The 57,671-nt window shown below is 62.8% G+C and carries 44 protein-coding genes (2 of these 44 cut by a window edge); 26 read left to right on the top strand and 18 right to left on the bottom strand.

Translation table 11 applies throughout. The features are described 5' to 3' along the window. The 3 genes from HBO12_RS17875 to HBO12_RS17865 form a co-directional block, all read right to left on the bottom strand. Positions 1–759 carry the 5' portion of an N-acetylmuramoyl-L-alanine amidase gene (locus HBO12_RS17875; RefSeq protein WP_170042840.1) on the bottom strand. Its footprint begins 15 nt before the window's first position, so 759 of the gene's 774 nt are visible here — the first part of the coding sequence; it begins with the start codon at positions 757–759; its stop codon lies off the left edge, out of view. Between the two features lie 123 nt (positions 760–882). After that, positions 883–2,202, bottom strand: a complete 1,320-nt coding sequence (locus HBO12_RS17870) for an ATP-binding protein (protein WP_169952536.1) — start codon at positions 2,200–2,202, stop codon at positions 883–885. Continuing rightward, a complete protein-coding gene (locus HBO12_RS17865) occupies positions 2,202–2,882 on the bottom strand; it encodes a response regulator (RefSeq protein WP_169952538.1) in 681 nt (226 codons plus the stop codon). The genes HBO12_RS17870 and HBO12_RS17865 overlap by 1 nt, the downstream gene beginning before the upstream one ends. Positions 2,883–3,052: 170 nt before the next feature. Between HBO12_RS17865 and dsbD the strand changes: the two genes are divergently transcribed. The 3 genes from dsbD to dsbG are packed head-to-tail and all read left to right on the top strand — an operon-like array spanning position 3,053 to position 6,389. After that, entirely contained in the window at positions 3,053–4,783 is a 1,731-nt protein-coding gene (gene dsbD / locus HBO12_RS17860) for a protein-disulfide reductase DsbD (RefSeq protein WP_170042839.1), read from the top strand. After that, the gene (locus HBO12_RS17855; RefSeq protein WP_170042838.1) at positions 4,783–5,652 is read left to right on the top strand and encodes a TlpA disulfide reductase family protein; all 870 of its coding nucleotides are present in this window, start codon (positions 4,783–4,785) and stop codon (positions 5,650–5,652) included. The genes dsbD and HBO12_RS17855 overlap by 1 nt, the downstream gene beginning before the upstream one ends. After that, the gene (gene dsbG, locus HBO12_RS17850) at positions 5,628–6,389 is read left to right on the top strand and encodes a thiol:disulfide interchange protein DsbG (RefSeq protein ID WP_169952544.1); all 762 of its coding nucleotides are present in this window, start codon (positions 5,628–5,630) and stop codon (positions 6,387–6,389) included. The genes HBO12_RS17855 and dsbG overlap by 25 nt, the downstream gene beginning before the upstream one ends. 55 nt (positions 6,390–6,444) lie before the next feature. On the opposite strand, the gene HBO12_RS17845 is transcribed toward dsbG, so the two are convergent. The 3 genes from HBO12_RS17845 to HBO12_RS17835 all read right to left on the bottom strand — a co-directional run bounded on the left by HBO12_RS17845 (position 6,445) and on the right by HBO12_RS17835 (position 23,815). Next, positions 6,445–9,855 carry a hypothetical protein gene (locus tag HBO12_RS17845; RefSeq protein ID WP_170042837.1) on the bottom strand — a complete coding sequence of 1,137 codons (3,411 nt, stop codon included), beginning with the start codon at positions 9,853–9,855 and terminating at the stop codon, positions 6,445–6,447. 186 nt (positions 9,856–10,041) lie between these two features. Beyond that, positions 10,042–22,986, bottom strand: coding sequence for a non-ribosomal peptide synthetase (locus tag HBO12_RS17840; protein ID WP_170042836.1), 12,945 nt, complete (start codon positions 22,984–22,986; stop codon positions 10,042–10,044). 70 nt (positions 22,987–23,056) lie between these two features. Further along, positions 23,057–23,815, bottom strand: coding sequence for a thioesterase II family protein (locus HBO12_RS17835; RefSeq protein WP_169952550.1), 759 nt, complete (start codon positions 23,813–23,815; stop codon positions 23,057–23,059). A 312-nt stretch (positions 23,816–24,127) separates the two neighbouring features. On the opposite strand from HBO12_RS17835, the gene HBO12_RS17830 reads away from it, so the two are divergent. Continuing rightward, on the top strand, positions 24,128–24,679 hold the full coding sequence (locus HBO12_RS17830) for an RNA polymerase factor sigma-70 (protein ID WP_029298131.1): 552 nt from the start codon (positions 24,128–24,130) through the stop codon (positions 24,677–24,679). A 177-nt stretch (positions 24,680–24,856) separates the two neighbouring features. On the opposite strand, the gene HBO12_RS17825 is transcribed toward HBO12_RS17830, so the two are convergent. The 3 genes from HBO12_RS17825 to HBO12_RS17815 form a co-directional block, all read right to left on the bottom strand. After that, positions 24,857–25,870 (bottom strand): GNAT family N-acetyltransferase, encoded by a 1,014-nt coding sequence (locus tag HBO12_RS17825; RefSeq protein ID WP_170042835.1) that lies wholly within the window; start codon positions 25,868–25,870, stop codon positions 24,857–24,859. A gap of 81 nt (positions 25,871–25,951) precedes the next feature. Further along, positions 25,952–26,749 carry a substrate-binding periplasmic protein gene (locus HBO12_RS17820; RefSeq protein ID WP_170042834.1) on the bottom strand — a complete coding sequence of 266 codons (798 nt, stop codon included), beginning with the start codon at positions 26,747–26,749 and terminating at the stop codon, positions 25,952–25,954. A gap of 97 nt (positions 26,750–26,846) precedes the next feature. Continuing rightward, complete coding sequence (locus tag HBO12_RS17815) at positions 26,847–27,470, bottom strand: TetR/AcrR family transcriptional regulator (protein WP_169952556.1); 624 nt, start codon at positions 27,468–27,470, stop codon at positions 26,847–26,849. A gap of 157 nt (positions 27,471–27,627) precedes the next feature. Between HBO12_RS17815 and HBO12_RS17810 the strand changes: the two genes are divergently transcribed. From HBO12_RS17810 to ppnP, 8 genes are all read left to right on the top strand, one after another. Next, positions 27,628–29,406 (top strand): acyclic terpene utilization AtuA family protein, encoded by a 1,779-nt coding sequence (locus HBO12_RS17810; RefSeq protein ID WP_170042833.1) that lies wholly within the window; start codon positions 27,628–27,630, stop codon positions 29,404–29,406. Between the two features lie 12 nt (positions 29,407–29,418). Beyond that, on the top strand, positions 29,419–30,291 hold the full coding sequence (locus tag HBO12_RS17805) for an SDR family oxidoreductase (protein WP_170042832.1): 873 nt from the start codon (positions 29,419–29,421) through the stop codon (positions 30,289–30,291). Positions 30,292–30,294: 3 nt separating this feature from the next. Further along, complete coding sequence (atuC, locus tag HBO12_RS17800) at positions 30,295–31,911, top strand: geranyl-CoA carboxylase subunit beta (RefSeq protein ID WP_170042831.1); 1,617 nt, start codon at positions 30,295–30,297, stop codon at positions 31,909–31,911. Positions 31,912–31,931: 20 nt separating this feature from the next. Next, positions 31,932–33,089 (top strand): citronellyl-CoA dehydrogenase, encoded by a 1,158-nt coding sequence (gene atuD, locus HBO12_RS17795; protein ID WP_170042830.1) that lies wholly within the window; start codon positions 31,932–31,934, stop codon positions 33,087–33,089. After that, positions 33,086–33,868: an enoyl-CoA hydratase-related protein gene (locus tag HBO12_RS17790; RefSeq protein WP_170042829.1), complete on the top strand. Its 783-nt coding sequence runs from the start codon at positions 33,086–33,088 to the stop codon at positions 33,866–33,868. Before atuD ends, HBO12_RS17790 begins: the two co-directional genes overlap by 4 nt. Before the next feature lie 148 nt (positions 33,869–34,016). Next, positions 34,017–35,951, top strand: coding sequence for an acetyl/propionyl/methylcrotonyl-CoA carboxylase subunit alpha (locus tag HBO12_RS17785; protein WP_170042828.1), 1,935 nt, complete (start codon positions 34,017–34,019; stop codon positions 35,949–35,951). A gap of 70 nt (positions 35,952–36,021) precedes the next feature. Further along, positions 36,022–36,564 carry a 3'-5' exonuclease gene (locus HBO12_RS17780; protein WP_169952571.1) on the top strand — a complete coding sequence of 181 codons (543 nt, stop codon included), beginning with the start codon at positions 36,022–36,024 and terminating at the stop codon, positions 36,562–36,564. A 48-nt stretch (positions 36,565–36,612) separates the two neighbouring features. Further along, positions 36,613–36,897, top strand: a complete 285-nt coding sequence (gene ppnP, locus HBO12_RS17775) for a pyrimidine/purine nucleoside phosphorylase (protein ID WP_169952573.1) — start codon at positions 36,613–36,615, stop codon at positions 36,895–36,897. Between the two features lie 63 nt (positions 36,898–36,960). On the opposite strand, the gene HBO12_RS17770 is transcribed toward ppnP, so the two are convergent. Continuing rightward, on the bottom strand, positions 36,961–37,767 hold the full coding sequence (locus HBO12_RS17770) for an MOSC domain-containing protein (RefSeq protein ID WP_169952575.1): 807 nt from the start codon (positions 37,765–37,767) through the stop codon (positions 36,961–36,963). A gap of 91 nt (positions 37,768–37,858) precedes the next feature. After that, the gene (locus HBO12_RS17765; protein ID WP_169952578.1) at positions 37,859–38,794 is read right to left on the bottom strand and encodes a chemotaxis protein CheV; all 936 of its coding nucleotides are present in this window, start codon (positions 38,792–38,794) and stop codon (positions 37,859–37,861) included. A gap of 551 nt (positions 38,795–39,345) precedes the next feature. Between HBO12_RS17765 and HBO12_RS17760 the strand changes: the two genes are divergently transcribed. The 3 genes from HBO12_RS17760 to HBO12_RS17750 all read left to right on the top strand — a co-directional run bounded on the left by HBO12_RS17760 (position 39,346) and on the right by HBO12_RS17750 (position 41,676). Next, complete coding sequence (locus HBO12_RS17760; protein ID WP_169952581.1) at positions 39,346–39,795, top strand: hypothetical protein; 450 nt, start codon at positions 39,346–39,348, stop codon at positions 39,793–39,795. A 331-nt stretch (positions 39,796–40,126) separates the two neighbouring features. Further along, positions 40,127–41,020: a sensor histidine kinase gene (locus HBO12_RS17755; protein ID WP_170042827.1), complete on the top strand. Its 894-nt coding sequence runs from the start codon at positions 40,127–40,129 to the stop codon at positions 41,018–41,020. Further along, positions 41,017–41,676 (top strand): response regulator, encoded by a 660-nt coding sequence (locus tag HBO12_RS17750; RefSeq protein WP_169952586.1) that lies wholly within the window; start codon positions 41,017–41,019, stop codon positions 41,674–41,676. Before HBO12_RS17755 ends, HBO12_RS17750 begins: the two co-directional genes overlap by 4 nt. Here the strand turns inward: HBO12_RS17750 and yegS are convergent. The 3 genes from yegS to moaB form a co-directional block, all read right to left on the bottom strand. Continuing rightward, entirely contained in the window at positions 41,660–42,562 is a 903-nt protein-coding gene (gene yegS, locus HBO12_RS17745) for a lipid kinase YegS (RefSeq protein ID WP_169952589.1), read from the bottom strand. The two genes, HBO12_RS17750 and yegS, sit on opposite strands and share 17 nt — an antisense overlap. An 87-nt stretch (positions 42,563–42,649) precedes the next feature. After that, a complete protein-coding gene (locus HBO12_RS17740) occupies positions 42,650–43,876 on the bottom strand; it encodes a molybdopterin-binding protein (RefSeq protein ID WP_169952592.1) in 1,227 nt (408 codons plus the stop codon). Continuing rightward, positions 43,860–44,399 (bottom strand): molybdenum cofactor biosynthesis protein B, encoded by a 540-nt coding sequence (moaB, locus tag HBO12_RS17735; RefSeq protein WP_029298095.1) that lies wholly within the window; start codon positions 44,397–44,399, stop codon positions 43,860–43,862. Before moaB ends, HBO12_RS17740 begins: the two co-directional genes overlap by 17 nt. Positions 44,400–44,475: 76 nt before the next feature. Here moaB and mobA point away from each other — a divergent pair, with 76 nt between their 5' ends. Together mobA and HBO12_RS17725 are read left to right on the top strand one after the other, a co-directional pair. Further along, positions 44,476–45,078 (top strand): molybdenum cofactor guanylyltransferase MobA, encoded by a 603-nt coding sequence (gene mobA, locus HBO12_RS17730; protein ID WP_170042826.1) that lies wholly within the window; start codon positions 44,476–44,478, stop codon positions 45,076–45,078. Between the two features lie 81 nt (positions 45,079–45,159). Continuing rightward, a complete protein-coding gene (locus tag HBO12_RS17725) occupies positions 45,160–45,381 on the top strand; it encodes a YgdI/YgdR family lipoprotein (protein ID WP_029298091.1) in 222 nt (73 codons plus the stop codon). A gap of 68 nt (positions 45,382–45,449) precedes the next feature. Here HBO12_RS17725 and HBO12_RS17720 read toward each other — a convergent pair whose 3' ends face one another. The 3 genes from HBO12_RS17720 to HBO12_RS17710 form a co-directional block, all read right to left on the bottom strand. Then, positions 45,450–46,340: a pseudouridine synthase gene (locus HBO12_RS17720; RefSeq protein WP_169952597.1), complete on the bottom strand. Its 891-nt coding sequence runs from the start codon at positions 46,338–46,340 to the stop codon at positions 45,450–45,452. A 48-nt stretch (positions 46,341–46,388) separates the two neighbouring features. Further along, the gene (locus HBO12_RS17715) at positions 46,389–46,724 is read right to left on the bottom strand and encodes a transcriptional regulator (RefSeq protein WP_169952600.1); all 336 of its coding nucleotides are present in this window, start codon (positions 46,722–46,724) and stop codon (positions 46,389–46,391) included. Positions 46,725–46,799: 75 nt separating this feature from the next. Continuing rightward, the gene (locus tag HBO12_RS17710) at positions 46,800–47,036 is read right to left on the bottom strand and encodes a glutaredoxin family protein (RefSeq protein WP_169952603.1); all 237 of its coding nucleotides are present in this window, start codon (positions 47,034–47,036) and stop codon (positions 46,800–46,802) included. A gap of 148 nt (positions 47,037–47,184) precedes the next feature. Between HBO12_RS17710 and HBO12_RS17705 the strand changes: the two genes are divergently transcribed. Then, on the top strand, positions 47,185–48,921 hold the full coding sequence (locus tag HBO12_RS17705; protein WP_178123760.1) for a cation:proton antiporter: 1,737 nt from the start codon (positions 47,185–47,187) through the stop codon (positions 48,919–48,921). On the opposite strand, the gene HBO12_RS17700 is transcribed toward HBO12_RS17705, so the two are convergent. Next, positions 48,908–50,116 carry an ammonium transporter gene (locus tag HBO12_RS17700; RefSeq protein WP_169952608.1) on the bottom strand — a complete coding sequence of 403 codons (1,209 nt, stop codon included), beginning with the start codon at positions 50,114–50,116 and terminating at the stop codon, positions 48,908–48,910. The two genes, HBO12_RS17705 and HBO12_RS17700, sit on opposite strands and share 14 nt — an antisense overlap. Before the next feature lie 355 nt (positions 50,117–50,471). Between HBO12_RS17700 and HBO12_RS17695 the strand changes: the two genes are divergently transcribed. The 8 genes from HBO12_RS17695 to HBO12_RS17660 all read left to right on the top strand — a co-directional run. Beyond that, positions 50,472–50,786, top strand: a complete 315-nt coding sequence (locus HBO12_RS17695) for an ElaB/YgaM/YqjD family protein (RefSeq protein WP_029298079.1) — start codon at positions 50,472–50,474, stop codon at positions 50,784–50,786. Between the two features lie 2 nt (positions 50,787–50,788). After that, positions 50,789–51,175 (top strand): phage holin family protein, encoded by a 387-nt coding sequence (locus HBO12_RS17690; protein ID WP_169952610.1) that lies wholly within the window; start codon positions 50,789–50,791, stop codon positions 51,173–51,175. Next, positions 51,172–51,513 (top strand): hypothetical protein, encoded by a 342-nt coding sequence (locus tag HBO12_RS17685; protein WP_170042825.1) that lies wholly within the window; start codon positions 51,172–51,174, stop codon positions 51,511–51,513. Before HBO12_RS17690 ends, HBO12_RS17685 begins: the two co-directional genes overlap by 4 nt. 94 nt (positions 51,514–51,607) lie before the next feature. Further along, positions 51,608–52,771, top strand: a complete 1,164-nt coding sequence (locus tag HBO12_RS17680) for an EAL domain-containing protein (protein WP_170042824.1) — start codon at positions 51,608–51,610, stop codon at positions 52,769–52,771. Positions 52,772–52,843: 72 nt separating this feature from the next. Then, positions 52,844–54,175 (top strand): deoxyguanosinetriphosphate triphosphohydrolase, encoded by a 1,332-nt coding sequence (locus HBO12_RS17675; RefSeq protein WP_169952616.1) that lies wholly within the window; start codon positions 52,844–52,846, stop codon positions 54,173–54,175. 247 nt (positions 54,176–54,422) lie between these two features. Then, positions 54,423–54,824: a response regulator gene (locus HBO12_RS17670; RefSeq protein WP_169952618.1), complete on the top strand. Its 402-nt coding sequence runs from the start codon at positions 54,423–54,425 to the stop codon at positions 54,822–54,824. Between the two features lie 355 nt (positions 54,825–55,179). Next, a complete protein-coding gene (locus tag HBO12_RS17665; RefSeq protein WP_169952620.1) occupies positions 55,180–55,806 on the top strand; it encodes a response regulator transcription factor in 627 nt (208 codons plus the stop codon). A gap of 8 nt (positions 55,807–55,814) precedes the next feature. Then, positions 55,815–57,671, top strand: partial view of a transporter substrate-binding domain-containing protein gene (locus HBO12_RS17660; RefSeq protein ID WP_170042823.1) — the 5' portion only. It continues 1,767 nt past the right edge of the window; the window shows 1,857 of its 3,624 coding nt (coding positions 1–1,857); the start codon lies at positions 55,815–55,817; its stop codon lies off the right edge, out of view.

Below are 57,671 nucleotides of genomic sequence, written 5' to 3'. Positions count from 1 at the left end.
GGTGTACTTTTCATTCAGTGCATACAGAATCGCGCAGGTCTCGATATCCAGTTGCCCACGATAATCGGCGGGCCGAAAGTGCATCTGGAACGCACGCAGGCGCTGCTGGAACGCCTGGCGGTTTTTCGCCGGGGCGTAGCCGTAGCGCTGGAAGGCCCGTTCGACCTCCACCTCCTGGGGCAACCCCATGCGAAAGCGCCGCTCATAGGCACTTTTGGCCTGTACATCGAACCAGGCGCCAATGCCCGCTTCGAACAAACCGTGCCAGGGCAATCGTGGCCCCGGGTCACTCTTGCGCCAGAACGCCACATCCGAATGGCCGACGATATCGGTGGCGCCGATCTGCGGATGACGGGCGCAAATGTCGCGCAGCAGCGCGATCAGCACGGCGATCTGCTGCGGATCATAGGCAGGAAAGGTAAACACCCCACACTCATCGCGGGCCAGGTTGACGATCTCGATGCCGATGGAGCGACTGTTGACGTTATCGCGACCCGCCCAATGACTGGCGCCTGCATGCCAGGCGCGCTGGCGTTCATCCACCAGTTGGAACACCCGCAATTCGTCGTAGCCGGCACTTCGATAGCTGGCCTCATGGGGGGCGGGTAACAGGTAATGGGCACTGACACCCTGCTGCGTCAGGGTGCGCAGGGAGGAGGCAAAGGGCGCGGCGGTGTAATGCACCACCACCTGGCGCACGGCTTCACCATTGCGTTGATTAAAATCTTTGGCTGGATAAGTGGAATCGATGACCAACATAGGCGCTGTCCTTTTCAATACAGGCTGAGTCATTCAGCCGGCAAACCTGCAAACACAAAAATTGCCGCCATCCTGAAGCGTCGGGCCCCAGGATGGCGGTAGTTATGTGTATGCAAGCAAGGATCAGCGCCGCAGCGGCATCCCCAGGTCGACCCGCAGGCCGTCGGGCTGGCTGTCGAAGGCCAGGGAACAAGAGCATCGCTGGACAATCGCCTGCACGATGGCCAGGCCCAGGCCACAACCGCCGCTGTTGCCATTGCGCCAGAAACGCTGGGTCAGGTGTTGCAGGTCTTCGCTGGAGATCGGCGCGCCATGGTCGCGCACGCGAAACACCACTTGATTGCCCTGGGTGAACACGCTCAACTCCACCCGCGTATCGGCCGGGGTATGGCGCAGGGCGTTATCCAGCAGGTTACGCAAGGCCGCCACCGCCAGGCCCACGGGCATTTCCACCGGATCCTGGGGCAGGTTGTCCGGCAGGATCAGGTCGATGCGGCGGTTGTCGCCGGCGTTGGCGTCCTGGATCGCCAGGCGCGCCACCTGTTCGGCACTGGACTGCAAACCGTCATCAAACGACAGGCTGCCCTCGACCCGCGCCAACAGCAGCAACTGCTCAAGGGTGCGATGCAGGCGGTCGGCGCCCTCCTCGGCATGGGCCAGGGATTGATCGCGGGCGGCGCCGTCGGTCATGCGTGCCACTTGCAGGTGGGTCTTGATGGCCGTAAGCGGGCTGCGCAGCTCGTGAGCGGCATCGCCGGTCAGCCGGCGCTCGCGCTCGATGGTCTTGGCGATGCGTTGCAACAGTTGGTTCTGGGTGTCGAGCAGCGGCTTGAGCTCGCTGGGCAACGGGTGAATCTGCAACGGCTCAAGGGAGTCGGCACTGCGCCGCATCAAGGCATCGCGCATGCGGTTGAGCGGCACCAGGCTCTGGCCGATCCCCAGCCACAACAGGCACAGGCAACCCAGCAAGGCCACGCCCACCGGCACTGAGGCCGCCAGCAGGATCGACATGTTCAGCGCCTCGCGCTCCACCTGACGGTCGGCGGTGGTGATGAACAAATCACCCCGGGCCAGGGTAAAGCTGCGCCAGGCAGCGCCGTCGATGATCTGGTCGCGAAAGCCACTTTGCCGCGATTCCAACCCCTGATCCGGCGTGGTGTGGCTGCGGGCCAGCACTTCACCCCGCAACGAGCTGACCTGGCACGCCATGCCACCGGGCACATTCAGTTGTTCGGCGCCAAAACGCTTGCCCTCGCCCACGCTGGCCAGGCCCGGCATCTGCTCCATCAGCCCGGCCACCATGCGCGCCGAGGCCACCAGGCGCTGGTCCAGGGAAAACATCATCTGGTTGCGCAGGTCGTTGAGCATCCAGGCCGCCGCCAGCGCCCAGATCAGCACAAAAGCGGCGCCCAGCTTGAAGGTCAGACGCAGGCGCAGGCTCATCACGAGGCGTCGTCTCCAGTATCCGCCGGGCCCAGGCGGTAGCCCAGACCGCGCACGGTCTCGACAATACCGTTGCCCAACTTGCGGCGCAGGTGGTGGATATGCACGTTGAGGGCGTTGCTTTCCAGTTCATCGTTGAACCCGTAGACGCTGTCCTTGAGCTGCTCGCTGGACAGCACCCGGCCACGGTTGTGCAGCAATGCCTGCAACAGGGCCTGTTCGCGGCGAGACAAGTCCACCGGCTGGCCGCCGAGCAAGGTTTCGCGGCTGCTGGGGTTGTAGCTCAGCCGGCCATGCTCGATCAGGTTGACGCTGCGCCCGGCCACCCGGCGCAACAGGGTTTGCAAGCGTGCAGCCAGCTCGCGCAGGTCGAAGGGCTTGAGCAGGTAATCGTCGGCACCGGCTTGCAGGCCGTCGACGCGGTTGGTCACCGAGTCGCGCGCGGTGAGGATCAGCACCGGGATCTCCAGCCCCGCACTGCGCTGTTGCTGCAGCAATTTGAGGCCGTCTTCATCCGGCAGGCCGAGGTCGAGCACCATGATGTCGAACTCCGCCGCCTTGAGCATCGCCCGCGCCGCCGCGGCCGTGGCTACGCGCTCGACCGTAAAGCCCTGGGCGCCGAGACCGGCAACGATGCCACTGGCAATCAGGTCATCGTCTTCACAGACCAGTACGTGCATGCTGAACCCTTTGCAAAAATGCTGATTTAAAGGAGGGCGGATTAAGCACGCATTATGCCGGCAAAAGATGCGCGCCTTGAAAATCCCTACACTCTAGAATAGCCCGGTTAATCATCGGTTAATCAGCACCACACATTGTGTGCCCACTTGCATCGAACTAAGGCTTGACCATGCGGCATCTGTTTATCTTCCTGTTGGTGTTGTTCACCGGATTGGCCCAGGCCGCGCCTGGCAACAATCCGTTCGAGACCAAAGCCGAGTTCCTCCCGGTAGGCAAGGCCTTTACCTTTACCTCCGAGCGCCTGGCTTCCGGTGAAACCCAGCTGTATTGGCAGATTGCCGACGGTTATTACCTGTACCAGCAACGCATGAAATTCGAAGGCCTGGCCGAACAGCCCGTGCTGCCCCAGGGCGAGGCCCATAGCGACGAGTTCTTCGGCGAGCAACAGGTGTACCGCCAGGGCCTGGAAGTGAAACTCCCGGCCGGCGCCACCGGCAAGGTCAAGCTGGGCTGGCAGGGCTGCGCCGATGCCGGCCTGTGCTACCCGCCGCAATCGCTCACCGTCGACCTGGGCGGCAACCCCGCCGTGGCCGCCACCGCCGAGGCCCAGGATGAAAGCCTGGCCAGCGGCCTGCAACAACGCAGCCTGGGCTGGAGCCTGCTGGTGTTCTTCGGCCTGGGCCTGCTGCTGGCGTTTGCCCCGTGTTCGCTGCCGATGCTGCCGATCCTCGCCGGCCTGGTAGTGGGCAGCGGTGCCAGCCCACGCCGTGGTTTTGCCCTGGCCACCAGTTATGTGGTGTGCATGGCGCTGGTGTATGCCGCCCTTGGCGTACTGGCCGCGCTGGCCGGCAGCAACCTGGCTGCGCTGCTGCAAACCCCGTGGATCCTCGGCAGTTTCGCCGCCCTGTTTGTGATCCTCGCCCTGCCAATGTTCGGCTTCTTTGAACTGCAACTGCCGGCCTTCCTGCGCGATCGCCTGGACAACGCCAGCCGTCGGCAAAACGGCGGCAGCCTGGTCGGCGCCGGCGTGCTCGGGGCCTTGTCCGGCCTGCTGGTAGGCCCGTGCATGACCGCGCCCCTGGCCGGCGCCCTGCTCTACATCGCACAAAGCGGCAATGCCGTGCACGGCGGCCTGATCCTGTTTGCCATGGGCATCGGTATCGGCGTGCCCTTGCTGTTGCTGGTGACGGTGGGCAATCGCTTCCTGCCCAAGCCAGGCACCTGGATGAATGTGCTCAAGGGCGTGTTTGGCTTCCTGTTCCTCGCGACCGCCGTGTTGATGATCCGCCCGGTCGTCGACGAAAGCCTGTGGCTCGGCCTGTGGGGCGTGCTGGCACTGGTGATGGCCTACTGCGGCTGGAGCCTGGCCCGCGAGTACGGGCTGGTCGCCAAGGCACTGGGCGCAGGTTCCCTGGTCCTGGGCCTGTGGGGCGCGATCCTGGTGATCGGCGCAGCCGGTGGCAGCGATGACCTGTGGCAACCGCTCAAGGTGTTCGGTGGCTCGCCGGTGGCCGGCGCGCCGACCGCCCATGACAGCTTTACCACCATCAACGCCCCGGCAGCCCTGCAAACCCAGCTCGACAGCGCCAAGGCCCAGGGCCAGTGGGTGCTGCTGGACTACTACGCCGACTGGTGTGTGTCGTGCAAGATCATGGAAAAACAGGTGTTCGGCAAACCCGAAGTCATGGAGGCCCTGAAAAATGTGCGCCTGCTGCGCCTGGACGTCACCGCCGACAACGCCGCCAGCCGTGAGCTGCTGGGCCGCTACAAAGTCCCCGGCCCACCGAGCTTTGTGTGGATCGGCCCGGACGGTGCAGAGCGCCGCGCCCAGCGCATCACAGGCGAAGTGGACGCCGCAGCCTTCCTGCAACGCTGGACCCAGACCCGGGACGCACCCTGATGCTGACCTTGACCATCGGCACCTTTGCCATTGCCTTGAACCATCTGCTGCTGATCAGTGCGCTGGTCCTCGCCACGGTGGTGGGCTGGCGCGTGGCCAAGCGTGGCGGCGAGAACCCCGAGTCGGTGCTGTTCAGCCTGTTCCTGCTGGGCATGCTCAGCGCGCGCATCGGTTTTGTATTGATGTACTGGTCGTACTACCGCGATGACCCGCTACAAATTGTCGACCTGCGCGACGGCGGCTTTCTCGTCTGGCCGGGGGTGATCGTGCTGATCATCGCCGCCCTGCTCTGGAGCTGGCGCCGCCCGGCCCTGCGCAAGCCGCTGACCGCCGGCGTGGTCAGTGGCCTGGCGTTCTGGGCGCTGGCCAGTTTCTCGTTGAACATCTATGAAAAAGGCACGCGCCTGCCGGATATCGCCCTGCGCAACGCCGATGGCGAAACCGTGCAACTGGCCGACTACCAGGGCGGCCCGTTGGTGATCAACCTGTGGGCCACCTGGTGCCCGCCCTGCCGGCGGGAAATGCCGGTGCTGGAAAATGCCCAGAAACAACGGCCTGACGTGACCTTCCTGTTCGTCAACCAGGCCGAAAGCATGCAAAGCGTCAGCACCTACCTGGCCACCCAGGGCCTGAACCTGGACAACGTCCTGTTCGACGCCAGTGGCCGCCTGGGCCAAGCCGTGGGTTCGATGGCGCTGCCGACCACGCTCTTCTATCAAGCCGATGGCCGGCTGATCAACAGCCACCTGGGCGAGCTGTCCCAGGCCAGCCTGGCCCGCGCCATGGAATATTTCGACCCCACGGACTCGACCGCCGCCAAGACGGCCCCTTCAAGGAAACCCTTATGCCCCGCCTCCGCCACCTGCTGACCCTGCTGCCCCTGGCACTCGCCGCCAACCTCGCCCACGCCGAAGAATGGCCGGCGCCGATCAAACAGATCGAAGCCAAGGGCGCCAAGATCATCGGCAGCTTCGATGCACCGGGCGGGCTCAAGGGCTATGCCGCGCAGTACCAGAACCGTGGCATGGCGCTGTACCTGACCGCCGACGGCCAGCACGTGCTGGCCGGCAACCTGTACGACGCCAAGGGCAATGACCTGAGCACCGCGCCCCTGGAAAAACTGGTCTACGCGCCGATGGCCAAGGAAATCTGGGCCAAGATGGAACAGAGCAGCTGGATCCAGGATGGCGATAAAAACGCGCCGCGCACCGTCTACCTGTTCAGCGACCCCAACTGCCCGTACTGCAACATGTTCTGGGAACAGGCGCGGCCCTGGGTCAAGGCCGGCAAGGTGCAGTTGCGCCACATCATGGTCGGGATCATCCGCGAGGACAGCCCCGGCAAATCGGCGGCGCTGCTGGCCAGTAAAGACACGGCCCAGGCCCTGCAAGAACATGAGTCTGCGGGCAAAGCCAGCAAGCTCAAGGCCCTGGCCAAGATCCCGGCCGAGATCCAGGCCAAGCTCGATGCCAATATGAAGTTGATGGAAGAGCTGGAATTGTCGGCCACCCCGGCGATTTTCTACCTGGATGACAAGGGCCAGTTGCAGCAGCAGCAAGGGGCGCCGTCGCCGGATAAACTGGGGAAAATCCTCGGCCCGAAATAATCGCTCGACGCTGGCCGGACAAGGCCTCCAACGGTTGGAGGCCTTGTTGCGCAGCTTACATCTCTGTCACAGTCAAGCCAGTCACGTCGTAGTCATTGCCCGGCCCCCCCCCCATCTGCAGGTTGTCCAAGGTGAGCCGCACCGTAGCGGCCTTGGCCTGGAACACGCCCTGGAGCAAGTACCAGGTGGCAGGAGGTAACATTTCCGCTGAGATTGGCACCCCCTGGGCCGTGAGGATCAAGCGCGGCCTGTTCACTAACAGCGGAATATCACGGATCCACGCACTGAACCGATAGGAACGCCCCACCTGCAGCCCGCTGAAGTCCTTGAACAGTTTCACACGCTGCGTGGCTGGATCGCTGGTATCGGTGTACCCCCAGTCCTGCAAGAAATACCCGTTCGCCGCTCCAGGCACAGCACCTAGCTTGAGCACCAGATCGCCAGGATTGGTGGCGCCGGGTCCTCTGTTCCAGCCATTCCAGCCTTTGCCGGCAGGATCGAAGTCGGTGTGGTCGGAGAATGCCTTACTTAACAGCAGCTGCAACGCCGGAAACACCACCGCCGTACTTTCCTGGCTGCTTCCATCAGCAGTGACTTTGCAGGTGAACGTCAAGGTGCTGAGATCCTTCAAAAGCTCAAGCTCGATTCGCCTCAACGCTTGCTTGAGCCCGGCGCTGACTTCTGCCTCCGTCACGACCTTGCCCAGGTAAACATTAAAAATGTACGGGCTGCCATCCTCCCTGGTCCCAATCCCGCGCAGCCAGACTCTCTGGTTCGGCAAGATAAACCACCAGGGTTGCACGGTAATGTCCGCATCGGCGCTGAAAGTGCGCAAATCCAGAATGTTGTTGGTAGCCTGCGGCACCACCGGCGTCGGCAAACGTACGGGCACACTAATCTGCAGGTCGAGGTCCGGGGAAGTTGCCACTTTGCACAGACTGGTGACGGTGTAGTTGATCTTCACCGTCTTGCCGATCCCATGGATCACTGCTTCCCGGGGAATATGGAAATCCACGTAGCCTGGATCACTGCTGCCAGGCTTCGACATCACTGGTAGGCAAGTACCGTCTGTGCGCGTCCAGCACACACTGATTGTATGACTAGGGTTGATCAGCGCGTAGGCCACGCGCACCGTCACGCCATCCCGGCCGTTGTAAACCGTGAGCTGGGTGCCCACCGCTTCGCACACCGTGGGCGCCTTGAGCTCCAGCCCCTCCTGTGCGATGTCCAGAAGCAATACCGGGAATCTGTGGGCACTGTCCTTGTCCAGCTGGCCGTTGAAATTCACCGCAAAATGCACTTCAAAAGCGCTGCAATCCGCCAGTTTTTGCATCTCGTGGCGCGGTAACGGCGCCTCGACACCGGTCAACCACTGCTCGGTGACCGGTACCCCCTCCAGCACCTCAAAGCTATATGGGCTGCCGCCTTCCAACTCTCCGGTCACCCACAACCAGCAGGGCTGGCCCAGGGCAATGTAAGGCCAGGCAACCACCGTTGCGCTAGCATCGCCGCCGAATGTACTGAGGTCCAGGGTGCTGCCCGTCGCCTGTTCCACCGCCAGGTTGGGCAGGCCGCTGATATCCAGGACATGCACCTTTTGTGGCGGCGACTCCCATTCGCCGCCACACACACGTGACACGCTGTAGCCCAGCAATATCTGCTGGCGCAGGTTGGCGCTGATCGCCGACGGCGCAACGGCGAATACCAGGCTCTGCTCCCCCTGCGCCACAACGCGACACTCCAGCCCCGGCGACCCAGGCCCAGGCGTGCCGATGAACGTGGGGCAAACCATATCCCCCGGGCACATACGCTCGTACGCCACCTGGATATGCGCGCCGTCCTGAGTGTTCACCGGGTTGACGATCCAGCCGTCGGCGCCGCAGTCCACCGCCTCGACAAGATGGGGCTTGGGCAACTCCAGGTGCGGTTCGGTGAGCAGGTTCACCAGCAGCGAAGGAAACGCACGATAGACCGGCCGCGAATCCCTGGGTGGCAGAAACTCAACGCTGAACAGGATGTACAACTCGCTGTCATGCTTGAGCGCCGCCAGTTCGGCCCGGGGCAAGGTCCGGGTCCAACCGTTGCGAATATCCTCTTCACTGACCGGCTCCCCGTCAAAAAGGTACAGCCGGGCTTTTGAGCCATCCGGGTAGACACCACCGATATACAGCTGCACACGTTGCGTGGTGCCGATAAATGGCCAAGGCGCAACATGGATCGTCACCGGGTCATCACAGCACATCTGCCCAAGGTCCAGGCTGTTGAACGGGGCTTCGAGGATCTGCGGCCGGGGCAGGTTGGACGGCAGCGGGATCCAGACCACGCCATCAGGCGACGCTTGCTCGCCGCCATCACGGGTCACGGTGTAGCTGAAATTCGCGAAGTTATCCAGGCGCATACCCACGAACTGCGGCGGGATATGGAAGTCGATACAGCCTTCGTCCATACCGTTCTGTGGGGGGATAGGGGCACAATCGCCGTGGGTCGATTCCCAGCACAGGGAGATACTGTCAGTGCTGCGCATATCCTCGTAACAGACACGTACCGTTGCGCCCTCCAGCAATTTGAGCGGGTCCACCTCAGCCTGGCCTTGCGCCTCGACCAATTTCGGTTCGGGCAAGTGCAACGACGCATCCACAAACAACAGCACGGTTGTACGGGGATGAAACTCGTGGGCGTTTTCCGGAAGCTGGGTTTCGTAGATCGGATCAACCGGCACCGGCGGCTGGGGTGAGGTGCCATCAAAGATCACGGCCATGTGGATGGTCAGGGCCGAGTAGTCCTCGCGCCGTGCCATCCAACTGCGCGCGAGCTTGAACTCAAAGATATGCCCGGCAATGGCCTCGGCGGCCGTCACCACATGGTCCCGAGCGACCCAGCTAAACGCGAACGGCGGCTTGTGCTGATCGCCTGCCACATTGATAAACAGCCGCTGCCCGGCCTGGATCATCGGCCACGCCTTGACCCTGATGGTCTCATCGCCGCTGAATGCCTTCATATCCAGTTGCCAGGTGCTATGGATGTATTGCGCATGGGCAAACACCGGCAGCGATGCCTGGAGGTCCTGCTCGCGGATCTGTTGGACCTCCAGTTCCAGCACCAGCGACTGCTTGAGTTGACCGCCCACAGACGCTGTGTACCAGATCAACACGGTATGCCCGATGCAGGTACTGACCCACTGCCATGGAATGGGAATGTCAATGCTGCCAGTGGTACTGCCTGTTCGCACAATCGGCTCGAACACCGGCTCGTCCTGATCCCGGATGGCCCAGTACAACGTCACCGGTGTCGCGCCCATCCCGGCAAATGCAATAGTTGCGCGCGTGCCGTCGATGGCGTCGATGGGATACAGGATGTTGTTGTTGGCGGCGTATTGAATCTGCGGATAGGGTAATTCGACGGTGGCTTCAACAAGGGGCTGGGCAGCGGCCGGTGACGAACTTTGGGGCGCAGTTTTTTTAACCATGACAGGACCTCCAGTCCAGGGAAAGTTAACCAGCAGGCCTGACCGCCAGGCCAAAAACTGCTGTTATCTAACGCTTGGAATACAGGCCTTGCCTACTGTCAGAATTGACAGTTCACACACCGACAATGCGCATAACCGACCAACGGCGGAACGCCCGCCGCATCTGCGGGCGCCGCCTTTGCCGGCTTAAAGCCCCTCCAGCTCAGCCATCAAATTACTCAGCCGGTCCACTGTGCCGGCGCTGATGTCATGGGCCGCCAAGCCCTCGATGTACGTCGCCAGTTCTGCCACCGTGCTGCATTCGAACATCGCCCGCAGCGGTACATCCCGTTGCAGGCTCTTCTGCACCCGCGAGGCGATTTGCGTGGCCAGCAGCGAGTGCCCACCCAGCTCGAAGAAGTTATCCAGCACGCCCACCTGCTCGACCTTCAGCACCTGGGCCCAGATCGTGGCCAGGGTCTGCTCCAGTTCGCTGCGCGGCGCGAGGTAGTCCTGGCTGTGCAACTGGCCAATCTCCAGGGCCGGCAGGGCCTTGCGGTCGAGCTTGCCGTTGGCGTTCAGGGGCAGGCGCTCCAGCCACAGCCAGTGCAACGGCACCATGTACTCCGGCAGTTCGCTGCGCAGGCGCTGCTTGATGCGGTCCAGACGCTCGCCAGGGTTAAGGCTGGCATCGCTCGCCACCAGGTAACCCACCAGGTGTTTGCCATTGACCCCCTCCTGCACGCCCACCGCCGCATCACGCACCTCGGGCTGCTCATGCAGGCGCGCCTCGATTTCACCCAGTTCGATGCGGTAGCCGCGAATCTTCACCTGATGGTCGATACGCCCGACGTACTCCAGCACCCCATCGCTGCGCCGCCGTGCCAGGTCTCCGCTGCGGTACAGGCGTTCCCCCGGCGCGCCAAACGGATCCGGCACAAACACTTGGGCGGTGCGCAACGGATCGCTGACATAACCGCGCCCGACCCCGGTGCCCGCCACGCACAGCTCACCCACCGCCCCTTGCGGCACCAGCTCCAGCGCGCCGTCGAGCAAGTACAAACGGTTGTTGTCGGTCGGCGTGCCAATCGGCAGGTAGGTGCCACGGGTCGAGGCCAGGTCGACATGGACGAACGCCACGTCATCCGAGCATTCCGCCGGGCCGTAGGCGTTGACCAGGCCGATGTCCGGATAACGCAGCAGCCATTGGTGCGCCAGCGCAGGCAACATCGCCTCGCCGGTCGGCAGCATCCAGCGCAGGCCGTCCAGGCTGATGTGGTCCTGGGCGAGCATGCCCTGAATCAGCGACGGCACGCTTTCCAGCACCGTGATGCCCTGGGCCTGCACATGCGCCAGCAAGCCCTGCGGGTCATGGGCAATGGTGTTGGGCACGATATCCACCCGCGCGCCAAACAAGGGCGCGGCAAGGAACTGCCACACGGAGATATCAAAGCTTTGCGAGGCGGTCTGGGCGATCACATCCTGCTCGCTCAGATGCAGGTACGGCACCTTGCTCAATTGGTTGTTGAGCATGCCGCGCTGCTCGACCATCACGCCCTTGGGCAGCCCGGTGGAGCCGGAGGTGTAGATCACGTAGGCGAGGTTGTCCGGGGCGCTGTAGATCCCAGGATTGCTGTCGACACCTGCCAACTCCTCCCACACCAGCAACTTCGGCCGCGCGCCACAGGCAAAATCGTCGAGCAACGCCTGCGCCTGTTCGCGGCAGGCCGCAGTACACACCAGCAACGGCGTGCGGCTCAGGTCGATGATCCGGCTCAAGCGCTGGCTCGGCAGCCCGGGATCCAGCGGCAAGTAACCGGCACCGGCCTTGAAGCTGCCGATGATCATGCCCAACAGATCCAGGCCACGCTCGGCCAGCAGCGCCACCGGCTGGTCGAGGCCGACACCCGCCGCGACCAGGGCATGGCCCAGGCGATTGCTGCGCTGGTTCAGCTCGGCATAGGTCCACTGCCGGTCCAGGCAACTGGCGGCAACGCGCTGCGGATGCTGCGCCACCTGCGCCTCGAACAGTTCGACGTAGCTGCGCTCAAGCGGGTAGTCATGGGCGCTCTGGTTGCAAGCGTCCACCAGGAACTCACGCTCCTGCGCGCCAATCAGCGGCAGGTCGGCCATATCGCCATGGAAGCCCTGCACCAACGCCAGCAGCAGGCGCTTGAACTCGGCGAGCATGCCTTGCACGGTGCTTTGATCGAAATAACGCTGGTCATAGGACAAGTGCAAGCCCAGGTCATCGCCCGGGTAGCACACCGCCGTCAGCGGGAAGTTGGTGTGGGTGCGGCCCGAGTCCGAGGTCGCGTTCAGGCTTTGCGCGCGGTCCAGCACCGAGACTTCCACCGGAGCGTTTTCAAACACGAACAGGCTGTCGAACAGCGGCTGGCCCTTGGGCAGTTCGCTGTGCTCCTGGATAGTCACCAGCGGCAGGTACTCGTATTCGCGCAGCTGCATATTGCTGTCGAGCAAGCCACTCAACCACTGGCGCACGCTGCACGGCTGATCGTCCTCGGGCAACTTGACCCTCAGGGCGATGCTGTTGATAAACAGGCCGACCGTGCGCTGCATGTGCGGCATGTCCACCGGGCGCCCGGCCACGGTGACGCCGAACAGCACGTCACGCTCGCCGCTCAAGCGCCGCAGCACCAAGGCCCACGCCGCCTGGGCGAAGGTATTGACGGTCAGTTGATGAGCCTGGGCCAACTCGCGCAATTGCGCCCCATCGCGCTCATCCAGGCGGGTATAGCAGTCCCCCACCACCATGCCGCCGCTATGGCCGGCGTGTTCCCGCAGGAATGGCCGGTCGCTGGGGATCGGTGTGGTGCGCTCGAACCCTTGCAGGTTCTGCTGCCACCACTGCCGCGCCTCGGCCAGGTTCTGGCGTTGCAGCCAGGCAATATAGTCGCGATAGCGCGGCGGCGCGGCCAGTTGTGCCTCGCGGCCCTCACCCAGGGCGGTGTAGATATCGAAGAAGTCATTCATCAGCAACGAGCGGCACCAGGCATCGATCAGGATGTGGTGGTTGCTCATCATGAACCAGTAGCGAGCCTCGCCGACGCGGATCAGGCGCAGGTGGAACGGCGCCTGGTTGAGCAGATCGAAACCGGCCTCGCGCTCGCTTTTCAGCAGGGCTTGCAGGCGTGGCTCCTGTTGCTCGGCCGGGGTGCCGGTCCAGTCCAGGTACTCGATCGGCGTGCTGCCGGGCTTGTGGATCACCTGCAACACATCTTCGCCGACGTTCCAGCAGAACGACGCACGCAAGGCTTCATGCCGGGCGATCACGGCCTTCCAGGCCAGGGCAAAACGCTCGGGGTTGAGCTCGCTGTTGATGCGGTAGCGATCCTGCATGTAATAGAGGCCGGTGCCCGGCTCCAGCAGGGTATGCAACAGCAGGCCTTCCTGCATGGGCGTCAGCGGGTACACGTCCTCGATGGCGCTGGCCGGCACCGGCAACGCATCCAGCTGCGCCTGGGTCAGGTGCGCCAGGGGGAAGTCGGACGGCGTCAGGCCACCGGCATCGTCACGCAGGCAATGGGCGATCAGGCTGTGCAACTCGCCCAGGTAGGCATCGGCCAGTTCGCTGATGGTCTGGTGGTCGTGGCGCTCGCGGCTGAAGGTCCAGCGCAGCACCAGTTCGCCGCCGTACACCTGGCTGTCCACACTCAAGGCGTTGGGCAGCGGCGCGGCCGGGTCATGGGCCGGGCCGGCAGACACGTCCAGCGGGTGGAACAGCGCCTGGCTGTCGAAACTCTGGTCGAACTGCCCGAGGTAGTTGAACGTAATCGAAGCGCTCGGCAACGCCGCCATGGCCTGGCGACAAGTGCTGTCGGCCAGGTAGCGCAGCACGCCATAGCCCAGGCCCTTGTGGGGCACCGCACGCAGTTGCTCCTTGATCGCCTTGATCGACGCACCCTGCCCGCTGGCCTCCTCGATATCCACTGGGGTCAGGCGCAGCGGGTAAGCGCTGGTGAACCAACCCACACTGCGGGTCAGGTCGATTTCATCGAACAGCGCTTCGCGGCCATGGCCTTCCAGCTGGATCAGGGTCGATGCATGCCCGCTCCAGCGGCACAGCACGCGGGCCAATGCCGTCAGCAGCAGGTCGTTGACCTGGGTGCGATAGGCGCTCGGTGCCTGTTGCAGTAACTGCCGGGTGCGCTCGGCATCCAGGCGCACGCTGACCGTCTCGGCATCGCGATTGCGCAGGCTGCCGTGCGCCCGGTCCACCGGCAACGCAACCGGCGGACCGGCCAACTGTTGCTGCCATAGGCTCAGTTCTTCGCGCAGGGATTCGCTGCTGGCGTAGGCCTGCAAACGGGCGGCCCAGTCGCGCACGGCACTGGTCTTGGCCGGCAGGCTGACCGCCTGGCCGTCGCCCAATTGGCGATAGACGTTTTGCAGGTCTTCAAGCAAGACGCGCCAGGACACGCCGTCCACCACCAAGTGATGGATCGCGATCAGCAAGCGTTGCTGGCCAATCGGCCCGTCCACCAGCAAGGCGCGCAGCAGCGGACCGTGCTCCAGATCGAGGCTGCGCTGGGCATCGGCGAACAGCGCCTCGCACTGCTGCATATCCGTCACCTGGGCCAGCCACAACACGCCGCCTTGCGGCACGGCCAGATGCTCGGCATGCCATTGCGCGTCGCGCTGGGTGAAACTCAGGCGCAAGGCGTCGTGGTGTTCCAGCACGGCCAACAGTGCCTGCTCCAGGCGACGGGGATCGAGGGCCTGCACCGGCGCCAGCACCAGGGCCTGGTTCCAGTGCTGACGCGCCGGGATCTCGCTGTCAAAGAACCACTGCTGGATCGGCGTCATGCCCGAGGGGCCAGTCAACACACCTTGCTCGGCAGTGATCTGCTCACTGCGCGTGGCCACTGCGGCCAGGGCCTGCACGGTCTGGTGCTGGAACAGGTCGCGGGGGCTGAAGTGAATCCCCGCCTGCCGCGCCCGGCTGACTACCTGGATCGACAGGATCGAATCGCCACCCAGCTCGAAGAAGTTATCGTGCAGCCCGACCTGCTGCACGTTGAGCACCGCACACCAGATCGCGGCGAGGCTCAGCTCCAGCTCATTACTCGGCGCCACGTATGCTTGCCGATTGGCCTCGGGGTCCGGTTGCGGCAAGGCGCGGCGGTCGAGCTTGCCGTTGGCGGTCAGCGGCATGCTGTCGAGCACCATCAGGTGCGCGGGCACCATGTAGTCCGGCAGTTGCGCCTTGAGGTGGGTCTTGAGTGCCTCGCGCAAGGCGGTGTGGTCGCTGGCATCGCTGACCAGGTACGCCGCCAGTTGCTTGCCACTCGGCACATCCAGGGCCAGGACCACCGCCTCACGGACCGCTTCATGCTCAAGCAGGCGGGTTTCGATTTCGCCCAGTTCGATGCGAAAACCACGGATTTTCACCTGATGGTCGATCCGCCCCAGGTACTCCACCAGGCCATCGGCGCGTTGGCGCACCAGGTCGCCCGTGCGGTAGAGCCGCCCGCCATCGGCATACGGGTCGGCCACAAAACGTTCGGCGGTCATGCCCGCACGCTGGTGATAACCCTGGGCCAGGCCGGCGCCGCCCACGTACAGCTCACCGGTGGCACCCTGGGGCACCAGCGCCAGGTCGGCATCCAGGATGTAGGCAACGCGCGCGCCGATGATGCTGCCGATCGGCACACTGGCGGCGCCCTCCTCCAGCACCTCGGGGGCCAGGCTGGCCAGGGGCATGACCACCGTTTCGGTCGGCCCATAGGCATTGAAGAACAGCGCCGGCTGGAACGCCGCGCGGATGCGCTGCAGGTGTTCGCCAGTCAACGCCTCGCCGCCGGTGATGCACATGCGCACCGGTAGGGTCTGGTTTTGCGTGGCCAGCCATTGCGCCAACTGGCTGCCATAGCTTGGGGTAAAACCGAGGATATTGATGCGATGCTCACGGATCAGCCCGCAGATTTCTTCGGCATCCCATTGACCCTGGGCGCGCAACACCACCTGCGCGCCACTGAGCAGCGGCACCAGCAGACGCTCGGTGGCGGCGTCGAAGTTGATCGAATAGAAGTGCAGCTCGCAATCGTCGGGGCGCATGCCAAAGCGCTCGATCACCGCCTGGCAATGCATGGCGATTTCACCGTGGGACACCACCACGCCCTTGGGCTTGCCGGTGGAACCGGAGGTGTAGATCAGGTACGCCTGATGCTGCGCCAGGCTGATCGCCGGCAGGTCGCTGGCCGGGTAGTTGGCGAGCACCGGCAGGTCATCTTCCAGGCACCAGCAACTGACGCTGGCGGGCAACTCGCCAAGGGCCTCGAACATCGCCGCATCGCTGAGCAACAGGCCGATGCCGCTGTCTTCGATCATGTAGTGCAGGCGGTCCAGCGGGTATTCCGGGTCCAGCGGCACATAGGCGCCACCGGCCTTGAGGATCGCCAGCAGGCCAATGACCATTTCCAGGGACCGCGGCAGCGCCAGGCCGACCCGCACCTGCGGGCCCACCCCACGCTCGCGCAGCATCCAGGCCAGGCGATTGGCGCGGCTGTCCAGCTCGCGGTAGCTGAGGGTGTGGCCGGCGAACGTCAGCGCAGGCGCATCCGGACGGGCTTGCACCTGGGCGCTGAACAGATGATGGATGCACTGGTCGAGACGATGCTCGCCGGCCTCGATGCCGAGACTGTCTTGCAGGGCGCGCTGTTCATCGACTTGCAGCAGCGGTAGCTCGCTCAGGCGCTGTTGCGGATCGGCGATCAGCGCCTCCAGCAGGTTGCACCAATGGGCGGCCATGCGCGCAATGCGCGGCTCGTCGAACAGGTCGGTGCTGTAGGTCAGGCAGCAACCCAGGCGATGGTCGAGGTCGGTGACTTCCAGGTTGAGGTCGAACTTGGTGGCACGCGCGTCGTTGGCCAGGTATTCGACCGTCATCCCGGCCAATTGCCGGCTTTGCTGGAACTCCCAGCGCTGCACGTTGCACATCACCTGGAACAGCGGGTTATACGCAGCACTGCGCGGCGGTTGCAGGGCTTCCACCAGGTGGTCGAACGGCAGGTCCTGATGGGACTGGCCTTCGATCACGGTGTGACGCACGTGCTCAAACAACTCAGCGACACGCATCTGCCCGTCGAGCTGGCAACGCAGTACCTGGGTGTTGAGGAACGCACCGATCAGCCCTTCACTTTCCGGGCGGATGCGGTTGGCCACCGGCGCACCGATGCGCAAGTCGGTCTGGCCACTGTAGCGGTAGAGCAGCGTCGCCAGGGTCGCGGTCATGGTCATGAACAGGGTCAGGCCATGCTCGGCATTGAAGGCGCGCACCTTGGCGGCGAGTTCATCGCCAAGGTCAAAGCGGTACAGCTCGCCCTGGTGACTTTGCACCGCCGGGCGTGGCCGGTCGGCGGGCAGTTCCAGTAGCGGATGCTCGTTGCCCAACTGCGTGGTCCAGTAATCGAGCTGGCGCTGGCGCTCACCGGCCTCCAGCCATTGGCGCTGCCACACGCTGTAGTCCAGGTACTGCACCGGCAACGGCTCCAGGGGCGATTCGCGCTCATCGATAAAGGCTTCGTAGAGCGCGCTGAGTTCACGGGCAAAGATGTCCATGGCCCAGCCTTCGGTGACGATATGGTGCAGGGTCAGCACCAGGTAGTGCTCCTGCTCGCCCGCCTTGACCAGGCAGGCGCGCAACAACGGCCCGGTTTCCAGGTTGAATGGGCTGTGAGCTTCCTGATCGGCCAGTTGCTGCAGGCGCTGTTGACGCTCAGCCTCGTGCAGCGCCGAAAAATCCTGCCAGCTCATGCGCACGCTGCTTTGCGCGGCGACTTTCTGCTGGGCCACGCCATTGACACTTGGGAAGGTCGTGCGCAGGGTTTCGTGGCGCATGATCAGGGCTTGCAACGCTGCCTCGAAACGCCCCACATCCAGCACCCCGCGCAAACGCGCCATGCCGCCGACGTTATAGGCCGGGCTGTCCGGCTCCATTTGCCAGAGGAACCACATGCGCTGCTGGGAATAGGACAACGGCACCGCCTGGCGGCGGTCCACCTTGCCAATCGCGGTCTGCTGGTTGCGTTGGCCGCTGGCCTGGATCAGCCGCACCTGCTCGACAAAATCCCCCAGCTCACTGGCTTCGAACAAGGTGCGCAGCGCCAGCTCCACATCACAGGCCTGGCGTGTGCGGGAGATGATCTGCGTGGCCAGCAGCGAATGGCCGCCAAGGGCAAAGAAGTCGTCGCGCAGGCCGATGCGCGGCAGGCCCAGGACCTGGCGCCAGATCGCAGCGATCTGCTGTTCCAGGGCGGTTTGCGGCTCCACATGTTCACGCACCTGCCACACCGGTTCCGGCAAGGCACGGCGGTCCACTTTACCGCTGGGGCTCAGGGGCATGACGTCGAGGCGGATCAGTTGTGCCGGCACCATGTACTCCGGCAATTCGGCGGCCAGGGCGGCTTTCACGTCCGGCTCATCCAACTCGCCGCTGGCCGTGTAGTAACCGATCAACTGCGCACCGCCGGCGGTGTCGCGGATCAGCACCAGCGCCTGGGCGATGCCTTCCTGGGCCAGCAACCGCGCCTCGATTTCTTCCGGTTCGACCCGAAACCCGCGCAGCTTGACCTGCTGATCCAGGCGCCCGAGGTACTCCAGTACTCCGTCGGCCGCCCAGCGCACGCGGTCGCCGGTGCGGTACAGACGTGCGCCGGCCGCGCCCAGTGGGTCGGCGACAAACCGTTCGGCGGTCAGCCCCGCACGCTCCAGATAACCGCGCGCCAGGCCGATGCCGCCGATGCACAGCTCACCCGGCACACCTGCGGGCAGCAGGTTGAATTGCTCGTCCAGCACCCGGCAAATCACATTGCCCAAGGGGCGGCCAATCGGCGAGCGTTCGCCATCGGCACGCTGGCAGTGCCAATGGGTGACGTTGATCGCGGTTTCGGTGGGCCCGTAGCGGTTGTGCAACTGCACCTCCGGCAGTAGCGCCAGGAGGCGATTGCGCAATTGGGCGGGCAAGGCTTCGCCACCGGAGAATACCCGGCGCAGGCTGGTGCACTCGGCCGCCAGCGGCTCATCGACAAACAGCTGCAACAGGGGCGGCACAAAATGCAGGGTAGTCACCCCATGTTCCTGGACCAGTTGCGCAATCCGATGGGGGTCGCGATGTTCGCCGGGACCGGCCAGGACCAGGCGGCAACCAATGATCAGCGGCCAGAAACATTCCCATACCGACACGTCGAAACTGATCGGTGCCTTTTGCATCAGCACATCGCTTTCATCCAACTGGTAGGTGGCCTGCATCCACTGCAAACGCTCCGCCAGGGCCCCATGGGTATTGCCCACGCCCTTGGGCTGGCCGGTGGAGCCGGAGGTGTAGATCACATAGGCGAGGTTGTCGGCATTGAGATGCAGGCCCGGCGCCTGGGTCGGCCAACTGTCGAGCTTGAGGCTGTCCATGGCGATCACCGACACGCCCGCGGCCACCGGCAACTGGTGCAGCAGGTGGGTCTGGGTCAGCAGCAATTGCACGCCGCTGTCGGCCAGCATGTAGGCCAGGCGGTCGGCTGGGTAGTCCGGGTCCAGCGGCACATAGGCGCCGCCGGCCTTGAGGATCGCCAGCAAGCCAATCAGCAATTGCGGCGAGCGCTCGGCGGCAATCGCCACGCACACGTCCGGGCCGACGCCTTTGTCGCGCAGGTAATGGGCCAGGCGGTTGGCCTGGGTGTGCAGTTGGCCAAAGGTCAGGCTGGCGCCGTGCCAGACCAGGGCGGTGCGCTCGTCGGTGTGCTGGTTGAATTGCTCCGGCACCAGGCACTGCGCCGGCGCGCAGGGTGCCTCGCTCCAATGGCGTTGCTCGGCGTGTTCGTCGGCCTGCAACAGTGCAAGGTCGCCCACGGCCTGCTGCGGTTGCGCGCAGACCGCCTGCAACAGGTTGACGAAATGCGTGGCCAGACGCGCGATGGTGCTGGCGTCGAACAGTTCGTCAGCGTAGTCGAACGACAGGCTCAGGCGCCCATTGCGGTCTTCTTCGCTGTGCAGTTGCAGGTCGAACTTGGCTTCGCGGCTGTGCCATGGCAGTTCTTCGGCCAGCAGGCCCGGCAGGCGGCGCAAGGCGCCGAGATCACGCTGCTGATGGTTGAACATCACCTGGAACAGGCCTTGCTCACGGGCTTGCGGGAAGGCTTCCAGCAGTTGTTCGAAGGGCAAGTCCTGATGGGCCTGGGCCTCGGTGGCTGCCAGGCGGGTGGCCGCCAGCAGCTCGCTGAACGGCAGGCGCCCATCCACTTCGGCGCGCATCACCAGGGTATTGATAAAGAAGCCGATCAGGCCCTGGGTTTCATGGCGTCCCCGGTTGGCGTTGGGCACGCCGATACGGATATCGCGCTGGCCGCTGTAGCGGTGCAACAGGCTCTGGAACGCCGCCAGCAACAGCACGAATGGCGTGGCCTGGTGGGCCTGGGCGGTCTGGCGGATGGCTGCGCCGAGGCTTGCGTCCAGGCGCACGCTGTAGCGTGAAGCGCTGCGCCGGTGCTGGGCCGAGCGCGGGTGGTCGGTGGCCAGGCTCAGGGTGGGATGGTCGTGCGACAGTTGCTGCTGCCAGTAGGCCAACTGTCGCTGGCCCTCGCCTTCGGCCAGCCATTGGCGCTGCCAGCTGCCGTAGTCGGCGTACTGCACGGCCAGGGTCGGCAGCTCGAGGGCCTGGCCCTGGGACGCGGCGGCGTAGAGGCGCGAGAATTCGTCGAGCAGTACATTCAGCGACCAGCCGTCCGCAATGATGTGGTGCAGGGTCACCAGCAACTGGTGATCTTCATCGTCCAGGCGCAACAGGGTGACCCACAGCAGCGGGCCCTGTTCCAGGTCGAACTGGGTGCGCGCCTCGTCCTCGCGGATCTGCGCGGCGCGGGCTTCACGCTCGGCCACGGGCAAGTCGCGCAGGTCGATGACTTGCACGGCAAACTCGTGCTGGGCATCGACACACTGCATGGCCTGGCCGTCGCGCTCATAGAAACGTGTGCGCAGCGCCTCATGGCGCTGGACCAATTGCGCGAAGCTTGCGTGCAGCGCGTCTTCGTCCAGCTCGCCGCGCAGGCGCAGGGCACCGGGGATGGTGTAGGCGCTGCTGTGCGGGTCCAATTGCCAGGTGATCCACAGGCGGTTCTGCGCCAGGGATTGCGGCATATCCTGCTGGCGTGACAAAGCACTGATTGCGCCTTGGGCCACGCCACCGTCCTGTTGCAATTGGCCGACGCTGGCGGCGAAATCAGCCAGCACCGGCGCCTCGAACAACAGGCGCAAATTGAGTTCCAGGCCCAGGGTCTCGCGCAGGCGGGCGACTACCTGGGTGGCGCTGATGGAGTTACCGCCGAGCAAGAAGAAGTGATCATCGGCCGCCACTTGTGCGACCTGCAACTGTTCGCACCAGATCGCGGCGATCTGCTGTTGCAACCCCGACGCAAGCGCCTCATCACCCGCCTGCACGGCCTGGCCAGGGAACTGCGCGTAGCTGTCGAGGCTGCCATCGGCCAGGCGGGTGCGGCAGGCCGAACGCTGGACCTTGCCACTGGAGGTTTTCGGCAAAGCGCCGGGATTGAGCAGCACCACCACGCACGGCGCTTCTTGATAGGCCTCGGCCACGGCCTGGCGAATGGCTTTGACCAGGGCCTCGGGCGGCAGGATTTTCTGCACGCTGCGGCTGATTTCTGCGGCGATGCCAATGCCTTCCAGGCCCTGGTCATTCACCGCAAACGCGGCGACACGGCCCTTGCGCACCACTTCCACTTCGCGCTCGACGGTTTGCTCGATGTCCTGGGGGTACAGGTTGTGCCCGCGCACGATCAGCAGGTCTTTCAGGCGCCCAGTGATAAACACCTCGCCGTCGCGCATAAAGCCCAGGTCACCGGTACGCAACCAGGTGCGACCGGCGTGCTGCACGAACGTCTTGGCGGTGGCTTCGGGGTTGCGCCAGTAACCCTGGGCAATGCTCGGGCCGGTAGCCCAGATTTCGCCGACGCAGTTGTCGGCCAGTTCGGCCAGGGTATGGGGCTCGACGATCAGCACCCCATGTTCGGGCTGGCTGCTGCCGCAGCTCATGATCGCACTGCCCTGCCCAGGCTCCGCCCGGTTGGCGGCCAGCGCCTGTTCGTCCAGGCGCAAGGCCGGAATGCCCTGGCCACGGGTACCACCGGCGACAAACAGAGTCGCCTCGGCCAGGCCATAGGAGGCAAAGAAGTTGCTGGGGGTAAAGCCGCATCGGGCGAATTTCTCGGCGAAGCGTTCCAGGGTGTCCATGCGGATCGGCTCGGAACCGGAATAGGCCACGCGCCAATGGCTCAGGTCGAGGCGCTCGAGGGCCGACTCGCTGACCCGCTCGCTGCACAGGCGGTAGGCGAAATCCGGGCCGCCGCTGATGGTCCCGCGGTATTGGCTGATCGCTTCCAGCCAGCGCAAGGGGCGGCCGAGGAAGTATGCGGGCGACATCAACACACACGGCACGCCACTGAAGATCGGTTGCAACAGACCGCCGATCAGGCCCATGTCGTGGTACAGCGGCAGCCAGCTGACAATCACGTCATCGGGGTTGAGGTCGATGCCAAAGCCGCGACGGATCAGCAATTCGTTGGCCACCAGGTTGCCGTGGCTGACTTGCACGCCTTTGGGCAAGGCGGTGGAGCCGGAGGTGTATTGCAGGAAGGCGATATCGTCGTCCTGCAGGTGTGGCGCAACCCAATCGGCGGCGATTTCGCTCTGCAGTTCATCCACGCAGAGCAACGGCGGCGCTGCCTGGATCTGCCCCAGGGCGTCGCGCAAGCCGCTGCTGGTCAGCAACAGGGTTGGCTCGGCATCGGCGATGATCGACAGCAACCGCTCCTGGTGATGACGGCGGGTGGACTCCGGCGGATAAGCCGGCACCGCGATCACCCCGGCGTACAGGCAACCAAAGAACGCCGCGACATAGTCCGGGCCGCTGGGGAACAGCAGCACCGCACGCTCGCCCGGGCCGGCCGAGGCCTGCAAGGCGGCGGCGATGGTGCGGGCGCGCAGGTCCAGGTCACGGTAGCTGAGCACCACGGTGTCGTCGGCGGACTCGGCCAGGAAGCGCAGGGCCACCTGGTCCGGCGTCTGCGCGGCACGGCGCTGGAGGGACTGGACCAGGGTACGGGGAAGTTCGAAGGCGTCCATCATGAGGGGTTCCTGCCTGAAATCGGCTTACGGGGAAATCGGGGATAGAGGGCGTGGGCGTGTGGCGGCGTGTTCAGCCGGTCGCCAGGGCCGCCCGCCGTGCAGCGCCATGGCGCCAGCGGGTCAAATGTTCGTCGGCGTAGCGCCGCACGCAGCGCAGCAGCGAGCTTTGCTGCTGCACCAGGAAGAAGTGGTGCCCCTCGAACATGTCCAGGGAGAAACCGCTGGCAGTGTCTTCCTGCCAGTCGAGCAATTCGTCGGCGCGCACGTCGTCCTGCTTGCCACCAAATACATGGATCGGCATCGACAGCGGCTCGCGCTCGCCGTACTGGAAGCTGCCGCACAAGAGGAAGTCGGCGCGCAGGATCGGCAATGTCAGCTGCATCAACTCGCGGTTGGCCAGGGCGTCCTCGGGGGTGCCCTTGAGCGTGCGCAGGCGCTCGATCAGTTGGGTGTCGTCTTTTTCCTCGGCATATTCACTGACATCCCGGCGCGCCGGGCCGGCGGTGGCCGAGGCAAACAACGCCAGCGGCGCAGGCAGGCCGCGTTCGCGCAGGGCGTGGGCCAGCTCGAACGCCAGCAGGCCACCGAGGCTGTGGCCGAACAAGGCATAGGGGCCATCGAGTTCGGCGCTGATCTCGCCGGCCAATTGCGCGGCGAGCGCCTTGATATCGCGCTGCAAGGGTTCGTCCATGCGCATGCCACGCCCTGGCAACTCCAGCGGGCACACCTGCAACCACTCGGGCAACGCCCGGCGCCAGCGGCTGTAGAACATGGCGCTGGCGCCCGAATAGGGCAGGCAAAACAGGCGCAAACGGGTCGACGTGCTCATCTCAGACCACCCCTGCCTGGAACGCTGGGTTCTCGCGATACAAACGCATGTCGTCGTCCTCCGGGTGCAAATCCATGGCCGGCGTGTTGGCTGGCCTGTCACCAATGAGAACGGATGGCACGGCAAAATAATTAGTCTGCAGGCCGGGGCCCGCACACAAAGAGATGCACCTCACAGTTTGCATTTCGGTATAAGATTAGTTCCACTTCTCATTTGACAATCATTATCATTAAGAATAATTTGTTGCCCGATGTGTAGGAGGCCTCAGCAGGGATGCCCTCCACTAACCTCATTTGCAGCAAGGTGATTTCCATGACGGAACAAGTATCCACAAGCAGGTGCGATTCACCGTTACTCCAGGCGTTTGTCGATAACCGGCTGATCCTGGTCAAGATCGCGGCGCGCATTACCGGCTGCCGTTCCCGCGCCGAAGACGTAGTGCAGGACGCCTACTTCAGACTGCAATCGGCGCCGCAGATCACCTCATCGTTCAAGGCGCAGCTGAGTTATCTGTTCCAGATCGTGCGCAACCTGGCTATCGACCACTACCGTAAACAGGCCCTGGAACTGAAATATTCCGGGACGGAAGAGGAAGGCTTGAATGTGGTTATTCATGGCGCTTCACCGGAAACCTCGCACATCAATTTTTCCACCCTGGAAAACATCGCCGACGCCCTGACCGAACTGCCCCAGCGCACGCGCTACGCGTTCGAGATGTACCGCCTGCATGGCGTGCCGCAGAAGGACATTGCCAAGGAACTGGGCGTGTCGCCGACCCTGGTCAACTTTATGATCCGCGATGCGCTGGTGCACTGCCGCAAGGTGTCGGGAACCCATAGCGATACTTTTGCCCGACGGGTCTAACCACCGGGCAAGTGCAATGAGGGGTGAGCTTGAGTGGGAGCGGGCTTGTCGGATCGCCGCATCGCCGCGAAAGCAGTGGGTCAGGCAACATCAATGTTTGCTGGGCCGACGTCTTCGCGGCGATGCGGCGATCCGACAAGCCCGCTCCCACATTTGATCTTCATTGCCCCGAAGATCTCAGGCCAACCCACACCGCTCAAAAAACCGCTCCCGCCCCAGAATCATCAGCGCCGCGCGCTTGTGGGGGAAATCGAATTCCTTCTCGCAGTGGAAGCACTGGTTCTGCATATGCCCGATCATCTTCCCATTGTCGGCCCTGGGCTCGGCTACCACGCGCTGGGTGCGCGGGTCGTCGAGAAACAGGTAGTGCACCAGCGCCGACAGCCAACTGGCAACCTTGTGCGGCCCGCGATGATGCTCCTCACCCACCAGCATGTGGATACCGCGGTCGTAGTCGTCTACGTCATAGAACGGCGCGATGCGATCTTCCTTGGCCCAATACGCCTCGAAATAGGCAAAGGGCTCATCGTCGAAACAGCCGATCAGGGTCAGGGTATGCGGGTCGGCGGCAAGCTTGTGCAGATAGTCCCGGTGTTGCTCCAGGCTGCCGCTTTCCTGCCAGAAGTTGGCGACCCGCGCGCTGTTCTGCCAGCGATTGAAGCGAGCCAGGTCCACATCGATCTCCAGCGTGCGCAGTGAGATCCACGCGCCCAGGCGTGCGTCAAAACGTCGGTAGACTTCACCCTGCGGCTTGGGCGCACGCAGCGGGTGGCGCTTGCCCGTGCTGAAGATCATCTGCTGTGGATAGGCACCGCTCGACGGCTGGCCCAGCCAGGGCTGTGGCAATTGCCAGAACAGCGTGCGCTCGCAACGCAACTGCCCCGCCACGTCCGTGGCCAACAGCAGGCCGCTGCGCAGGGCCTCATCCGGGGCGTGTTCGAGGTGCCAGAAGAGTTGCTGGCGCCCAGGCTCCCGTGCAAACAGCCAGTAACACGCGGCCCACACGGCCTGTACCGACGGCACCTCAGCGGGGTTTTGCAAATGCAGATGCAACGCGTCGCCGCGCTCCAAACGCAGGCGCGCCAAGGGCTGGCCTGCAAGGGTCAGGGTCAGGCGGCTATCGCTTTCATCTGCGTTCAGGGCGGGCCCTGCCGGCAGTGGCAGGGCTGACAAATCTTGGAGATTGGGCATGGAAGGGGCTCACGGTAATCGTCGACAGTTAGACGAAGTGACGTGAACCAGCCGCAAAAATTTAAGACGCAGGTGTCGCGATCAGGGCGCGTCAGCCACCGGCAGCACATCGATGCGGTACGGTTCAAAGATCTTCACCAGTTCGCCGCTGTCGCGCAGGCCCTTGAGCAACGCGGCAAACGCCGGGCCGCTGATCGCCGCCTTGGGCCGCAGCAATGCGTAGTGGTGATAGACCTGATCAATGCGCTCCGACACCAGGAACTGCCCGGCGGTGTCGACATTGCGCACCATGAAGTCGCTGAGGTAGGAGCGCGTCACTAGGGCGATATCCGCGCGGCCACGGGTGACCATCAGCAAGTTGCTGTCATGGGAATAGGTCAACGTGGCGTTGAACTGCGCGGCCATGGCCTTGGGGTCGGGGTTGAAGTTGGCAAAGGCGTAGTGATAACCGCTGAACACCGCCAGGCGCTTGCCCTTGAGGTCGGCGAAATACGCCTGGTCGCGACCAGACTGGCGCTGGGCGACGAAAATCTCGGCGTCCTCCAGGCCCATGTCAACGCTGGTATGGGCAATATCCTGCCATCCCCACTGCGGGTTCTCGAAGATGGCCATGTCGACCCGACCCTGCTCGAAATCACGAAAGCGCCGGGGGATGGAAGTGGGTACCAGCACAAACTGGTAGTCGCTCTGCGCACGGTTCAGTGCCTCCAGCAGTTGCGGCAGCAACCCGGTGTCGGCACCCTGCTCCGGGCGCACGGTATACGGCGGAAAATGCGCGGCACCGATCCGTACCAATTGGGCCGCCCAAACCTGCGTTTGCCACAAAGTGCCCATCGCCAACACTGTAAGTCCTGCAGCCAGCCGCCATGGCGAAAACATCAGGCACGCACCGTTCAAATCTGAATCTCGCTAAGCTAGGCGTTTTTGTCTGTAGAGACAACTTTCTACCCGACAATTAATGACCTGCGCTCCCCGCCTAATCAGCCTTGAGCACCAGCAGCAACGCCTCGTCGGCCAATTGTTCGAGGGTCATGCTGCCCTGGGCGCGGAACCAGGTCGTGGTCCAGGACAACGCCCCGGTCAGGAAACGCCGGGTGATAAACACGTCGCCCTTGATATAACCCGCCTGCTTGGCCTCGCCCAGCACTTGCAGCCAGATGTCTTCGTAGACATCGCGCAACGCCAGCACCTGGGCCTGCCCTTCTGCCGACAGCGAACGCCATTCGTACACCAGCACCGCCATGGCTTCGCCGCTGCCCCCCATGATCGACTGCAACTCGCAGCGAATCAGCGCCAGCACCCGCTCGCGCACATTGCTCGCTTGGGCCAGGGAGGCGCGCATCATCGCGGTGTTGTAGTGGATGGTTTCCTCCATCACCGCCCGCAGGATTTCGTCCTTGCTCTTGAAGTGGTGAAAGATGCTGCCGGACTGGATCCCCACCGCACTGGCCAGGTCACGCACGGTGGTGCGTTCAAAACCCTTGTTGCGAAACAGGTGAGCCGCGGTCTGCAGCAGCTTGCCCCGGGCGCTGTCGGGGTCGGTCAGTTGCCCGCCATCCACCATGCTGCGCATTACCTCCAGGGCTTTTTGCTCGTCCATGCTGCTCTCCTCAACTACTTTGATTGCGTCATGGCCGGCAATTTAGGCCGTGACAGCCACCCAAGCAAGCGCTTGGGCAGAAGTTGTGCTCCCAGTTTACAAACCAAGCGCTTGCTTGGTAGTCTCGACCCAGCGATTTTCCAGAGAAGGACTTCCCATGGACAAGACCGTTCGTATCGGCTGCGCCAGTGCATTCTGGGGCGACACCAGCACCGCCGCCGCGCAGTTGGTGCAAGGCGGCGCGCTGGACTACCTGGTATTCGACTACCTGGCGGAAGTGACGATGTCGATCCTCGCCGGGGCGCGGATCAAAGACCCCCAGGCCGGCTACGCCACGGATTTCATCGAAGTGCTGGCGCCCTTGCTCGGCGATATCCAGCGCCAGGGCATCCGGGTGATCAGCAACGCCGGTGGCATCCACCCCCAGGCCAGCGCCGCCGCCTTGCAGGCCGCCTGCGACCAGGCCCGGGTGCCGCTGAAAATCGCCGTGGTGCTGGGCGACGACCTGCAACCGCAGTTCAAGCAACTGCAGGGCATCGAGGATATGTTCAGCGGCGCGCCGTTGCCGGCGATGTGCGTGTCGACCAACGCCTACCTCGGCGCGCCGGGCATCGTCCAGGCCCTGCAACTGGGCGCCGATATCGTCATCACCGGGCGCGTGGTGGACAGCGCGGTGGTCAGTGCGGCCCTGGTGCATGAATTCAACTGGGCGTGGCAGGACTACGACCACCTGGCCCAGGCCGCGCTGGCCGGGCATATCATTGAATGTGGCGCGCAGTGCACCGGCGGCAACTTCACCGATTGGCGCCAGGTGCCGGACTACGAGCACATCGGTTTTCCGATTGTCGAAGTCAGCGCCGACGGCCAGTTCACCGTCAGCAAAGTGCCGGGCACAGGCGGCCTGATCAGCCAACTGAGCGTCGCCGAACAACTGCTGTATGAAATCGGCGACCCGCGCGCCTATCTGCTGCCGGATGTGATCTGCGACTTCAGCCAGGTCACCCTGGAGCAACAAGGCGAAAACCGCGTGCGCCTGCGCGGCGCCAAGGGCCTGGCACCCACCGACCAGTACAAAGTCAGCGCCACCTACCCCGACGGTTTTCGCTGCACCGCAAGTTGCCTGCTGGCCGGCATCGATGCGGTGGCCAAGGCCGAGCGGGTCAGCCAGGCAATCATCAACAAGACCTCGCAGCTGTTCAGCCAACGCGGCTGGGCGCCCTACAGCGAGGTCAACATTGAATTGCTCGGCAGCGAAGCCACCTACGGCGCCCACGCCCGGCGCCAGGACTGCCGCGAAGTGGTGCTCAAGCTGGCGGTGCGCCACCCCAGCAAACAGGCGCTGGTGCTGTTCGCCCGGGAAATCGCCCAGGCAGCCACCGGCATGGCGCCGGGCCTGACCGGCATTGTCGGCGGCAGGCCCACGGTGTACCCACTGATCCGCCTGTTTTCATTCCTGATCGACAAGAGCGCGTGCCGTCTGAGCGTCGACTTCCAGGGCCAGTCCCACCCCTGCGAACTGCCTGCCAGCGCGGCCCTGGGTACGCCCCACGCGCCCCTCGACCCGCCCAAGCCCGAAGGCCGCGCCGATGCCAGCGTGCCCCTGGTCAAACTGGCCGTGGCGCGCTCCGGTGACAAGGGCAATCACAGCAATATTGGCGTGATTGCGCGGCGGCCCGAATACCTGCCGTGGATCGCCGAAGCATTGACCCCGGAGGTGATCGTCGACTGGATGAGCCATGTCCTCGACCCGCTGCACGGGCGCGTCGAGCGCTGGTACCTGCCCGGCAGCCACAGCCTCAACTTCCTCCTCGAAAACGCCCTGGGCGGCGGCGGTATCGCCAGCCTGCGCATCGACCCGCAAGGCAAGGCCTTCGCCCAGCAACTGCTGGAAATCCCGATTGCCGTGCCCCGTCACCTCGCCGATCAACTCACCTAAGGAACTCCTGCCGTGGCCTTCGACTCGATCTTCAAAGCCGACCTGTTCCAGGGGCAAACCATTATCGTCACCGGCGGCGGCAGCGGGATTGGCCGTTGCACCGCCCATGAGCTGGCGGCACTCGGCGCCCATGTGGTGCTGGTGGGGCGCAAGCCGGAAAAACTGCAACAGGTCACCCAGGAAATCAGCGAGGACGGTGGCCGCGCCAGTTGGCAGGCCTGTGATATTCGCGATGAAGAGGCAGTGAAGGCACTGGTCAGCCAGGTCATCGAAGCGCACGGGCCGATCCACGGCCTGGTGAACAATGCGGGCGGCCAATACCCCTCGCCCCTGGCGTCGATCAATCAAAAAGGTTTTGAAACCGTGTTGCGCACCAATCTGGTGGGCGGTTTCCTGATGGCGCGGGAAGTGTTCAATCAGTCGATGAGCAAACACGGCGGTGCCATCGTCAACATGCTCGCCGACATGTGGGGCGGCATGCCCGGCATGGGCCACTCGGGCGCGGCGCGCGCGGGGATGGACAACTTCACCAAGACCGCCGCGTTCGAGTGGGGTTACGCCGGGGTGCGGGTCAACGCAGTGGCGCCGGGCTGGATCGCCTCCAGCGGCATGGACACCTACGAAGGCGCATTCAAGGCAGTGATCCCGACCCTGCGCGAACATGTGCCACTCAAGCGCATTGGCACCGAATCGGAAGTCAGCGCGGCGATTGTGTTTTTGCTCAGCCCCGCCGCAGCGTTCGTCAGCGGCAGCACGCTGCGCATCGACGGTGCGGCCAGCCTCGGCAGCCGCGCCTGGCCGCTGCACAAGGCCCAGCCGCCGAGCCCGTCGTTCAATGGTTTTCACCGCGCCTACCTGCCGGATGTGCTCAAGGAGGGCCAATAAACCATGCCGGTCATCGACTCCCAACTCGACACCCACAGCCCGCAGTTCGCCCAGAACCGCGAGGCCATGCTCAGCGCCATCAACCACCTGCGCCAACTGGAACAGAACCTGTTGGACAAGGCCGCCGAGGCCAAGGGCAAGTTCGACAAGCGCGGTCAACTGCTGCCCCGTGAGCGCCTCAACCTGTTGCTCGACCCCGGCGCGCCCTTCCTCGAACTGGCGAGCCTGGCCGGCTATAAGCTGCACGACGACAAGGACGGCAGCGCCGCCGGTGGTGGGCTGATTGCCGGTATCGGTTATGTCAGCGGCGTGCGCCTGCTGGTGGTGGCCAATAACAGCGCAATCAAGGGCGGGACGATCTCCCCCAGCGGCCTGAAGAAATCCCTGCGCCTGCAACAGATCGCCATGGAGAACAAACTGCCGGTGGTGACCCTGGCCGAAAGCGGCGGCGCCAACCTGAATTACGCAGCGGAGATTTTCGTCGAAGGCGCGCGCAGCTTTGCCAACCAGGCGCGGATGTCGGCCATGGGCCTGCCGCAGATCACCGTGGTGCACGGCTCGGCTACGGCCGGCGGGGCCTATCAGCCGGGGCTTTCGGATTACGTGGTGGTGGTGCGCGGCAAGGCCAAGCTGTTCCTGGCCGGCCCGCCGCTGCTCAAGGCCGCCACCGGCGAAGTGGCCACCGACGAGGAACTGGGCGGCGCCCAGATGCATGCGCAAACCGCCGGCACCGCCGAATACCTGGCACAAAACGACGCCGATGGGGTGCGTATCGTGCGCGAGATTGTCAGCCTGCTGCCCTGGGACGACCGGCTGCCGCCCCAGCCGGCGCGGGCCTATGCCGAGCCGCTGTATGCGATTGAGGAACTGCTGGGCTTGATCCCCGAGGACCCGAAAAAACCCTACGACGTACGGGAAATCATCGCGCGTATCGCCGACGCCTCCAACTTCCTGGAATTCAAGGGCGAGTTCGATGCCCACACCGTCTGCGGCCACTTGCAGATCCAGGGCCGGGCCTGCGGGTTTATCGGCAACAACGGCCCGATCACGCCCAAGGGCGCGAGCAAGGCCGCGCAATTTATCCAGCTGTGCGACCAGAGCCAGACGCCGCTGCTGTTTTTCCACAACACCACCGGGTTTATGGTGGGCACCGAATCCGAACAGCAAGGCGTGATCAAGCACGGCGCGAAGATGATCCAGGCGGTGGCCAATGCCCGCGTGCCCAAGCTCACGGTGGTGGTCGGCGGTTCCTACGGCGCCGGCAACTATGCGATGTGCGGCCGTGGCCTGGACCCACGCTTTATCTTCGCCTGGCCCAACAGCCGCACCGCCGTGATGGGCGGCGCCCAGGCCGGCAAGGTGCTGCGCATTGTCACCGAGGCCAAGCAGTTGAAAGACGGCCTGGTGCCCGACCCCAAGGTGCTCGACATGCTCGAACAGGTCACCGCGCAGAAACTCGATAGCCAGTCCACGGCCCTGTATGGCAGCGCCAACCTGTGGGACGACGGGCTGATTGACCCGCGGGACACCCGCACGCTGCTGGGCTACCTGCTGGATATCTGCCAGCAAGCCCAGGTGCGCCAATTGCAACCCAACAGCTTCGGCGCCGCGCGCTTTTAACGATCAGGAGAACAATAAAAATGATCTTCACCCAGGAACACGAAGAGCTGCGCCGTACCGTACGGGGTTTTGTCGAACGCGAGATCAACCCCCACGTCGACGACTGGGAAAAAGCCGGGCGCTTTCCCATCCACGAGATTTTCCGCAAGGCCGGCGACCTCGGCCTGCTGGGCATTTCCAAGCCTGAGAAGTTCGGCGGCATGGGCCTGGACTACAGCTACTCGATTGTCGCCGCCGAAGAGTTCGGCACCATCCGCTGTGGCGGTATCCCCATGTCCATCGGCGTGCAGACCGATATGTGCACCCCGGCCCTCGCACGTTTTGGCTCCGATGAGCTGCGCGATGAGTTCCTGCGCCCGGCCATCAGCGGCGAACAAGTGGGCTGCATCGGCGTCTCCGAAACCGGTGCCGGCTCCGACGTGGCCGGCTTGAAAACTCACGCCCGCAAGGACGGCGACGACTACGTGATCAACGGCAGCAAGATGTGGATCACCAACTCCCCCAGCGCCGACTTTATCTGCCTGCTGGCCAATACCTCGGACGGCAAGCCCCATATCAACAAGTCGCTGATCATGGTGCCGATGAGCACCCCCGGGATCAGCGTCAGCCCGCCCCTGGAAAAACTCGGCATGCACAGCTCGGAAACCGCCCAGGTGTTTTTCGATGATGTGCGCGTGCCCCAGCGCAACCGCATCGGCCATGAAGGCGCGGGGTTCATGATGCAAATGCTGCAATTTCAGGAGGAACGGCTGTTTGGCGCGGCCAATATGATCAAGGGCCTGGAGGCCTGCGTCGACAGCACCATCGCCTACTGCAAGGAACGCCAGACCTTCGGCAAGGCCCTGATCGACAACCAGGTGATCCACTTTCGCCTGGCCGAGCTGTCCACCGAGATCGAATGCCTGCGCGCGCTGGTCTACCAGGCCACCGAGCAATACATCAAGGGCCAGGACGTGACGCGGCTGGCCTCGATGGCCAAGCTCAAGGCCGGGCGCCTGGGCCGCGAAGTCAGCGACAGCTGCCTGCAATACTGGGGCGGCATGGGCTTTATGTGGGACAACCCGGTGGCCCGCGCCTATCGCGATGTGCGGCTGGTTTCGATTGGTGGCGGCGCCGACGAGATCATGCTGGGGATCATCTGCAAACTGATGGGCACGCTGCCGGGGAAAAAGTCGTGAAGGCCTGTGAAACCCTGGTGCTGGAACCGCACAACGGCGTGCTGCACATCACCCTCAACCGCCCGCAGAGCCGCAATGCCATGAGCGTGCAGATGGTCAGCGAACTGCGCGCAGTACTGGCGGATGTCGCGCCTGACGAGCAGGTGCGGGCATTGGTGATCAGCGGCGCCGGCGGGCACTTCTGTGCAGGCGGCGATATCAAGGACATGAGCGGCGCGGGCAGCCGTGAAGGCTTGCGTGATCTGAACCGGGTGTTTGGCGCGCTGTTGCAGGAAGTCGAAGCCCTGCCGCAGGTGGTGATTGTGGTGTTGCAGGGCGCGGTGCTGGGCGGTGGGTTTGGCCTGGCGTGTGTCAGTGACATCGCCATCGCCGATCACCAGGCGCAGTTCGGCTTGCCGGAAACCAGTTTGGGCGTGCTGCCGGCGCAGATTGCGCCGTTTGTGGTGCGCCGCATCGGCCTGACCCAGGCCCGGCGCCTGGCGCTGACTGCGGCGCGGTTTGACGGGGTCGAGGCGCAGCGCCTGGGGCTGGTGCATTTTGTCGAGCATGACCCCCAAGGGTTGGCGCAGCGCCTGGATGAGGTGTTGGGGCAGGTATTGCGTTGTGCACCGCGCGCCAATGCGCAGACCAAGGCGCTGTTGCTCCAGAGCCTGGATCAACCGTTGGAACTGCTGCTGGATCAGGCTGCCGATTGGTTTGCTGAGGCAGTGACGGGGGAAGAAGGAATCGAGGGGACGCGGGCGTTTGTTCAGAAGCGCAAGGCCAGGTGGGTGAGTTGATCTTGAAAACACCACATTCCCTGTGGGAGCTGGCTTGCCTGCGATGCGGGCACCTCGGTCTGTCAGGGATACCGAGATGATGCAATCGCGGGCAAGCCAGCTCCCACACAAGCCCGCACCTGCGCAACCAATCAAACAGGGACCGAAAATGCCCAGTTTCAATAAAATACTGATCGCCAACCGCGGCGAAATCGCCTGCCGGATCCAGCGCACCGCCCAAGCCCTGGGCTACCGCACCGTGGCGGTCTATAGCGAGGCCGACGCCGACGCCCTGCACGTACACATGGCCGACGAAGCCGTGAACATCGGCCCAGCCCCGGTGCAGCAGTCGTACCTGAACATCCCGGCCATCCTCGAGGCCGCACGCCTCACCGGCGCGGACGCGGTGCATCCAGGCTATGGCTTTCTCTCGGAAAACCCGGAGTTCGCCAAGGCCTGCCTCGCCGCCGGCCTGGTGTTCATCGGGCCCAGTGCCCACGCCATCGAGTTGATGGGCAGCAAGCGCCTGTCGAAAATCGCCATGCTCGCCGCTGGTGTGCCGTGTATTGCCGGCTACCAGGGCAGCGCGCAGGACGACGCCACCCTGCAAAGCGAAGCCGAGCGCATCGGTTACCCACTGATGATCAAGGCCAGTGCCGGCGGCGGCGGACGCGGCATGCGCCTGGTGCACACGGCTGCGCAGTTGCTCGAACAACTGCACACCGCACGCTCCGAAGCCCTCAATGCCTTTGGCAGCGACGAGTTGATTCTGGAGCAGGCACTGATCGCGCCGCGCCATGTGGAAATCCAGCTGTTCGGCGACACCCACGGCAACCTGATCTACCTGGGCGAGCGTGATTGTTCGGTGCAGCGCCGCCATCAGAAGGTCATCGAAGAAGCGCCCTGCCCGGTCATGACCAGCGAGCTGCGCCAGGCCATGGGCGAAGCGGCGCTCAAGGCCGGGCGCGCCGTGGAGTATGTCGGCGCCGGCACCGTGGAGTTCCTGCTGGACCGGGACGGACGCTTCTATTTCCTGGAGATGAACACCCGCCTGCAGGTGGAACACCCGGTCACCGAACTGATCACCGGCCTGGACCTGGTGGACTGGCAACTGCAAATCGCCGCCGGCCAGCCCCTGCCCTTGCGCCAGGAGCAAGTGACGCTGAGCGGGCACGCCATGGAGGTGCGCCTGTACGCCGAGGACCCGGCCCAGGGTTTCCTGCCACAAACCGGCGAGGTGCTGCGCTGGGAGCCGGCGGCCGGGGTGCGGGTCGATCATGGCTTGCTGGCCTCACAGCGCATCAGCCCGTTTTATGACCCGATGCTGGGCAAGATCATCGCCCACGGCGCCACCCGCGAAGAGGCGCGGCGCAAGCTGCTGCGCGCGGTGCAGGACTGCGTGCTGCTGGGGATTGCCAGCAATCAGCGCTTACTGGTGGACTTGCTCGAGCACCCGCAGTTTGTCGCGGCGGATTTCAGCACCGGGTTCATCGCCGAACACTTCAGCGACATTGCCCGCCCCGCCATCAGCGACGAACAACTGGCAGTGGCCGCCGCACTGTTCTATCGGCACAGCGCGGCAGCGCATCACCCTGCCCTGGCGGGCTGGCGCAACAATGCCAGCGTGCCCTGGACCTATCGCCTGGGTGTTGATGAGCAGCGTCATGAGGTCAGCGTGCGGGTATTGGCGCAGGATCACGTGCAAGTCGGCGCTGTCGATATCCACATCAAGGGCAGCGACGGGCGCTGGGCCAGCCTGGTCATCAACGGCATCCGGCGGCGGCTTGCCTATCACCTGCAAGGCTCCCAGCTCTGGCTGTTGTACTCAGGTCACAGCCTGTGCGTGAGCAACCAGACGCAAACCGTGGCCAGTCGGGAAGCGGCCGCCAGCAGCGGCACGGTCAAGGCGCCGATGGACGGTGCCATCACCCTGCTGCAGGTGCAGGAGGGGGATGTGGTGAGCAAGGGCCAACTGTTGCTGGTGCTTGAAGCGATGAAAATGGAGCACCCGCTCAAGGCAGGGATCGATGGGGTGGTCAAGGCCATTGCAGTCACCGCCGGCGATCAAGTGCGTAATCGCCAGGTATTGCTGCAGATCGAGTAGCCCTGGGCGGAACTACCAGGCTTGGCTACGCTCTATCCCCATCAGAAAGGGATGAGTACGGGAACCTGCGATGCCTGATTGGCTGATTATTGATCTTGAAGCCACAACGGATGACGGCGGCTGGCCCGTGTCGGAGATGGAAATCATCGAGATCGGCGTGAGCCTGGTCAACCGCCAGGGCCGCGAGCTGGACCATTTCCAGCGCTTCGTGCGGCCCTTGCGCCGGCCGTTGTTGACACCCTTCTGCCGCCAGTTGACGCACATCAGCCAGGCCAATATCGACAGCGCGGCGCCCTTGACCGAGGTCTGGCCACTGTTTGAGCGCTGGCTGGGCCAGCATCATCCGCGCCTGGAAAGCTGGGCCAGTTGGGGCGACTATGATCGCCAGCAACTGGAACTGGAGTGGCAGCGCCATGGCCTGGCCAGCGTGCTGGCCCAGACGCCCCATGTGAACCTCAAGCAACGCTTCGCCAAGGCCCGGCGCCTGGACAAGCCATTGGGGCTCAATGGCGCCCTGCAACTGGCGGGCATGCAGTTCAACGGCCAGCAACACCGGGCACTGGAAGATGCGCGCAATACGGCGCGTTTGCTGCCGTTGATTTTGCCCGTGTAGAAGGCATACTGGCCGACCTTTCTTGCCCCTTTTTTCGAGGATTCACCCATGTTCAAAGTCAATGAGTACTTCGACGGCACCGTCAAGTCGATCGCCTTCGGCACCCCTGAAGGTCCGGCGACCATCGGCGTCATGGCCCCGGGTGAATACGAGTTCGGCACCGCCCAGCGTGAAATCATGCACGTGGTCTCGGGCGCGCTGACCGTCAAGCTACCAGGCAGCGACAGCTGGGAAACCTTCGCCGCCGGCAGCCAGTTCAATGTGCCTGCCGACAGCAAGTTCCAGCTCAAGGTGGCTGTAGACACCGCCTACCTGTGCGAATACCGCGGCTAAGCCTTTCCCGCGCACAAAAAAATGCCCGTCTCGCTGAGACGGGCATTTTTCATGGGGCCTGGGTTACTCGAGGATCGTCACCGGCATACCGACTTCCAGGTGGCCCACCCCGTCATTGACCAGGTTCTGGCCGAACATCACGCCATCGGGCTCCTTGCGGTAGGTTTCCAGGGTCGCCAGCGGCTGGCGGTCGGCGCTGCGCTCACCCGTTGCCGGGTCGATGGTGGTGAGGATGCACCGCGAGCAGGACTTGACCACCCGGAACTCTACCTCCCCGATGCGCAGGCGCTTCCAGCCGTCCTCGGCAAAGGCCTCACTGCCTTCGATCACCAGGTTGGGGCGAAAGCGCAGCATTTCCATGGGCCGGCCGATGCGCTGCGACAAGTCGTCGAGGGACGCCTGGCCGATCAGCAATAGCGGGAAACCGTCGGCGAATGCCACCTGGTCATCATCCTTGCCATAGCCGGCCGCCGTGGTGCGCGCGCGCTCCAGGGGCACCTGCACCAGGCGGGTCGGTTTGCCGATAAAGTCGCTGACCCAGCGCGCGGCTTCATCGCCGGCATCGGGAACCCGCAGGGTGTCGCGCCAGATGGTCACACCGCGCAACTCGGCGTCAGCGCCGGGCAATGCCACGTCCAGCGTGGGCTGGCCAGCAGCACTCAAGGTCAGGCCTCCAGCGCCGTTCCAGAGGGCCGACAACTGACTCATCTGCGCTACTGCGCGCTGGGTCAGGAAGCGCCCGCTGGCCTCGTCCACCAACATCCAGCGTCGATCCCCGTCCAGCCCCAGTTTATCCAGGCCGATATGCGCCAAGGTCTCTGCCTTGCCCGACTTCAAGGGGTACCGATACAACGCGCTGAGACGAAGCATGAGCCTGGGTTCCTGTGAACAAAAACGTCACCCTATACGAGCACGCTGCCAGAATCAAAACTTCCCCGGTCGGCAACGTGGCCAGAAGGTATCAGGCTGGGACTTCGTCCAGCATCAGGCGCTGGCGCACCACATCCACCAACTTGTCGGGCTGGAATTTGGAGAGGAAGTTGTCGCAACCGACCTTCTTCACCATCGAATCGTTGAAGCTGCCGGACAACGAGGTATGCAACACCACATAGAGGCCACGCAGGCGCGGGTCGTTGCGGATCTCGGTGGTCAGGCGGTAGCCGTCCATCTCGGGCATTTCGGCGTCGGTGAAGATCATCAGCAACTTGTCGGTCATTACCTGGCCGGTGTCCGCCCACGCCTTGAGCATGTTCAAGGCCTTGAGGCCATCACTGGCGATATGCATCTTCACCCCCAGTTGACCCAGGGTGTCACGCAGTTGCGACAGGGCCACGTTGGAGTCATCCACCAGCAACACTTCGCGGCCACGGGCACGTTCGAGGACCGGGTCCTCGAGTTTTTCCCGGGAGACCTTGGCGTTGTAGGGCACGATCTCGGCGAGGACTTTTTCCACGTCGATGATTTCTACCAACTGCTCATCCACCTTGCTGATGGCCGTGAGGTAGTGCTGGCGACCGGCGCTGGCCGGCGGAGGCAGGATCGACTCCCAGGTCATGTTGACGATGCGGTCGACGCCGCCCACCAGGAAGGCCTGCACCGAGCGGTTGTACTCGGTAACGATAATGGTGCTGTTGGGCCCCGGCACCAGCGGACGCATGCCGATGGCCTGGGACAGGTCGATCACCGGCAGGGTCTGGCCGCGCAGGTTGACCACGCCGCAGACAAACGGGTGGCGCTGTGGCATCAGGGTCAGCTTGGGCAACTGCAGGACTTCCTGCACCTTGAACACGTTGATCGCGAACAACTGACGCCCGGCCAGGCGAAACATGAGGATCTCCAGGCGATTCTCACCCACCAATTGCGTGCGTTGATCTACCGTGTCGAGAATGCCAGCCATTGAAGACTCCTGGGTGTGCTGAAAGATTTGCTGCCTACTGGAGAAGGTTATCGGCAGACGGCGCCAGACCTTGACCCTGGGTAAAATGCCACGTAAATGCATTGATGTCACACTGACATCATGCTTTACTGGCATCACCTCCCATCCGGGAGTCAAGCGGCGCCGCCAGACCCTCAAACGGTCACAAGGTTCCGTCATATAGGGGATTCCCCTAGTCGCAATCAGGTCCAACCTGATATTCGCAATATCCAATAGCCATTAATGTGACGCCATTCTCATTGCATGAATGGAGTCAGGCTTTTGTTTGCTATCGCAAGCCCGCGGCCCAAGGGCCTTCCAGGCGTTATCGCCTGGGCAATCGAAGTCATGCGAACACCCCTGGTTGTTTCCACTGCACGCAGCGCCAGCCATCGCGACGCTGATCACTCAAATAAAAGTACTACTCAAAATTCAGAAACGAACTACAGATTCCGGTCATATTTCGGCGCTAGTTTGAAGCCGTTGCTACGGTGCTACATCTCATTATCTGACCGTATGTTGTGGAGACTTTCATGATGAACGACGGTAAAGAGTGGCAAGACGCACTTCCCGAGTTCCTCCTGGAGGCAGAAATGCTGCTGGCCAAGTCAGAGGAATGCCTGAGCCACCTGCATTTGATCCGCAACGATAACGACGCCATCGATTGCATGAAAAGCAGCTTGGTCAAACTTGCCGAAAAAGCCGATGCCATGGCGCTGCCAGCCATTGGTAATTTTTCCCGGCACATCCAGGATCTGATCAGCAACGCCCAAAGCCCGATGCAACTCCACGACGCGGCACTTGCCGCCCTGCATGACTGCCTGACGCTACTGGCCTGGCAGTTGGAATTGATCGATATCAAGACCGGTAAACTCAGCCTGGACGACGCCGAGCAAACCATCTTGATTGAAACCGTTGCCCAGCAGATTCCCCAGAAGGACGCTGGCACACACTTTCGCCAATCCTTGCACTGCGCCTCCTAACCTTTCGTGCGATTAAGCCAGGCCGCCAGCGGGCGACCAACTAAGTCTGCGGAAGGTATTTAGCCAGCCAACTATCAATAAGCCTGTATTGGTAATAACGATGCAAGTCTCGTTTAATAGTACAACTTGGGCTCGCTGAACTAAGTACTGCACAGGCGACCAACGGTAATTGTTGGTGGTACTATTACCGCGCTCGACGTGGCTGCCCCAGATGTAAGAAAATCCGAGAAGCCCCTCGAACCAACACCCAACTCACTCGCTTTCCAAACAGAGCCCGGCCAGCGGTCATGACCGGTCTACCCGCAGCGAACCTCCATCGGCTCCATCTGCTATGTACGCCAGCCCCAAGTCACTTATCGCCAGGTTCGTCTCCCCGGGCACTACCCGTTGGGTCACGCTTGGCCTGTGCCTGTGCGCGACCCTGGTCAGCCTGTGGGTGTATGCCCACGAAGCGCCGCTGCCGATATTTTTGCTGCTGCTCAACCTCGCCGCCCTGGCCGCAGCGGGCCTGCAGCGATGGCGCTCGCGTAAATCGATCAAGTTCCAGCCCCAGGAGTTGGCCGACCGCCTGTTGCAGGTCCAGGAAAACGAGCGTCATCGCCTCAGCCGCGAATTGCACGACGATATCGGCCAATTGCTGACCGCCGCCAAGCTGCAAAGCGATTGGCTGCAGCGCCGCCTCCCGACAGAATTGCAGGAACAGTGCGGCGTACTGTGCAACACCCTCAACGAAACCCTGGCCAAAGTGCGCGACGTGTCGGCCATTCTCAACCCACGGCAACTCACCAGCCTGGGCCTGGAAGCGAGCCTGCGCGCGCACCTGCTCAAGACCCTGGAAAACACCCCGGTGCACTGGAGCCTGGAATGCCAGCAACGCCTGACCGGGATTCCGGAAGAGATGGCCGTGGCAGCCTTCCGTATTACCCAGGAGGCCGTGACCAACATGCTGCGCCACGCCCAGGCGCGCAACCTGCTGGTGCGCCTGCGACGCTTGCCCCAGGGGCTCTCGCTGTTTATCAGCGATGACGGCCAGGGCTTCTCGCCCGCCACCGACCCAGGCCTTGCAGGGCAAAGCGGGATGGCGGGCATGTCCGAGCGCATTGATCAACTGGGCGGCCTGCTGACGGTCAATAGCCAACCCGGCTTTGGCACGCGGATCGAAGCGCTGTTCCCCTGGGCGCCGCGCACCCTCGAGCGGGCCAGTCCCCCTAAGGTTCTAGAGTGACCTGCAATTTACTCCTGGTAGATGACCACGCACTGATCCGCGCCGGCGTGCGCGCGCTGATCCTCGATATCCCCGGCTATGCGGTGATTGGCGAAGCCAACGACGGCGCGCAAGTGCTCGCACAATTCGACGCCTTGCAGCCCGATATCGTCCTGCTGGATTTGTCGATGAAGCACACCAGCGGCCTGGATGCGCTGCAGCAACTCAAGCACGCCTACCCCAAGAGCAAGGTGCTGATCCTTTCGATGCACACCGACCCGCAATTGATCATGCGGGCCCTGGAGGCCGGTGCCCACGGCTACCTGCTCAAGGACACCACCGCCAATGAGCTGGAACACGCGCTGCTGGCACTGCGCAACAACGAGCGCTACCTGAGCCCGGCGATCGCCCACACGGTGATCAACCAGGCCTTGATCCACAGCCAGTCACACCCGGCACCTCCTACACAGCGCCACAACCTGACGGCACGCCAGCTGGAAATCCTGCGCCTGATCGTGCGCGGCAAGTCCACCCGGGAAATCGCCCACGGCCTGGGCCTGAGCATCAAGACCGTGGAAGCCCACCGCTCGCAGATCATGAAGCGCTTGCAGATTTTCGATGTGGCCGGCCTGGTGCTGTTTGCCGTGCGCGAACAAATCATCAGCCTGGACGATTAGCCAGCAACGGCGAATCCACCGGCAAGTGCACCTGCAAGGCCTTGGGCAAGGCGCAAAAACGCAGGTCATCGCCTTTGAGCGGCTCGCCATCGAGGTTGATGTCCAACCCTTCGGCCACCTTGATCTCCACCCACGGCAGGCGTGCCCGTACGAACAGGTTGTCCAGGCCCCAGCCGTCGGTCATCAGGCTGCGCAAGGTGCCGACCACTTCCTGGGGCGCGGGCAGGATGCTGATATCCAGCAGGCCATCATCGGCCAGGGCGCCCGGGCACAGCTCATGCCCGCCCCCGGCCTGGCGACCGTTGCCGATGCCCAGGGCCAGCAACTCGCCGCGCCAATGGAAGTCCGGGCCCACCAGTTCCCCATAGGCGGCCCGCAGCTCGCTGAAACGCGACAGGCCGGTGAACAGATAGGCCGCGCCACCCAATACCTTTTTCAGGTCTTCGGAGGTGTTGGCGGTGACCTGGCTGCCAAAGCCGCCGGTGGCCATATTGAGGAAAACCTGCCCGCCCACCTCCCCCAGGTCGATGGCTTGCGGCGCCACGTCCAGCAGCTCCAGCGCCAGGCGCGGCTCCAGCGGCACCCCGGCCGCCCGGGCGAAGTCATTGGCGGTGCCCAGGGGCATCAGCACCAGGCTGGCGTCAGTCTTGGCGCGTGCCATGGCCTCGGCCACGTCGCGCAACGTGCCGTCACCACCACCCGCGATCAGGCGGGTGTAGCCGGCATCCAGGGCTTCACCTACCAGGCGCTGGGCATCGCCACCCTCCCAGGTGACACGCACCGCCAGCTCCCACCCCTGCTCGCGCTTGCCTTGCACTGCCGCCCGCACGTCTTCGTTGAGGGCTTGCTTGCCGTGCAGAATCAACAGTGCCTTGGGTTTGCTCATGGGGTGAAGCTCCTATCGTTGGAGGGGACCTGAGGGATGTTGACCTTCGGCAGTCAGAAAAAAGCCATTGGGCTGTAAATTAATTCTTCAGCCCAATACTTCACTCAGGGGAATGAAGTTCACCCGGTCACCGATGGCCAAGGTGCTGCCTTCGCGTACTTCCACCAAACCCTCGGCCCAGGCGGCACTGCGCAATACGCCGGAACTCTGGTTCTGGTAGATCACCGCCCGCCCTTGCTCAAGGCGCCCGCGCAGGTATTCGCGACGGTTACCCGGCTTGGCCCAGACGAACCCCACCGGCACCTCGAAACGCAGGGGCTGCACCACCTCGACCCCCTGGCGGCGCAACAGGTATGGCCGTGCCAACAGGGCGAACGTGACCAGGGTGGACGCCGGGTTCCCCGGCAGACCGATCACCGGCACGCCGCGAAAGTGGCCGAAAGTCAGCGGTTTGCCAGGCTTGATCGCCAGCTTCCACAAGGCCAGTTCGCCCTCCTCGCGCAGTGCGATACCGAGGAAATCCGCCTCTCCCACCGAGACCCCGCCGGTGGACAAAATCAGGTCCACCGAACCCAGTGCGCCGAGGCGGGTACGGGTCAGTTCCAGGTCATCGGGCAGGATACCCGCGTCGATCACCTCGCAACCCAGGCGTTGCAACCAGCTGCACAACACCCGCCGGTTGCTGTTGTAGATCTGCCCCGGCCCCAACGGCAGGCCGGGCTCGATCAATTCATCGCCCGTCGACAGCACCGCCACACGCACGCGCCGCACCACCGCCAGGCGGTCGCGCCCCAGGGAGGCCGCCAGGCCCAGTTCAATCGGGCCGAGCCGCGTACCCGCCGTCAGGACTTCTTCGCCGACCGTAGTCTCCTGGCCCTTGGGCCGGATGTTTTGCCCTACGTGCAGCGCCTGGGTGAAGCGCACGCGCTGGTCGGCTTGCACCTCGGCGTTTTCCTGCATTTCTACGCAGTCGGCGCCTTGCGGGACCGGGGCGCCGGTGAAGATCCGCGCGCAGGTCCCCGCCGCCAGGGGCTCCGGGGCTTGCCCGGCGAAAATACGCTGGCTCACCGGCAGCGGCTCACCCGTCCAATCGGCAGTGCGCAAGGCGTAGCCGTCCATCGCACTGTTGGGCCAGGGCGGCAGGTCAAGGGTGGAGACCAGCGCCTCGGCCAATACGCGCCCGTCGCACTCAGCCAATGGCAGGTATTGCTGCTCACGGATTGGCGCGGCCTCGGCCATGTTCAACAAGCGCTCAAGTGCTTCTTCTACCGGCATCAACGCGCCGGTCTTGCCCGGCTTATCCACGGGATTCACACGGTTCGGCCAGCTTGAGGTGCGGCACAAAATTGCACGGGCGATGGCGGGCATCCAGTTGTTCGGCGAGAATCCCGTCCCAACCGGTACGCACAGCGTTGGTGGAGCCCGGCAGGCAGCACACCAGGGTGCCATTGGCCAGGCCGGCCAGGGCGCGGGACTGCACGGTGGAGGTGCCGATATCGGCCACCGAGATCTGCCGGAACAGCTCGCCAAACCCGTCCACCTGCTTGTCCAGCAGGCAACTGACAGCTTCCGGGGTGCTGTCGCGGCCGGTAAAGCCGGTACCGCCGGTGATCAACACCACTTGCACCACGTCCTCGGCGATCCAGTGCGCCACTTGCGCACGGATTTTGTAGAGGTCATCTTTGAGCAGCACCCGCTCGGCCAGGCGGTGGCCGGCCGCGAGCAGGCGGTCAACGAAGACTTGCCCGGAGGTATCGGTTTCCAGGGTGCGGGTATCGCTGACGGTCAGTACAGCGATGTTAAGAGGTACGAAAGGCGCATCAGCCTTGGCTTTCATGGCTCGGTCCGGTTGTCTAAGAAACAGCCCGATGTTATATCACAGGCCCCTATTTCACTGCCTGCGCGGAGCCGTCATGCCATTCAATTCTTCGCCCCTGCCATGCTCGATCCTGTTGCTGGCCGGCGGTCGCGGCCAGCGTATGGGCGGCCTGGACAAGGGCCTGCTCGACTGGCACGGGCAACCGCTGATTGCTCACCTGCACCAGTTGGTGCGGCCGTTGACCGATGACTTGATCATCTCCTGCAACCGCAACCAGGTGCAGTACGCCGCCTATGCCGACCAGTTGGTAAGCGACGACAGTCCTGACTTCCCGGGCCCCTTGGCCGGTATCCGCGCCGGGCTGGCCGCCGCGCGCCATGAACATCTATTGATCTTGCCCTGTGATGTGCCGCACATCGATGGGCAGTTGCTGGCAGACCTGCTCGACACCGCACGGCAACACCCACAGGTGCCGGTGATGATCCGCCATGGCGAGTTCTGGGAGCCTTTGCTCTGCGTCATACCGACGCGCCTGCGCGGTGATGTGGAGCGCGCCTGGCAGGCTGCAGAGCGCAGCCCGCGCCAGATCCTGCTGAAACTGGGGGCAAAGGCGCTCGAATGCGCCGAAAACGATCCGCGCCTGGCCAACCTCAATACACCAGAGTTGTTGCACCCACGCCCCGGCGTGTCAGAATGAGTGCTAGAACAAGGAACTTTGCCGACGTTGCACACGTCACAAGGTCAGAACTCAACACAGCATTACTCTCGGAGAAGACTCATGACTCAACGGACCATCGCCGCTCTCATGCTTGCACTGGGCCTTGCCACCCTCGCCGGTTGCGCCTCGCCAACAGTGATCACCCTGAATGACGGTCGCGAAATCCAGGCTGTCGACACCCCTAAATTCGATCAGGATTCGGGCTTCTACGAATTCGAACAACTGGATGGTAAGCGTACCCGCATCAACAAGGATCAGGTTCGCACCGTTAAAGACCTGTAAGTCTTAACGCCAGATACAACAAAGCCCGCTTTTGAGCGGGCTTTGTTGTATCTGGCGCGTGGGAAATATCACCAGTCCAGCACGATTCTGCTGCTGAAACTGCGCTGCTCGCCGGTTACCGGGTCGATAAACCGCACACCCTGGGCCAGCAACTTGAGCGGGTTGGCGTAGTCATCCACGGCATCCTTGATGACCTCGGGATAAAACGGGTCGTTGCAGATGCTCGCGCCCAGCGCCGTCATATGCACGCGCAGTTGATGTTTCTTGCCGGTCACCGGAAACAGGCCATAGCGCCACAGGTCGCCGTTTTTTTCGCGCACCTGCACCGCCGTTTCCGTGTTGCTTGCACCGGGCCCTTCCTGCATGCGGAAGAACGGTTCGCCCTCCACCAGGCGACTCTTGTGCACCAGCGGGAATGTCAGCGCAGGCAAGGCCGGGGCAATGGCTTCGTAGATTTTATCGATCTGGCGGGTGGGGAACAGTTGCTGATACGCCGAGCGGCTTTGCGGGTTGGCCGAGAACAACACCAGCCCTGCGGTATGGCGATCAATGCGATGCAGCGGCACCAGCGACGGGTTATCCAGGCTACGGATCAGGCGGCGCAGTAAAGTCTGCTCGACATATTCGCCGGCGGGCGTCACTGGCAGGAAGTGTGGTTTGTCAGCCACCACCAGATGCTCATCGGCGTACAGGATGGTTTCCTGCACCGGGATCGGTTTTTCATCCGGCACTTCGCGAAAGTAGTGGATGCGCAAGCCTTCCTTGTAGGCCAGATCCACGGCGATGGGCTGGCCGTTGCCATCCAGCACCCGACCACGGGCGATGCGGTCCAGCCATTGCTCGCGGCCGATGGCGCGAAAATGCTCGCACAGGCAATCGAGTACCGTCACCCAGGGGCCAGGCGGCAGGTACAAGGTACTGGCTTGGTTCTGGGCAGCGGAAAAACCGGTATCGGACATGCGTACGCTCAAGGCCTGGAAACAAAGGGGGCATTATCCCCCAGAAGCTCAAGCCCTGACCAATTCGGCCCGCAACACCGGCGAAGCACTGGCAGCCTCGGTGAATTCCTTGAGCCAGCGCAGCACGTCCACCGCCTCCCAGCGGCCAGGATCGTACAAGGCATACAGCAAGCCCTGGTATCCCACCACGTCCAGTTGCTTGTGATAACCGGCGCGCTGGAACAATGCTTCGATTTCGGCAAAGCAGGTATTGAAATGCACTTTGTTGAACGGCGTCTTGCCTTCCGTGACCAGGCCATCGAGCCGCAGCTCATTCACCGCATCGCGCACGACGTCGACGGACATGCGGTTGACGCTGCTTTTCAGTTGTTCGACATTCACCACGGGCGTTCCCCCTCACTCAATCGCTGTACAAACATACAGTAACCGAATAATCAGCAACCTGCCATGGGGATGGCGCTAGATTAGAAAGGCGACCACCTGTTCAGTGTCGAACGGCCAACCCAGTTCCGCCCCGGTATCCACCCGGCGAAGCACCGGAATACTTAGGCCGTAGGCTTCGAACAGTGCTTCGGAATCAGCGATATCCACCAACTCGACCAACAGCCCATGTTCGACCAACGGCATGATTTCATCTTCGGCAAGCTCACACAGATGGCAGCCCAGGGTGCCGAACAACTGGCATTCAGGAGGCATGATGTACAGACCCGATAAGAAACAGGTCCTCATTCTAGGCCGCGGGAAAAACCTCGTCGAGTCATGCCAAAGACCTGATCCAGATCACCATGGCCTATAACTGATTCAGCGATTCTCGCGGCTTTTTTCCTGCAACACCCCGACGGAGATGTCTGTGTTTGCCAACCTGCTGATCATTCTTGCCTCATCCCTGGTCGTCATTGCACTGTTCCGCCGGCTGCAACTGCCGCCGGTGCTCGGCTACCTGTGCGTGGGCCTGGCCGTCGGGCCAACCGCCCTGGACTGGGTCAATGACAGCGAAGACCTGCCAGACCTCGCCGAACTGGGCGTGGTGTTCCTGCTGTTTTCCCTGGGCCTGGAGTTTTCCCTGTCCAAGATGCTCAGCCTGCGCCGGGTGGTGTTTGGCCTCGGCAGCCTGCAAGTGTTGTGCTGCGCCGTGGTGCTGGGCGCCTTGCTGCTGTTGATGGGTATGTCGCCGGTGGCCGCATTGTTGCTGGGGGCAGGGCTCGCGCTGTCATCCACCGCGATTGTGAGCAAGGAGCTGACCAGCCTGGGGGAGATTTTCAGTAGCCATGGGCAAAACGCAATAGGCGTGCTGTTGTTCCAGGACGTGGTCGCGGTGCTGTTGCTGACCCTGGTGCCGGTGTTCGCCGGCAGCAGCGAGCAGGCCTGGTATTGGGCTCTGCCGCTGACCCTGGGCAAGACCGTGGTGCTGTTCCTCGGCCTGCTGCTTGCAAGCCGTTGGCTGCTGCCGCGCCTGTTCCACGAAGTGGCCGCCTCGCATTCGGCGGAGCTGTTCGTACTGCTGGCCCTGGTGATCGTGCTACTCACGGCCTGGCTCACGCACCTGCTGGGCCTGTCGCCGGCCCTCGGCGCGTTCCTGGCGGGCATGCTGCTGGGGGAAAGCCATTACCGGCACCAGATCGAAGCGGATATCCGACCGTTTCGCGACATTCTCCTGGGGCTGTTCTTTGTCAGTATCGGCATGCTGATCGACTTGCAGCTGTTCATCAGCCACAGCCTGCAGATCCTCGGGCTGACCCTGGCGCTGATGTTGATCAAGGGCTGCATCGTCGCCGCGCTGGTCAAGCTGCGCGGCAGCGACAGCGAAACCGCCTGGCGCAGTGGCCTGGCGCTGGCCCAGGGCGGCGAGTTCTGCTTTGCGCTGATGGCGCAGATGCAATTGAGCAATATGCTGCCCGGCGAAATCAGCAGCCTGCTACTGGCAGCGACGTTCTGCTCCATGCTGCTCACGCCCTTGCTGCTGCGGGCCGCGCCCGCGATCGCGCTGCGCCTGCATCGCAAACCCAACCAGCAAGTGCAACTGGAGGCCATCACCGCGCTCAATGCTGAGCTACGCGGGCATGTGGTGATCTGCGGCTATGGCCGGGTCGGTCAATCCATCGGGCGCTTCCTGCGCCGTGAACAACAAGCGTTCATTGCCCTGGACGATGACCCCGAGCGCGTGCAGGAAGCCGCCACCGAGGACAGCAGCGTGCATTATGGTGATTGCCGGCGCGGTGCCCTGCTCAGCGCCGTCGGCCTGGAGCGCGCGCGCCTGGTGGTGATTGCCGTGGACAATAGCGACGTGGCCCTGGCGGTGCTCAAGGAAGCACGGCGGATCAACCATAAAGTGCCGATCCTGGTGCGCACCCGCGACGACAGCCAGCTGACTGAACTGAAAGCCGCCGGGGCCAGTGAAGTGGTGCCCGAGCTACTGGAGTCAAGCCTGATGCTCGCCTCGCACGCGATGATCATGCTCGGCCTGCCCGACCAGCAGGTGCGCGACCGGGTCGACGAAGTGCGGCGCAACCGCTACCGCTTGCTCCACGGTTTCTACCAGCACACCGACGACAACCGTGCAGACCCGATCAATCCTGACTGACGGCGCCAATCTTATGGATCGACAAGTCCGCGCCGTAGTACTCCTCTTCCTGGCTCAAGCGCAGGCCGCAGATGCGCTTGAGCACGCCGTACACCAGCAACCCGCCAGCCAGGGCCACCACCACTCCCAGGGCGGTGCCGATCAACTGGCTGATCAGGCTTACGCCGCCCAACCCACCCAAGGCGCTCTGGCCGAAAATCCCGCAGGCAATCCCGCCCCACACGCCACACAGGCCATGCAGCGGCCAGACACCCAGCACATCATCGATCTTCCACCGGTCCTGGGCAGCGATAAAGCACCAGACGAACAAGCCGCCAGCCACCACGCCGGTAACCAGCGCGCCCACCGGATGCATCAGGTCGGAGCCCGCGCAGATCGCCACCAGCCCGGCCAACGGGCCGTTGTGCAGGAAGCCTGGGTCATTTCGCCCGATCACCAGTGCCGCCACGGTGCCGCCCACCATGGCCATCAGCGAATTGACCGCCACCAACCCGCTCACCCCGGACAAGGTCTGCGCGCTCATGACGTTGAAACCGAACCAGCCGACGATCAATATCCACGAACCCAGCGCCAGGAACGGGATGCTCGAAGGCGCGAACGCCACCAGGCGCCCATCGCGATAGCGGCCCTGGCGTGGGCCCAGCAGCAACACCGCCGCCAGCGCCAGCCAACCACCCATGGCGTGCACCACCACGGAACCGGCAAAGTCGTGGAACGTCGCACCAAAGGTCGCCAGCAACCAGGCTTGCAGGCCGAAGTTGCCATTCCACACCATGCCCTCGAAAAACGGGTAGATGAACGCCACGATCAACGCCGTGGCGCACAGCTGTGGAACAAAGCGCGCCCGCTCGGCAATCCCCCCGGAGATGATCGCCGGGATGGCCGCTGCGAAGGTCAGCAGGAAGAAGAACTTCACCAGGCCGTAGCCATGGTCGGCACTGAGCACCGCGGCCGGCTGCATAAAGCTGACCCCATAAGAGATCCAATAGCCTATAAAGAAATAGGCCAGGGTCGAGACCGCAAAGTCACTGAGGATTTTCGACAACGCGTTGACCTGGTTCTTCTGCCGTACCGTCCCGACTTCCAGGAACGCGAAGCCGGCATGCATCGCCAGGACCATCACCGCGCCGATCAGAATAAACAGCGTATTGGAGCTGTGGACCAAGGTGTCCACCGCGCTTTGCACATTTTCCATGGGGATTGGCAGGCCTGCAGTTGAGGAAAAAGCACCAAAGCAGTTCATCGCCCTACGATCGCGCACTAAATTGGCACTGCGTGCTCTACCCTTCTACAGAGGATATGAACCGCTTTGGCGCGACGGCTGTTGAAGACAGCAATGACTTGCGGGTTTTTCCACGGGTTTTAGTGATTTAGGGTAAGGTTTTTCAAGGCTTTGGCCGAAACCGCCCGCATTGCGCGCAAACCTTTGGGCTGGCGCACCATGGCAAAGCAAAAGCTGTACCAGACAATTGCAGTGAACCTTCAGCAATGCCGGCGACTCTCAAGCAAAACCCCGTTCAAGCACCAGACAGCCACTCACGGAGATAACCATGGCCAGAAAAACGGCGAAGACTGCTCAAGAAATACTGATGGAAGATTTCCAGACCCTGGTCAGCGATACCGAAAAGCTGCTGGATGACACCGCGATTCTGGCCGGTGACCAGGCTGATGAACTGCGCTCGAAGATCCACGACAGCCTGCTGCAGGCCCGGGAAACCCTGAAATTGACCGAAGATTCCCTGCGCGAACGCGGCAAGGCGGCGGTCACCGCCACCGAGGATTATGTACAGGCCAACCCTTGGCAATCCGTTGGCATCGCTGCCGGCGTGGGCTTTCTGATCGGCCTGCTGGCTACAAGGCGCTAATCATGTCTATCGGCGAAACCGGCTCGTCCACGGGCCCAAGTTCCTCATCGCGGCGCCTCGGCGCGGCTGTCCTGGGCTTGCTGCACAGCCATGTCGAGCTGTTCGGCATCGAGTTGCAGGAACAGAAGGCACGCACCGTCAGCCTGCTGCTGTTTGCCGGACTGGCACTGGTGTTCGCCCTGTTGCTGCTGGTGGGGTTGTCGGCGCTGGTCATGATCCTGGTCTGGGATACCTATCGCCTGACCGGGATCATCAGCCTATGCGTGTTTTACGTACTCGCCGCAGCGTTCTGCGGGTTGCGCTTGAAGGCCGCGGTGTTCGATGAATCCACGCCTTTCCACGCCACCCTCGAAGAGTTGGCCAACGACCGGGAGCGCCTGCTGCCATGAGCCTGACTGAACTGCCGCAAACCAATTCCCGGCGGGAAATGCGCAAGGCCTTGATCCGCCTGCGCATGGAAATGCACCGCCAGGAAATTCGCCACGAGTCCCAGCAATTGCTGCTGCCCTTGCAAAAAGTGCGCAACCTGGGCCAAAGCTGGCAGGACGGGTTCGGGATCAAGCATGCGCCGCTGTGGGGCGTCGCTGCTGTGACCCTGCTGGGATTCTTCACCGGCAAAGGCGCCAAGGGTGGCAGCATCGGCACCATGACCCGCCTGGTAAGGCTCGGTGCGGGGCTGATCCCCTTGATCAAGCTCGCGATGCAGGGTGCCTCCCGCAAGTCCTGAGACAATTGGCTGCATTCTTGCAAACGGATCAGGCCCGGTTCCCTCCCTACAGGTACCGGGCTTTTTTCATGCCGAAGCACCCTAAGGAGGCTCTGTGATTGACGGGCAACCGCTCGCCTGTTTCCAACCATTTATCGACACCGCCACCGGGCGCATTGCCGGGGTGGAAGCACTGGGCCGCCTGCGCCAGGCAGATGGTCAACTGCACTCGGTCGGCCCCCTGTTCGCCGATGCCCGCACGCCCACTTCGGCGCTGCGGCGCCTGGATCGCAAGATCCGCGACAACGCCCTGAGCCGCCTGCATGAGGCGCCTGAAGACTGGTTCCTGAGCCTCAATATCTCGCCACGCTGGATCACCCTGCTGCGACCGGGTCAAGCCCTGCCCAGCCTGAAACAGCTACAAGCCCATGACGTCGATCCAAAGCGCATCGTGTTTGAGATCACCGAACTGGGAGGCGACAGCCAGCGCCTGGCCGAGGTCGTCGCCCGCTACCGCGAGGCGGGAGCGCGGATTGCCATTGATGACTTTGGTGCCGGGTATTCCCAACTGGATCGGGTCCTTGCCCTGCGCCCGGATATCCTCAAGCTGGATATGCGCCTGTTCCAGGCAGCGGCCCTCGGCGGACCCAGCGGTGAGGTGGTGCGCGCCCTGGCGCAAATGGCGGAAAAAACCGGATGCTGGATCATTGCCGAAGGCGTGGAAACCGAAGCGCAACTGCGCTTTGCCCTTGAATGTGGCGCGCGGTATGTCCAGGGCTACCTGTTTGCCCAGGCGCAACTGGAGTGGTTCGCCGCCGACGCATTCGTCCCGCGTTTCGCCGTGCTGCGCCAGGCTTACGTGCAGCACAAACTGGCCGAGCGCGGGCGAATCATGCTGCTGCGCCAGCAACTGATCGAACTGATGCAGATCCTGCAGGGCTGGGCGCTGGCCCAGGAGCCTCTCAGTCAATTGCCCTGGCTGCCGGGCTTTCCCCGGCTGCTGCGGTTTTATCAGTGCGATCGCCACGGCACCCAACTGACCCCCAACTTCGAGTGGCGCCAGGATGCCTGGCAAGCCGACAGCCACTACCTGGGCCACAACTGGTCATGGCGCCCTTACTTCTATCACCTGCTGGCCGAAGGCTGGGAGGAACGCCGCTTGATTCTGTCCAGTACCTACCGCGATGCCACGACCAATCAATACTGCCTGACAGCAGGACAATTCTTCGATAACGGTCAGCGCCTGCTGTTAATCGATATTGACGCCGCCGGCCTGTAGTTTTTCGCTTGCTCCAGGCCCGCCGAACCGGGAAGCTGGGGGTCGACATTCATCCCACGGAGAGCCCTCGCCTTGGATTGGCCTACCCTGCTTACCCGCGAACGCCTTGGAAAACCGCTGCACAGCCCAGAAGAGCTGGGCCGCAGCCCGTTTCACAAAGACCATGACCGGATCATCTTCTCCGGGGCCTTTAGGCGCCTGGGCCGCAAGACCCAGGTCCATCCGGTGACCAGCAACGATCATATCCACACCCGGCTGACCCATTCGCTGGAAGTCAGTTGCGTGGGGCGCTCCCTGGGCATGCGCGTCGGCGAAACCATTCGCAGCGCCCTGCCTGACTGGTGCGACCCCAGCGACCTGGGCATGGTGGTGCAATCGGCCTGCCTGGCCCATGACATCGGCAACCCGCCGTTCGGCCATTCCGGCGAAGATGCGATCCGCCACTGGTTCCAGCAGGCAGCCGGCCGTGGCTGGCTGGACGACATGAGCAGCGCCGAGCGCAATGACTTCCTCAATTTCGAAGGCAACGCGCAAGGGTTCCGCGTGCTGACGCAATTGGAATATCACCAGTTCGACGGCGGTACGCGCCTGACCTACGCCACCCTGGGCACCTACCTCAAATACCCATGGACCGCCCGCCACGCCGACTCCCTGGGCTACAAGAAACACAAGTTCGGCTGCTACCAGAGCGAATTGCCGATCCTTGAACAGATCGCCCAGAAACTCGGCCTGCCGCAACTCGAGGAACAACGCTGGGCACGCCACCCACTGGTGTACCTGATGGAGGCCGCCGACGACATCTGCTACGCCTTGATCGACCTGGAAGACGGCCTGGAGATGGACTTGCTGGAGTACGCCGAGGTCGAGTCGCTGCTGCTGAACCTGGTGGGCGATGACCTGCCGGAAACCTACCGGCAACTGGGGCCCCAGGACTCCAGGCGACGCAAACTCGCGATCCTGCGGGGCAAGGCCATCGAGCACCTGACCAACGCCGCCGCGCGGGCGTTCGTCGAGCAACAGCAGGCGCTACTGGCCGGGACCTTGCAAGGCGACCTGGTGGAACATATGCATGGCCCGGCCAAACGTTGTGTACTGAATGCCAAGGACATGGCACGCAAGAAAATCTTCCAGGACAAGCGCAAGACCCTGCATGAGATCGGCGCCTACACCACCCTGGAGATCCTGCTGAACACCTTCTGCGGCGCTGCCCTGGAACAGCATGGCGGCCGTACTCCATCCTTCAAGAATCGACGCGTCCTGGATTTGCTGGGCAACAGCGCACCCCATCCTGACTGGCCGCTGCATCGCTCATTCCTGCGCATGATCGACTTCATCGCCGGCATGACCGATAGCTACGCCAGTGAGATGGCCCGGGAAATGACCGGGCGCTCCTACCCTCAATGACCCATGGCCCAGGCAGGTTTTCCTGCCTGGGCGCTTGCCTCGAAGAATCGACCTACGCAAGCACCAGAGCAGCCTGATCGAATTTGCCCCAACACCCGATGAATAATCACCCCTCTCTTATCCACCCCAGCGCTCAGCTCCTACATTCACGCAAACCCAAGATAGCCCAACGTCTTGCTCACAGGGCAAACAGACACAGGCACTGGCTGGCATCTTTGCGCCTACAGCTACTTCCACGGAACTTCCTATGCCCGAACGACAATTGCGCATCCTGCTGGTGGAAGATCACCCGTTTCAACTCCTGGCCATTCAGTGCCTGCTCAAGAGTTTCGGCTACGACCAACTGACACCCGCCGCAAATGCCGAGCAGGCAATCAAGTTGATGCGTACAACCGAGGTCCCCTTCGACGTGATGTTATGTGACCAATGCCTGCCCGACCTCACCGGGTTGGAGCTGGTGGAGATAGCCAGCCATGCAGGCTTTGTCAAAAGTGCTGTATTGCTAAGTGGCCTGCCCGCCCTCGAACTGGAATATTTGAAAACCCTGGCAATACAACGTGACTTGCGCCTGCTTGGATATTTGGCTAAGCCCTTGAACAAAGAAGCCTGGATCGAATTGATCAACCAATCAGCGCTAGCCCACGACTAACGAGTCCCCATCTGGCATTTACCCCCAAATCACCCGGCAAAGCTGAAGTACCCTACTGCATCAACATACCGAGAGCTGCCAAAGTAACTTTTCAAAATTTAACGTAGGACATTAAACGCATTCACAAATGAAATATCGCCCCCATCCCTCTTACAAATAACACTGCACAGCTTTCAAACCTTTCACCTAGGAAACTCTTACAACACGGCCAACAAAGCCTTAGCGCATTGTAGTCCAATACCTTTTTTATGGTAGGAATTTTCCTGTTTTATATCTGCTCAGCCTTCCCTTCATGCTCCTACCCTACCTTCTGAGCTAATGTGCGCGCTTATTTGCACTAGTATGGAATTGGCTCATGAATACAGTCTTTATTATTGACGACCACCCGGTTATTCGACTTGCAATCCGAATGTTGCTGGAACATGAAGGTTACAAAGTTGTCGGCGAAACAGATAACGGTTGTGATGCAATACAAATGGTCCGCGAATGTCTGCCAGACCTCATCATACTTGATATCAGCATCCCCAAGCTCGACGGACTGGAGGTTCTCTGCAGGTTCAATGCAATGAGTACTCCAATGAAAACGTTGATTCTGACCGCCCAGTCCCCGACACTTTTTGCCACACGCTGCATGCGTTCAGGAGCCGATGGTTATGTCTGCAAAGAAGGTGATCTGAGTGAACTACTAAGTGCCATCAGGGCTGTACTTTCAGGTTACAACTATTTCCCAAGTCAAGCATTGAACACCACCGGCGCCGAACTCGGCGAAAATGAAGAATTGAATCTTTTCAAGTCAGTCAATGACCGAGAACTTATGGTCTTACAACTTTTTGCACAAGGCCGTACAAACAAGGAGATTGCCAAAGGTATGTTCCTCAGCAATAAAACGGTCAGCACTTATAAAAAACGACTAATGCAAAAACTCAAGGCCAAGTCCTTGGTAGAACTTATCGAGATGGCAAAACGCAACGCGTTAGTGTGAGAAACAGGATGCCAAGGCGTTTAAAGGACTATCTAATCATTTTGAGTGCCGGGCTGTGCTTGAGTACAGCCGTGTCAGCCACTCAAACCGCTCCAGAACGCTACTCATTGCTGAGTCGTGCCGGTACCGTTCAGTTGGACACCCAACTGAACCCCACGCAGCGCCAATGGCTACAAAACAAACGTGAGTTGGTGCTGGGAACCTCGACACCCGACTACCCGCCCTTCGACATAACCGCCAGCGGCCACGATTACGAAGGTATTACTGCCGACTACGCGGGGATCCTGGCCAAAGCCCTGGCATTGCCCGTCACGGTGTTGCGCTACCCCTCGCGGGAGGCGGCCATCCAGGCGCTGGAAGACGGGAAAATCGACTTGCTGGGCAGCGCCAACGGATTTGAAGCGAGCAACGCCGACATTGTCCTGTCAACGCCCTACGCGGTCGACCAGCCGGTACTGGTCACCCGTGACGCAGAAACCCGCCCGCTCAATGACGGGCTGGCGGGCATGCGCTTGAGCCTTGTCTACCACTACCTGCCGCTAAAGGACGTCGAAGCGCTGTACCCGAATGCGATCATCCAGGTCTATCCGTCTTATTTGAATGCGCTGAACGCCGTGGCCTTCGACCAGGCCGACGTGTTCCTCGGCGATACTATTTCCACCCATTACATGATCAACAAGGGCTACCTGAAGAACATCCGCATGGCCACTTTCGGCAAGCACGAAGCCTACGGCTTCAGCTTTGCCATACACCGCAACCAGCAAACCCTGCTGGGCATCGTCGATGCGGTCCTGGCAGGCGTAGGGACCTACGAGCGGGAAAACATCGCCAAACGCTGGAGTGCGGGTAGCGATATCCTGTTGACCGACCACAAGCTGCAGTTGAGCCAACGTGAAGAGCGCTGGCTTAAGGACCACCCGGTGGTAAAAGTGGTCATCAACGGAACCCTCGCGCCACTGACGTTCATCGATTCCGACGGCCAGTTGCGTGGCATGACCGCTGACCTGCTGGAGTTGATACGGCTACGCACGGGCTTGCACCTGGAGTTCCAGAACACCCGTAACGTCAACCAAATGATCGAGCAGGTCGAAAACGGCAACGCCGATATTATTGCCGCCATCAGTCCCAGCCGCGAACGCGAAGCCAAGCTCGACTTCAGCCGTCCCTACCTGCAGAACTCCTACGTTCTACTGACACGCAAGGAGCCTGGAGCGCCCTCGACTCTTGAGCAACTAGCGGGAAAAAAACTCGCGATCACCGAAGGCAACCCCTTGGTGGACTATCTGCGCCGGGAGTATTCGCAGATCACCCTGGTGGAGGCCAGCGATACCTTCAAGGCCTCGGAAATGCTGGCCCAGGGGCATGTGGATGGGGCCGTCAACTCGTTGGTTGTCGCCAACTACTTCCTCTCATCCCATTTCTTCCAGGGCCAATTGCAGATCAGTTCGAGTATCGGTACACAACTGGCCTCGTTCTCCCTGGCCACCTCACGCAGCGCCACCGAACTGGCCTCGATCCTCGACAAGGCACTGCTGAGCATCGCGCCGGATGAACTTGGGGTGATCAACAACCGCTGGCGTGGCTACACAGCCGCATCCGACAGCTACTGGCGCAACTACCACCGCTTGATTATCCAGATCATCAGCGCCGCCGGGCTGCTGCTGCTTACATCCCTGGCCTGGAACGGCTATATGCGCCGGCAAATCAAGCACCGGCAGATGGCAGAGCGGGCCCTGAGCGATCAATACGAGTTCATGCGTGCCCTGGTCAATGAAACCCCGCACCCGATCTACGTGCGCGATCGCAACGGTTTGCTGCAGACCTGCAATGACAGTTATCTGCAGGTCTTCGGCGTCAAGCGCGAG

Source organism: Pseudomonas sp. WS 5059 (assembly GCF_012985525.1).
Taxonomy (GTDB): Bacteria; Pseudomonadota; Gammaproteobacteria; order Pseudomonadales; family Pseudomonadaceae; genus Aquipseudomonas.
This window is presented reverse-complemented; position numbering and strand designations above follow the sequence as displayed.

Bases quoted from the DNA above. Each gene is read 5' to 3' on its own strand.
- HBO12_RS17710 (WP_169952603.1), bottom strand. From the start codon at position 47,036: ATGCCTCCTGAATGCCAGTTGTTCGGCACCCTGGGCTGCCATCTGTGT.
- HBO12_RS17695 (WP_029298079.1), top strand. From the start codon at position 50,472: ATGGCCAGAAAAACGGCGAAGACTGCTCAAGAAATACTGATGGAAGAT.
- HBO12_RS17665 (WP_169952620.1), top strand. From the start codon at position 55,180: ATGAATACAGTCTTTATTATTGACGACCACCCGGTTATTCGACTTGCA.
- atuD (WP_170042830.1), top strand. From the start codon at position 31,932: ATGATCTTCACCCAGGAACACGAAGAGCTGCGCCGTACCGTACGGGGT.
- HBO12_RS17830 (WP_029298131.1), top strand. From the start codon at position 24,128: ATGACGGAACAAGTATCCACAAGCAGGTGCGATTCACCGTTACTCCAG.
- HBO12_RS17705 (WP_178123760.1), top strand. From the start codon at position 47,185: ATGTCTGTGTTTGCCAACCTGCTGATCATTCTTGCCTCATCCCTGGTC.
- yegS (WP_169952589.1), bottom strand. From the start codon at position 42,562: ATGAGCAAACCCAAGGCACTGTTGATTCTGCACGGCAAGCAAGCCCTC.
- HBO12_RS17760 (WP_169952581.1), top strand. From the start codon at position 39,346: ATGATGAACGACGGTAAAGAGTGGCAAGACGCACTTCCCGAGTTCCTC.
- HBO12_RS17685 (WP_170042825.1), top strand. From the start codon at position 51,172: ATGAGCCTGACTGAACTGCCGCAAACCAATTCCCGGCGGGAAATGCGC.
- HBO12_RS17855 (WP_170042838.1), top strand. From the start codon at position 4,783: ATGCTGACCTTGACCATCGGCACCTTTGCCATTGCCTTGAACCATCTG.
- ppnP (WP_169952573.1), top strand. From the start codon at position 36,613: ATGTTCAAAGTCAATGAGTACTTCGACGGCACCGTCAAGTCGATCGCC.
- HBO12_RS17825 (WP_170042835.1), bottom strand. From the start codon at position 25,870: ATGCCCAATCTCCAAGATTTGTCAGCCCTGCCACTGCCGGCAGGGCCC.
- dsbD (WP_170042839.1), top strand. From the start codon at position 3,053: ATGCGGCATCTGTTTATCTTCCTGTTGGTGTTGTTCACCGGATTGGCC.
- HBO12_RS17725 (WP_029298091.1), top strand. From the start codon at position 45,160: ATGACTCAACGGACCATCGCCGCTCTCATGCTTGCACTGGGCCTTGCC.
- HBO12_RS17720 (WP_169952597.1), bottom strand. From the start codon at position 46,340: ATGTCCGATACCGGTTTTTCCGCTGCCCAGAACCAAGCCAGTACCTTG.
- HBO12_RS17810 (WP_170042833.1), top strand. From the start codon at position 27,628: ATGGACAAGACCGTTCGTATCGGCTGCGCCAGTGCATTCTGGGGCGAC.
- dsbG (WP_169952544.1), top strand. From the start codon at position 5,628: ATGCCCCGCCTCCGCCACCTGCTGACCCTGCTGCCCCTGGCACTCGCC.
- HBO12_RS17670 (WP_169952618.1), top strand. From the start codon at position 54,423: ATGCCCGAACGACAATTGCGCATCCTGCTGGTGGAAGATCACCCGTTT.
- HBO12_RS17870 (WP_169952536.1), bottom strand. From the start codon at position 2,202: ATGAGCCTGCGCCTGCGTCTGACCTTCAAGCTGGGCGCCGCTTTTGTG.
- mobA (WP_170042826.1), top strand. From the start codon at position 44,476: ATGCCATTCAATTCTTCGCCCCTGCCATGCTCGATCCTGTTGCTGGCC.
- HBO12_RS17770 (WP_169952575.1), bottom strand. From the start codon at position 37,767: ATGCTTCGTCTCAGCGCGTTGTATCGGTACCCCTTGAAGTCGGGCAAG.
- HBO12_RS17780 (WP_169952571.1), top strand. From the start codon at position 36,022: ATGCCTGATTGGCTGATTATTGATCTTGAAGCCACAACGGATGACGGC.
- HBO12_RS17835 (WP_169952550.1), bottom strand. From the start codon at position 23,815: ATGAGCACGTCGACCCGTTTGCGCCTGTTTTGCCTGCCCTATTCGGGC.
- HBO12_RS17700 (WP_169952608.1), bottom strand. From the start codon at position 50,116: ATGGAAAATGTGCAAAGCGCGGTGGACACCTTGGTCCACAGCTCCAAT.
- HBO12_RS17840 (WP_170042836.1), bottom strand. From the start codon at position 22,986: ATGATGGACGCCTTCGAACTTCCCCGTACCCTGGTCCAGTCCCTCCAG.
- HBO12_RS17755 (WP_170042827.1), top strand. From the start codon at position 40,127: ATGTACGCCAGCCCCAAGTCACTTATCGCCAGGTTCGTCTCCCCGGGC.
- HBO12_RS17820 (WP_170042834.1), bottom strand. From the start codon at position 26,749: ATGTTTTCGCCATGGCGGCTGGCTGCAGGACTTACAGTGTTGGCGATG.
- HBO12_RS17765 (WP_169952578.1), bottom strand. From the start codon at position 38,794: ATGGCTGGCATTCTCGACACGGTAGATCAACGCACGCAATTGGTGGGT.
- HBO12_RS17690 (WP_169952610.1), top strand. From the start codon at position 50,789: ATGTCTATCGGCGAAACCGGCTCGTCCACGGGCCCAAGTTCCTCATCG.
- HBO12_RS17865 (WP_169952538.1), bottom strand. From the start codon at position 2,882: ATGCACGTACTGGTCTGTGAAGACGATGACCTGATTGCCAGTGGCATC.
- moaB (WP_029298095.1), bottom strand. From the start codon at position 44,399: ATGAAAGCCAAGGCTGATGCGCCTTTCGTACCTCTTAACATCGCTGTA.
- HBO12_RS17815 (WP_169952556.1), bottom strand. From the start codon at position 27,470: ATGGACGAGCAAAAAGCCCTGGAGGTAATGCGCAGCATGGTGGATGGC.
- atuC (WP_170042831.1), top strand. From the start codon at position 30,295: ATGCCGGTCATCGACTCCCAACTCGACACCCACAGCCCGCAGTTCGCC.
- HBO12_RS17785 (WP_170042828.1), top strand. From the start codon at position 34,017: ATGCCCAGTTTCAATAAAATACTGATCGCCAACCGCGGCGAAATCGCC.
- HBO12_RS17845 (WP_170042837.1), bottom strand. From the start codon at position 9,855: ATGGTTAAAAAAACTGCGCCCCAAAGTTCGTCACCGGCCGCTGCCCAG.